The organism is Curtobacterium sp. MMLR14_010, from assembly GCF_001865015.1.
Lineage (GTDB): Bacteria > Actinomycetota > Actinomycetes > Actinomycetales > Microbacteriaceae > Curtobacterium.
In genome coordinates, this window is sequence record NZ_MJGV01000068.1 from 1 (window position 1) to 54685 (window position 54685).

Genomic DNA, 54685 nt, shown 5'->3' on the forward strand with positions numbered 1-54685 from the left:
GCGTCGTGATGGGGATCGTCCCTTCAACTCCGACCGTCCCCGTCGTGACGGTGACCGGCCGTTCAACTCGGATCGTCCCCGTAGTGACGGCAATCGTCCGTTCAACTCCGACCGCCCGCGCCGTGACGACGACCGCCAGGAACGCGGCCAGTTCAGCACGCGCGGCGGCGGCGACGACCGCAAGCGCTTCGGCGACGGCTCCCGTGCGCCGGGTGCCCGCTTCGGTGAGTCCGCGCGCGACGACTGGGAAGACCGCGACCCGTACGGCACCCGCTCGATCCGCCCACGGCACGAGGACCCGGAGATCCCCGACGAGGTCCAGGCCCGCGATCTGCACCCGCAGGCCCGGACGGAGCTGAAGACCCTCAGCAAGGACAACGCCGAGTGGGTCGCGCGACACCTCGTCACCGCGGCGATGTTCATCGACGACGACCCCGAGCTCGCGAACCAGCACGCCCTCAGTGCTGCCCGTCGTGCTGGTCGGGTCGCGGTCGTCCGGGAGACGGCAGCGATCACGGCCTACCGCCTCGGCGACTTCAGCACGGCGCTCCGCGAGCTGCGCACCTACCGGCGCATCTCCGGCCGCAACGACCAGCTCCCGATGATGGTCGACTGCGAGCGTGGACTCGGTCGTCCGGAGCGGGCCCTCGAGCTCGGCCGGTCGGTGGAGCGCGGGGCACTCGAGCCCGGCGTGCAGGTGGAGCTCGCGATCGCCATGTCGGGCGCGCGCCTCGACCTGGGGAATCCCACAGCCGCCCTCGGCGAGCTGGAGATTCCACAGCTCGACCCGTCGACGGCGTACACCTGGTCGCCCGCGCTCTACAGTGCTTACGCGGCCACGCTCGAAGAGCTCGGTCGCCAGGACGAGGCCGACGAGTGGTGGGCCCGTGTCGACCGCGCAGCCGAGGCCCTCGCCGAAGCCGCTGACGAAGACTCTTGGGAGACAATTGATGTGGTCGAGGAAACGATCGAAGCCGACGACCTCGGAGACGAGCCCGAACAGCCCGGAGACGTCGACGAGCCCGGCGAACCCGACCAGCTCTCGCCCCTCGGGGACCCCGGCGCCGACGACGACCTCGACGACGACCTCGACGACGAACTCGACGACGACCTCGGCGAGATCGACGACGACAACCCCCGGGACGTCGACGGCTCCGCAGCCGGCTGACACCCCGCGTCCGCCGACGGACGGCGTCGACGTGGTCCTCACCGACCTCGACGGCGTCGTCTACCGCGGCCGCAACGCCATCCCGTACGCGGTGGACGCCCTGACCCAGGCGTCCCGCACCGCACGGGTCGGCTACATCACCAACAACGCCTCGCGCCGACCGTCCGACGTCGCCGAGCACCTCGAGGGCTACGGGCTCCAGGTCGGGCCGGACGACGTCGTCACGTCGTCGCAGGCCGGGGTGCGACTCCTCGAGACGCTGGTGCCGGCGGGCTCGACGATCCTGGTCATCGGCGGCATCGGGCTCACGAGCATCGTCGAGCAGGCGGGCTTCACCGTGACCGCGAGTGCTGACGACGCACCGGCAGGCGTCATCCAGGGGTTCTCACCGGACCTCGGGTGGACGCAGCTCGCCGAGGCCTCGTTCGCCCTCGCGGACCCGCAGATCCCCTGGGTCGCGACGAACATGGACTGGTCGATCCCCGTCGAGCGCGGCATCGCGCCCGGCAACGGCACGCTGGTCGCTGCGGTGCACCAGGCCGTCGGTCGGATGCCGGTCGTGGCGGGCAAGCCGGAGCGACCGATCTTCGACGCGGCCCTGGCCCGGTTCGGCGGCGAGCGTCCGCTGTTCATCGGGGACCGACTCGACACCGACATCAAGGGCGCCAACGACGCCGGCATCCCGAGCGTGCTCGTGCTGACCGGCATCGACCAGGCCAAGCAGGTGCTGGCGGCCGACGAGCGCTCGCGTCCGACGTACGTGTTGCAGGACCTCCGCGGACTGTCGGCGCCGTACCCCGTGACGCACCGGCACACCGCCGACGACGGCACCCGCTACGTCAGCGTCGGCGACGCCACCGTGCGGATGCAGCGGAACGTCGTGCGCGTCGAGCAGGCGGGGTCCGACGCGATGGACCTGCTGCGTGCGGGGGCGACGGCGATCTGGGACTCCGGCCTGGCCATCTACGGCCTGGACGTGGACCCGCAGCTGTACGGCGGCGAGTAGCGTGTCCGACGTGCCAGTCGACCAGCAGGAGCAGCCCAGCGACATCGCCGAGCGAGCCCGAGCGGCCGAGGAGCTGCCGCTGACCGACCGCGCCGACGTCTTCGCCGGCCTGCACGACGAGCTGCGCACGCGGCTCGAGAGCGGCGGCACCGCGAGTGCCTGACCCCGACATGGCGGCCCCGGGCCACGTGCAGACCGACGGCGCCGCGGGCACGGTCGAGCCGATGAGCTCCGCCCCACTCCGGCTCGACGCTGCCGTCGCCGCCCGCGGCCTCGCGAAGTCCCGCACCGCTGCGGCCAAGCTCATCCTGGACGGACGGGTCAGCGTGGACGGCGCTCCGGTCGTCAAGGCATCGACACCGGTCACCGCGGACACCGCCATCGTGGTCGACGCCGGGGACGAGTGGGTGTCGCGTGCGGCGCTCAAGCTCGTCGGCGCGCTCGACACCTTCGGCGTGGACCCGTCAGGCCGCGTCGCGCTGGACGTCGGCGCGAGCACGGGCGGGTTCACGCAGGTGCTCCTGGCCCGTGGAGCGCGTCGGGTGGTCGCACTCGACGTCGGGCACGGGCAGATCGACCCGGTCGTGGGGCTCGATGACCGCGTCACCGTGGTCGAGGGCGTCAACGCCAGGAACCTGACGGCCGCCGACTACCTGGCCCTCGACCCCGTCGCGGGGGAGACGAGCCTGGTCGTCGGGGACCTGTCCTTCATCAGCCTGCGGATCGTCCTGCCCGCCCTCGTCCAGGCGGTGCCGGCGGACGAGTACGTCCTGCTCGTGAAGCCGCAGTTCGAGGTCGGTCGCGGCGGTGTGCGCGAGGGCATAGTGCACGATGCCGACCTCCGGAACGACGCCCTGATGAACGTGCTGTGGGCTGCATGGGACCTCGGCTTCGGGACCGCCGGCATCGCGTCGTCACCGATCCTCGGCACCCACGGCAACCACGAGTACGTCGCGCGTCTCCAGCGGGGCGCAGGGTCGAATCCGACAGAATGGATCGACCGGGCCACGGAACTGGCGGAAGGAACTCCATGAGCGACGAACGGCACATCCTGCTCGTGTCGCACACGGGTCGACGGGACTCGATCGACGCCGCGGTGGAGGTCTGCGACCTGCTGCACGCGGCCGGTGTCACCCCGGTGATGCCGTTCGACGAGTACGCCGACATCCGCCGAGCAGAGGCCTCCGTCGGCAAGGTCGACATCCTCGGTGTCGACGTCCAGCTCGAGGACCTCGAGATCGTCATCGTCCTCGGCGGCGACGGCACCATCCTCCGTGCCGCGGAACTCGCGCGCGGCACCCACGCTCCGCTGGTCGGCGTCAACCTCGGCCACGTCGGGTTCCTCGCGGAGAGCGAGCGGGACGGCCTCGGCGAGACCGTGCAACGCGCCCTCTCCGGCGACTACAACGTCGAGGAGCGTGTGGCGCTGCAGGTCGACGTCGTCGTCGGCAACGAGGTCGTCTACTCGTCGTGGGCGCTGAACGAGGCCACCATCGAGAAGGCCTCTCGCGAGCGCATGCTCGAGGTCGTCACCGAGGTCGACGGCCGCCCGCTGTCGTCATTCGGGTGCGACGGCGTCGTCGTCTCCACCCCGACCGGCTCCACCGCCTACTCGTTCTCCGGCGGCGGCCCCATCGTGTGGCCGAACGTCGACGCCATCCTCATGGTGCCGCTGAGCGCCCACGCGCTGTTCTCCCGACCGATCGTCGTCGGGCCGGACTGCGTCCTCGCGATCGAGGTCCTCCGCCGCACGAGCGGTGTCGGCGTGCTGTGGTGCGACGGCCGACGGACGCACGACCTCCCCCCGGGAGCCCGCGTCGAGGTCCGTCGCTCCCCGGAGCCCGTCCGTGTCGCACGGCTCAAGGACGCGCCCTTCACCGACCGCCTCGTGGCGAAGTTCCAGCTCCCGGTCGCCGGCTGGCGCGGGCCGCAGCACGACGACGAGGAGACCGGGGGCGAACGGTGATCGAGGAGATCTCCATCGCCGACCTCGGCGTGATCGGCGAGGCCACCCTCGAGCTCGGCCCCGGCTTCACCGTCGTCACGGGTGAGACCGGCGCCGGCAAGACCATGATCGTCACCGCCCTCGGGCTGCTGCTCGGCGCGCGTGCCGATGCCGGTTCCGTGCGCCGTGGTGCGTCGAGCGCCGTGGTCGAGGGCCGCTGGCACGTGCCGGACCACGCCACCGTCGTCGACCGCGTCGAGGACGCCGGCGGTGCGGTGGAGGACGGCGAGCTGATCCTCACGCGCACCGTCTCGGCCGAGGGCCGGAGCCGCGCCACGGTCGGTGGCCGCAGCGCTCCCGTCGCCGTGCTCGGGGAACTCGCCGACCAGCTCGTCACCGTCCACGGGCAGTCCGACCAGATCCGCCTGACGTCGTCCACCGCCCAGCGTGCGGCGCTCGACGGCTTCGGCGGTGCCACGGTCGAGAAGGCGCTGCGGAAGTACGTCACGGCGTACGACGCCTGGCAGGAGCACGCCGCCGAACTCGAGACCCTGACGCGCGACCGCGACGACCGGCTCGCCGAAGCCGCTCGGCTGCGTGCGGCCTCCGACGAGATCGAGGCCGCGGTACCCCAGCCCGGCGAGGACGCCGAGCTCGCGGAACGCGCGGAGCGCCTCGGCAACCTCGAGGAGCTCCGCCTGTCCGCGGGCCTGGCACACGAGGCCATCTCGTCCGAGTCCCTGGACGGCGTCGCGGACGTGATCGGCCTCGTCGAAGCCGCCCGCCGCGCCGTCGAGCGGGTCGTGAGCGCCGACAGCACCCTGCAGCCCGTCCTGGAGCAGCTCACCGAGCTCGGGATCCAGGCCAGCGAGGCCTCGGCCAGCCTGTCGAGCTACCTCGGCTCGCTCGAACCCGAGGCCGGCCACGACCTCGAACTCATCAACGAACGCCGCGCGGTCCTCTCCGCCCTGGCACGCAAGTACGGCGAGACCGTCGACGACGTCATCGCGTTCGGCGAGCGGGCCTCGAACCGACTGCTCGAACTCGACGGCGACGACGACCGAATCGTCGCCCTGCAGCAGGCCGTCGAGCAGGACGAGCAGACACTGGCCGCTGCGGCGTCCTCGCTGACCTCCGCTCGCTCGAAGGCCGCGACCGACCTGGCCAAGCGCGTCACCGCCGAGCTGAAGACGCTGGCGATGGGCGGCGCGACCCTGGTGGTCGAGGTCACCGACGCCGGCGAGTACCGACGCCACGGCCGTGACCAGGTCGCGATCCTGCTCCAGCCGCACTCGGGCACCGACCCGCGCCCGATCGGCAAGGGTGCGTCCGGCGGCGAGCTCTCCCGCGTGATGCTCGCGATCGAGGTCGTCATGGCCGGCAGCACGACCGTGCCGACGTTCGTGTTCGACGAGGTGGACGCCGGCGTCGGTGGGGCCGCGGCGATCGAGATCGGCCGACGCCTGGCAGCGCTCGCCGAACGCACCCAGGTCATCGTCGTCACGCACCTGGCCCAGGTCGCGGCGTTCGCGAACAACCACCTCAACGTCGTGAAGGACGCCAGCGGTGCGGTGACGTCGTCGAGCGTGCGCCGCCTCGAGGGCGACGACCGGCTGCAGGAGATGGCCCGGCTGCTGTCGGGCCTCGGCGACAGCGCCAGCGGCATGGAGCACGCCCGGGAACTGCTCGAGGTCGCGGGCCACACCGTGTGACGCGCCGGCGGCGCGCTCGCCGCTCCGAGCAACGCGACCACACGTCCACCGCAACGCGCCCGGCGAACGCGAGTCGCGCCTCCCGGCACTTCTGACGTACGATGGAATCCCGTGGCGGACACTCTCAGCAGCGGTACCAAGGCAAGCACCCCGACCCCGAAGGTGACGAAGCAGATCTTCGTGACCGGCGGGGTCGTCTCGTCTCTCGGCAAGGGCCTGACGGCGGCCAGCCTCGGCAACCTCCTCACGGCTCGCGGCCTCCGGGTCGTCATGCAGAAGCTCGACCCGTACCTCAACGTGGACCCGGGCACCATGAACCCGTTCCAGCACGGCGAGGTCTTCGTGACCGACGACGGCGCCGAGACGGACCTCGACATCGGGCACTACGAGCGCTTCCTCGACATCAACCTGTCGCAGTCGGCGAACGTCACGACCGGTCAGGTCTACTCGACGGTCATCGCCAAGGAACGCCGCGGCGAGTACCTCGGCGACACCGTGCAGGTCATCCCGCACATCACCGACGAGATCAAGCGTCGGATGCGCGAGCAGGCTGGGAACGACCCGCAGCCCGACGTCATCATCACCGAGGTCGGCGGCACTGTCGGCGACATCGAGTCCCAGCCGTTCCTCGAGTCGGCGCGCCAGGTGCGTCACGAGCTCGGCCGCAACAACGTGTTCTTCGTGCACGTGTCGCTGGTGCCGTTCATGAACGCGTCCGGTGAGCAGAAGACGAAGCCGACGCAGCACTCCGTCGCCGCGCTCCGCTCGATCGGCATCCAGCCCGACGCCCTCGTGCTGCGCTCGGACCGCCCGGTGTCGGACTCGAACAAGCGCAAGATCGCGCTCATGTGCGACGTGGACGAGGACGCCGTGGTGAACGCCGTGGACGTGCCGTCGATCTACGACCTGCCGACGTTGCTCAACACCCAGGGACTCGACCAGGTCATCGTCGACGCCCTGCACCTCGAGGCCGGAGCGGTGGACTGGACCTCGTGGAACCCGGTGCTGCGCGCGGTGCACGAGCCGAAGAAGGACGTCACCATCGCCCTGGTCGGCAAGTACATCGACCTGCCGGACGCCTACCTGTCGGTCACCGAGGCGCTCCGAGCCGGTGGCTTCGCGCACACCGCGAAGGTCACGCTGAAGTGGGTCGTGTCCGACGACTGCACCACGCCCGAGGGCGCGGCGAAGCAGCTCGGCGACGTCGACGGCATCTGCGTCCCCGGTGGCTTCGGCGTGCGCGGGATCGAGGGCAAGCTCGGTGCGCTGAAGTTCGCGCGTGAGAACAAGATCCCGACGCTCGGCCTGTGCCTCGGCCTGCAGTGCATGGTCATCGAGTACGCCCGGCACGAGGCCGGCCTGGTCGACGCCTCGAGCTCCGAGTTCGACCCGGAGACCTCGACCCCCGTCATCGCGACGATGGCCGAGCAGGTGGACATCATCGCCGGTGGCGACCTCGGCGGCACGATGCGCCTGGGCCTCTACCCCGCCCACTTCACCGAGGGCTCGCTCGCCTCGTCGCTCTACGGAGCACCCGAGGCGTCCGAGCGGCACCGTCACCGCTACGAGGTCAACAACACGTACCGCCAGCAGATCGCGGACGCCGGCCTGGTGTTCTCGGGCACCTCGCCCGACGGCACCCTCGTCGAGTACGTCGAGCTGGACCGCGCGGAGCACCCGTTCTACATCGGCACGCAGGCGCACCCCGAGCTGCGCTCGCGGCCGAACAACGCGCACCCGCTCTTCGCCGGCCTCGTCGAGGCCGCGATCGCGCGGAACGAGGCGTCGCGCCTCTTCGACCCGGAGTCGGAGCAGGTCGCGTAGCCAGCGTCACCAGCAGACAGACTGGGCCCACGCCGCCGGTTCCGGTGCGACGCGCCAGCGGCGCGACGGCCGTGCCGGTGGGGGGAGGCTCCCCACCGGTCCGGTGGGGAGCCTCCCGTCCGTCAGCTGGCCGGCGGTGACGGTGAGCGCTGGTTTGATGGGGGTGTGACTGACGCACCCATCGCTGACGAACCGGCATCCTTCGACGTGACCGACTCCGCGCTCGTGTACGAGGGCGCCGTGTGGGACATCCGCCGCGACACCGTCGCGTACGGCGACGGCAGCATGGTGCGCGAGTACATCGACCACACCGGTGCCGTCGGCGTCTGGGCCGAGGACGACGAGGGCCGTGTGCTCCTCATCCAGCAGTACCGGCACCCGGTGCACGTGCGCGACTGGGAGCTGCCGGCCGGGCTGCTCGACCACCCGGGGGAGGACCACCTCGTCGCAGCGCAGCGGGAGCTCGCGGAAGAGGCCGACGTCGAGGCCGACACGTGGGAGCCGCTCGTGCACTACAACACCTCGTCGGGTGGCAGCAACGAGTTCATCCAGATCTACCGGGCTCGTGGCGTCCGGGCCACCGCGTCCGCGTTCGAGCGCGAGGCAGAGGAGGCCGACATCCTCGTGCGCTGGGTGCCGCGTGCCGAGGTCGTCGCGGGGATCCTCGGTGGCCGGCTGCACAACTCGGCGCTCATCGTCGCGGCGCTCGCCGTGGACGCGATCGAACGCGGCTGATGGGCTGGGCGGCCGCTAGCCTCGTCGGGTGATCCCGCTCGACCGTGCCATCGAGACCTACCTGCGGCACGTCGCCATCGAGCGGGGGCTGTCCGACCACACACTGTCGGCCTACCGGCGGGACCTGGCGACGTTCGCCGACTGGATCGCGACGCAGCCCGAAGTCGCCTCGGACGGCGCTGACCGAGCCGGCGGTTCGTCGGTGGTCCGTGACGTGGGGCGACTCGCACGTGCGGACCTCGCCGGGTTCGTGACGCACCTGGCGACGCGCGAGCCCGCGCCGTTGGCGCCGCGGTCCGTCGCCCGGATGCTCAGCTCCGTGCGGTCGTTCAGCGCGTTCGCCGCGGGGGAGGGCTGGCTGCCGCTCGACCCCGGCGCCTCCGTCCGTCCGCCGAAGGCCCCGATGCGGCTGCCGAAGGCGATCTCGGTGCACGACATGGAGCGGCTGCTCGGCGCGGTCGACGGCGACGACCCCGTGCAGCTCCGGGACCGGGCGCTGCTCGAGCTCCTCTACGCCACGGGTGCGCGCATCTCCGAGGCCGTCGGGTTGTCCGTGGACGACGTCACGACGCTGTCCGGGCTCGACGACGCGGCCGACGAGGACACCGACGTCTCCGTGGTGCGGGTCACCGGCAAGGGGAACAAGCAGCGCATCGTGCCGCTCGGCAGCTACGCCCGGGCTGCGGTCGAGGCCTACCTGGTGCGGGCACGGCCGCTGTTCGCCGCGAAGGGGACCTCGACGCCGGCGCTGTTCCTCGGGGCCAGGGGTGCGCGGCTGTCCCGCCAGAGCGCCTGGCTCGTGATCCAGGCGGCTGCCGCTGGTGCCGACCTCGCCGAGCACGTGTCGCCGCACACCTTCCGGCACTCGTTCGCGACGCACCTGCTCGAGGGCGGGGCCGACGTGCGCGTGGTGCAGGAGCTCCTCGGGCACGCGAGCGTCGCGACGACGCAGATCTACACGATGGTGACGGCGGACATGCTGCGGGACGTGTACCAGACGGCGCACCCGCGGGCGCGGCGGTAGATCGGGGCGCTCGCCTGCCCGTGCGCTCGTGGGCGGCGTCGATGGAGCAGAAATGGTCGAGTCCTTCGGGGCGACTCGACAGTTACTGCTCCCTCGATGCCTGGGGCGGGCAGGCGGGCGGGCGGGCGGGCGCGTGCGGCGTCCGGCGTCAGAACATGTGGGACACGGCGACGACGCCCGTCGCCAGTGCCACGACCATCGCGGACGCCGACAGGCTCCGCGCGACCGGACGCCAGGGCCCCGTCGCGTTCGGGTGCACGAGCCCGGCGAGCCCGGCCGCGAAGCCGAGCACACTGCAGACACCCCAGGGGTTCAGCGCCAGGGAGACGACCGCCAGCACGACGGCCAGGAACGTCAGCGCACAGAAGCGCTGCGCGGCTCCGACGCCGTAGGCCCACGTGCGGCTCTCGGCCGGGTGGGCGAGCACCGAGAAGGCCGGGCCGGTGGGGGTCACGACGATGGGTCGGACCGCCTCGACCGGACGGCTCGGGAGCGGCCTGGTGGCCTCACCCCAGGCATGGCCGTCCCACCAGCGGAGACGGGCGGTCTCCCGGGGGTCCGGGAACCAGCCTGCGGCCGGCAGCGTCACGACGAGCTCCTGAGAACGGTGGAAGGTGCTCTCAGACGCTAGGACGACGCTGCCGCCTGCCCCAGTCCCAACCCGGGTGTCGGCAGGAAGGGGGACAGGCGGCCAGCGGGGCTCAGGCGGGGACGGGTACGGCGTCCACCTCGCGCATGACCGCGGCGACGGCGGCGAGCTGCCGGGCGTTGAAGTCGACGCCGAGCTGGTTCGGCACGGTGACGAGCACCGTGTCGGCAGCGTGGACCGCGGCGTCGGCGGCCAGCTCCGCGACGAGGTCCTCGGGCGAGCCGATGTACGAGCGGCCGAACCGGGCGAGACCGCCGTCGAGGTACCCGACCTGGTCGGAGCCCTCGGCCTGCGCACGGAGGCCGAAGTAGTGCTGCGACTCGTCGTCGATGATCGGGATGATGCTGCGCGACACCGAGACCCGGGGCGTGCGCTCCCAGCCCGACTCCGCCCAGACCCGACGGAAGCGCTCGATCTGCTCGGCCTGCAGTTCGTCGAACGGCACGCCGGTGTCCTCGGTGAGGAGGGTCGACGACATCAGGTTCATGCCCTGCTCGGCCGTCCACTCGGCGGTGGCACGGGTGCCGGCTCCCCACCAGATGCGGTCCCCGAGTCCGTCGGAGAGCGGCAGGATCGGGAGCGACCCCTCGGCGCCGGTCATCTGCGGGTTCGCGTTCGCCATCGGCTCGCCGGCGATCGCACGGCGGAAGACGCTGGTGTGCGCACGGGCAAGGTCGGCGCCGTTCGGGTCAGATACCTCGGGCACGTAGCCGAAGGACTGGTACCCGGCCTGCGCGGTCTCGGGTGACCCACGGCTCACGCCGAGCTGCAGTCGCCCGCCGGAGATGAGGTCGGTGGCCGCCGCCTCCTCCGCCATGTACAGCGGGTTCTCGTAGCGCATGTCGATCACGCCGGTGCCGATCTCGATGCGGCTGGTCTTCGCGGCGATCGCCGACAGGAGCGGGAAGGGGGCCGCCTGCTGCTGCGCGAAGTGGTGGACGCGGAAGTACGCGCCGTCCACCCCGGCCTCTTCAGCGGCCACCGCGAGGTCGATGCCCTGCAGCAGGGCCTCACGACCGCTGCGGACCCTCGACCCCGGCACGTCGCGCCAGTGTCCGAACGACAGGAACCCGATCTTCGTCATGTCGATGCAAACGCATCCGAGGACGTCGGCATTCCGCACGACTACGGTCGGCTCCATGGACTTCGACCCGCGCCAGGCGCTGACCGACGAGCGGGCGCGGTCCGAGAAGCTGCTGGCCGACGTCGAGCGGAGCATGCGCGACGTCAGCGACGCCCGAGACGGCGCGAACACGGACGACGAGCACGACCCCGAGGGTGCGACGCTCGCCTGGGAACGCGGCTCGCTCGGCGCGGTGCGGGACGACGCCCGCCGCCGGATCGGGCTGGTCGACGCGGCGCTGGCCCGGCTCGACGCGGGCACGTACGGGACGTGCGCGGTCGGTGGCGAGCCGATCCCGGAGGCGCGACTGGCGGCAGTCCCGTGGGCCGCGACCTGCGTCGCGCACGCGTGACGAGCCTCCCGTCCGGCGGCTGGTGACGTGACCCGGTCTGGAGGCTCGGCCCCCGTCCCCGACGGAGGCGACGGTCACCTGCTGCGCCGGTGATTCTCAGCCGCGGGCCCTACCGTTCCCGCATGGAGACGGACCGGGACCACCCCACTGCGAGCGCAGTCGAGGCTGCACGGCCGCAGCGGTTCCGGTGGTTCCACGACATGCGCTCCTGGATCCACGCTCGGCCGCACGTGCACCTGTTCTGGAAGGTGCTCATCGGCATCGTCGGCGGGCTCGTCGTCATCATCGGGCTCGTCCTGGTGCCGCTGCCGGGGCCCGGGTGGCTCGTCGTGTTCATCGGCCTGACGATCCTGGCCAGCGAGTTCCACTTCTTCCACCGGATCATCACGTGGCTCCGGGCGCAGCTCCACCGGTTCTGGGACTGGGCGAAGGCCCGCGGTCCCCGGTGGCTGCGCCGGATGGCCGACCGCAACAAGGCGGACGTCGACGCCGCACACGAGGACGCTCACCGGACCATGGGGCGACAGACCCGGACCGGGCACTAGCGCTCGGTCAGTGATCGTCCTGGTGCGGGGTTCACCACTCCGTGCGAGGTCGTGTCGGCGCACGGGGTGGTCAACCTCGCACCAGCTGGGGGAGGGCGCACGGTGCGGGCCCGCCGGCAGCGCCCGCGGGGTCAGTCGGCTGCGTTGGCGGTGCGGATCGAGCCGGTAGCGGTGCGCTCGAGGACCTCGGACGCGTGCTCCTCGACCACGGCGGCGTCCTTCGACACGAGCTGCAGCACGAGGGCGACCCCCGCGGCGATGACGATGAACGCGCCGTACCCGGCGATGACCGGCACGAGGCCGACCGTCGGCTCGAGCAGACCCCCGATGACGGCCGGCACGCCGAACGCCAGGTAGCTCACGACGTAGATCGTCGAGAGCAGTCCCGCACGGTGCGTCGGGGCAGCGGTCGCGAGCAGCATCCGGAGCGGCGCCTGGAACCCCGCGCCGAACCCGACGCCGGCGATCGCACTGCCGACCACCAGCCCGGGCAGGGAGTGCGCGAACACGAAGCCGACTGTCACGACCGGGCCGAGGATCAGCGCGACCAGGCCGATGAGCACGCCGATGCGGGCGTCGAGCCGCTGGATCGCGATGCCGGTCGCGGCACCGACGCCGGTGACGACGGCGATGAGGGCCCCGGCGGCGAAGTGGTTGTCGATGCCGAAGACCGCGCCGAGCGCCGAGGGCACCAGGGAGAGGAACAGGCCTCCGAGCGCCCAGCTCGCGACGAGGGAGCCGGCGACACCGCGGAACAGCCGGCGGGACGAGCGCGGCACGGCGATCGTCGGGCGGAGGGAGCGCAATGCTCCCGGACGCCGGGTGACCTGCTCGGGGACGATGACCAGTGCGACGAGCATGAGCACGAGGAGCACGCCGAACAGCAGGTAGACGAACTGCTCGGGCGCTGGGCCCCACTCGACCAGGGCACCGCTCGACAGGGCGCCGATGGCGAGGGCGATCGGCGGGACGGCTCCGTTCAGCACGCCGGCGAGGGTGGGGTGGCGCTCGAGCGAGTTGTCGATGAGCGCTGCGCCGAGGGCGCCGATGAGCAGCCCGACGGAGACGCCCTGCAGCACGCGGTCGAGGATGAGCGCCCCGAGGCCGTCCGCGACGGCGAACAGCCCGAGCGAGACGGCCAGGCCGATGCCGCCGGCCACGAGCACCGGCTTCCGCCCGACGTGGTCGGACAGCCGCCCGGCCACGAGCAGGCTCGCCAGCAGCCCGGCGACGTAGATCGCGAACACCGCGGTGAGCATGAGCGGGGTCAGGTGCCACTCGGCGGCGTACACCGGGTAGATCGGCGACGGCACGGCCGAGGACGCGAGCGACACGAGCAGCAGCGCCGCGATGATCCAGAACCCGGCGACCGAGCGAGTGGACTGCATGAGCGACCCTTCCGTAGTGCGAAACCCGTTGTGCGAGACCCGCTGTACGAGTCGGGTCGTACCGCATTGGTACAGCACGCCCCCAGTACGACGCAAGTCGTACTGCGAGGGGAACCCTGGTAGCGTCCCGTCCATGCCCGAGCGCGTGGATGCCCCCGAACGGCTGCCTCAGCCGTCGCCGGCCGAGATGGACCTGCCCGTCGTGCTGGACGCCCTGTCGGACCCGATCCGCCTGGCGATCCTGCACCGGTACCTCGTCGACGCCGCCGGTGGTGAGCGCTCCTGCGGATGGGTCGGCGTCGACCGGCCGAAGTCCACGCTGACGCACCACTTCCGCGTGCTGCGCGAGGCCGGGCTCCTCGAGCAGCACCTGGAGGGCCTGACCCGGATCAGCCGCGTGCGCGTCGAGGACGTGCAGCAGCGGTTCCCGGGCCTGCTCGACCTGGTCATGGCGTGGCAGGTCCCCGCAGCGCTGATGCGGGCGGACCTGGTCGCATGAGCACGTCCACGCTGCCCGAGATCGTCACCGACCCGGCCGTCACCACGGCCCTCGCCGCGGACCTGACCGCCGCGGGCTTCACCGTCGACGGGGTCGACGCGTTGTGGGGCGCCGACGCCGCCGAGGCGCTGCACCGCGGCAACCGGGTGCCCGCGCTGCGTGCGCTCGCCGCGCGGGACAGGTCCGCGCTCGGCACCCTGGCCACGCTGTTCGTGCTCGGCCTGCCGGTCGAGCGGACCGCGGCCGACGCGGCGTTCCCGACCGTGGGCGTCGACGGGCTCGTCGGCGCCGGCATCCTCCGATCGGAGGACGAGGTCCTCCGACCGGCCGTGGACCTGCGCCCGTACGCCTTCGTCGACGACGCGGGTGCCGGCAGCTGGTGGATCGTCTCGGACCTCGGGGAGCTCGCGCTCGGCGCCGCGCTCGACGAGGAGCACGTGCTCGGCATCGGCGGGGCCACGACCACGCTGAGCGGACTGCAGGTCCCCGTGCCCGTGCGCCGGGTGCTCGACCTCGGCACCGGGTGCGGCATCCAGGCGATGCACGCGCGACGTTTCGCCGACGAGGTCGTCGCCACCGACATCTCCCGCCGCGCCCTCGACATCGCCCGCTTCAACGCCGAGCTCAACGGCCTGGACGGCATCGAGTTCCGGCTCGGGTCGCTGTTCGAGCCGGTGGCGGGGGAGCGCTTCGACCGCATCGTCTCGAACCCGCCCTTCGTCATCACGCCCCGCTCCGAGGGCGTGCCGTCCTACGAGTACCGCGACGGCGGAATGGTCGGCGACGCGCTCGTCGAGACCGTGCTCCGCGGCCTCGCCGACCACCTGGAGCCCGGCGGCACCGCACAGCTGCTCGGCAACTGGGAGTACCACTGGGGCGTCGACGGCCTGGACCGCGTGCGGGCCTGGTTCGCGGACACCGACCTGGACGTCTGGGTCGTCGAGCGCGAACGCCAGGACCCGAACCGCTACGCCGAGACCTGGATCCGCGACGGTGGCACCAAGCCCGGTACGCCGACGTTCGACCACCTGGTCGGCGCCTGGCTCGACGACTTCCAGCAGCGCCGGGTCACCGGAGTCGGCTTCGGCTACGTCGTGGTGCGGAAACCCCGGACGGGAGGCCCGGCTGGGCTCCGGCGGTTCGAGCGCGTCCCCGAGACGCTCGGCTCCAACCCCGCGGGGCTCGGCGCCACGGTGGCTCGGGTCCTCGACGCTGCCGAGTGGCTGGCCGCGAACGACGACGTCGCGCTCGCCTCGGCGCACCTGCGGGTCGCGGGGGACGTGACCGAGGAACGGTTCTACTGGCCGGGCAACGACGACCCGACCGTGATGACGCTCGTGCAGGGCGGTGGTTTCGGTCGTCGCGTGGACGCCGACACCGCGCTGGCCGCGTTCGTCGGGGCCTGCGACGGGGAGCTCTCCGTGGCGGCGATCGTCGGGGCGCTCGCGCAGATCACCGGCGTGGACGAGCAGGCGCTCGCCGCGGACCTGCTGCCGGCCGCGCGGGACCTGGTGCTCGACGGGCTGCTGACCCCGGCCTGACACCCGGACGCACGAGACCCCGGACGCGCGTGGCGTCGTCCGGGGTCTCGTCGTGGTGTGGCTCAGGAGCGGTGGTCGCGCCAGGAGTGCTGCGGGTCGTAGCCCAGCAGCTCGCGGGCCTTCTCCGACGACAGCAGGGAGCTGACGCCGTCGATGTCCGAGCGGCGCTCGATGTCGGGCACGAAGCGCTCGACGAGCTCGAGCGTCGGGGTGTCCATCACCGTGTCGGGGCTGGCGATCACGAAGGCCTCGAACCCGGTGAGCTCGCTCTCGACGGCCTTGCGCACGGCCTGGGCGCCGTCGCGGGAGTCGATGTAGGACCACAGGTTGAAGGTCTTGGCCTCGGGGGTGGCGTCCCACGGGTACGACGGGTAGTCGGTCTCGTCCATGACGTTCGAGAACCGCAGCCCGATCATCTTCAGCGTCGGGTCCCAGCGCGTGAAGTGCCGGGCCATCTCCTCCTCGACGGCCTTGCCGAGGGAGTACGAGGACTGCGGGCGCACCGGGAAGTCCTCGTCGACGGGCAGGTAGGGCGGGTGGTGCTCGCCCATCGGGATGCCGAGCAGGGTCTCGCTCGACGCCCAGACCACGTTCCTGATCTTCGCCGCGCGGGCGGCGTGGAAGACGTTGATCGACGAGGTGACGTTGTTCGTGATGAGCGCCACGTCCGGGACCTGCCCGGGAGCGGGGACGGCAGCCAGGTGCACGACCGCGTCGACGTGGTCGTAGCGGTCGTCGACCCCGAGGAACGCGTTCAGCACCTGCCCGTAGTCGGTCAGGTCGATGCGGACGAACTGCACCCGTTCGGGCTTGTCGGGCGACGGGACCCGGTCGAGGAGGACCACGTCGTACCCGTGTTCGTCGAGGTCGCGCACCACCGCTCGTCCGAGCTTGCCGCTGCCGCCGGTCACCACTACGCGAGTCATCGCGCCTCCGCTCATCGTCGAGAATCCGTGCGCCCATCCTGCCGTGCGGGGGTGGACGCAACCAGGTACTGACGGTGCCCTGATGCGCCGGGGGTGCGCCGGGCCTCCTGGCCGGTCGTCAGGAGGCGGACGCGGCGGCGACCTCCGCGATCGCCAGCCGGGCGACCAGCTCGACGTGTGCGGCCATTTCGCGACTCGGGTCGAAGAGCCACTGGATCTGCATGCCGTCGGAGACGGCGAGCAGGACGCTCGTGAGCTGCTCGGGGTCGACGTCGGTCCGGAGCCGGCCGTCCTCCTGCATCCGGCGGAAGTCGGCGGTCATGATCCGGCGGACCTTGTCGTAGCGCTCGCGGAAGTAGTCGTGCGCGGGGTGCTCCGGGTCGGTGGCCGCAGCGGCGGACAGGTTGACGAACATCTGCACCAGGCCGGGGACCTCGGCGTTGTGGCGGACGATCGCGGCGAGGAGCTGGGCGGGGTCGTCGGCGTCGAGGTGGGTCGCGTCGTCGATCGCGTCGCGCCGCCGGAGGACCTCGACCCAGAGCTCGTCCTTGGAGTCGAAGTAGTGCAGGAGCCCGGCCTGCGTGAGCCCCACGGCCTCGGAGATGTCCCTGATGCTGGTGCGGTGGAAGCCCTGCCGCGCGACGAGTTCGAGCGCGACGGTGAGGATCGCCTCGCGCTTGGCGATGCCCTTCGCGTAGGAACCCCGTCGTGTCATGGCAGGACTGTACCGCCGCGTGCAGGGAGCAGTTCGCAGGTCCTGAGCACTTGCCCATCCGCTTTCCGCGCCATTACCAGATCCATTCACTAGCATGGACACCAGCGTCAGGCGGCTGGTTACCGTCGACGCGCGCACCACCGAAGGACCACCGCGCGTGCGAAGCGGCCTCCTGATCCGGCCGACGAGCCCCGGTGGTCCCGGTGCGCCAGATGCGCCCTCGCGTTCTCGCGGGGGCGCATCGTTCGTCCAGCCCGTCGTTCGTCCAGCCCGGGAAAAAGTGGTGACAGAAGGTCACAATGCACTGGGAGCAGCGTCCCCCGATTGTGCCGAACCGCCCGACAGGTGGAACGATGGGTGCACCATCTCGGCCGGATCAGGGGCGAGATGGTCGTCCGGCGGGGGACCCGAGCCTCACCGACTCGTGCGGGCCCCCGCCGGATGCCATCGTCATCCGTGCAGGTGCGGCGCGATCTGCTCGGCGATCACGGTCAGGATGCGCTCGTGCGACGCTGCGTCGCCGTTCGCCGGCAGGGTGATCACGAGCTCGTCTGTCGCGGTGACGGCCGGGTCGGCGCGCAGGGTGTCCACGATCGCCGCGGGCTCCCCGGAGACGACCGTGCTGAAGCGGAACGGCGGGGTGCCGGACAGGGGGCGTCCCTCGTCGTCCATGCCCGAGGCGTAGCTGGTGAGGAACTCCTCGTGGACCTCGCGGTCGTGGTCGTCGAGCAGCGGGACGACGATCCGGCCGACGGCGACCTTCGGGGTGCGCCCGACGTGCGTGCCCGCTGCCTGGAGTTCGGCGAAGCGGGCGCGGTAGGCCTCGATCTGCGCCGCCTGTGCCACGGCGAAGGACTCGCCGGTGTCCTCGGTGTTGAGGGTCGAGCAGTGCAGCAGGAGCCCCTTCTCCGCCGTGCGCACCGCGGTGCCCATGCTGCCGCCACCCCACCAGACCCGGTCGCGGAGCTCGGGGCTCAGCGGCTGCAGCGTGAGGTCGGTGCCCTCGGGGATGCTCTCGTAGCCCTTGCCCGAGGTGCCGAGGGGCTTGCCGTCGAGGACCTCGAGCAGTCGCGCAGCGCGGGCCTCGGCCTCGTCGCGGAAGCTCCGCTCGACGCCGCCGAACACCGGGTCGAGGATCGGGCCGTAGCCGGCGATCCCCGTGCTGATGCCGAGCTGCACGCGGCCGCCGCTGAGCAGGTCGACCGTGCTGGCGTCCTCGGCGAGGCGGACCGGGTCCTCGTAGCGCATGCCGAGGACCGCGGTGCCGAAGCCGATCGTGCTGGTCCGCTGCGCCGCGGCGGCGAAGAACGTCATCGGGCTCGTGAGGAACGGCTCGAAGTGGCGACCGCGGACCCACCCGGTGCCGTACCCGAGCCGCTCGGCGGTCTCGAAGAGGCGGAGGCCGTCCTCCAGGGCGGCGGCCGCGCCGGCGGCGCCCCCGTGGTTGGGGACGAAGGACAGGAAGCCGAGTTCACGCACGGGTCGAGTGTATGCGGCTGTATGGATCTGTGGAAGGTGCGGTGTCTGTCCACGGATGTGGAGCCTCCCGACCGTCGGCGGTGGTGGGGCTGGGAGGATGGGGGCATGACCGACGTCACCACCTCTGCTCCGCTCGTCGCCGCGATGCCGGCGGCCCCCGGCGGTGTCGTCGACCCCGACGCCGTCTACCAGGCCTTCGCTGACTGGGCGGAGTCGAGCGGACGGCCGCTGTACCCGGCGCAGGACGAAGCCGTCATCGAGCTGGTGTCCGGGGCGAACGTCGTCCTCAGCACGCCGACCGGCACCGGCAAGTCGCTCGTGGCGGCCGGTGCGCACTTCGCGGCGCTCGCCGAGGGCAAGCGGAGCTACTACACCGCACCGATCAAGGCGCTGGTGTCGGAGAAGTTCTTCCAGCTCGTGGACCTGTTCGGCGCCCACAACGTCGGCATGGTCACGGGGGACTCCAGCGTCAACGCGGACGCCCCGATCGTGTGCTGCACGGCGGAGATCCTCGCGAACCTCGCGCTCCGCCAGGGCCCAGACGCGGACGTCGACGTCGTGGTCATGGACGAGTTCCACTTCTACGGCGACGCCGACCGCGGCTGGGCATGGCAGGTGCCGCTGCTCGTGCTCGAGCGTGCGCAGTTCCTGCTCATGTCGGCAACGCTCGGGGACGTCACCACGATCGCGGACGACCTCTCGCGGCGCACGGGGCGGCCGACCGCCAGGGTGACCGGCGTCTCGCGGCCGGTGCCGCTGGAGTACGAGTACGTGATGACCCCGGTGCAGGAGACCGTCGAGCGGCTGCTGGAGGAGGGCAAGGCGCCGGTCTACATCGTGCACTTCGCCCAGGCCGCCGCGCTGGAGCGTGCGCAGGCCCTCATGTCCGCCAAGGTCGCATCGCGCGAACGCCGCGACCAGATCGCGGAGGCCATTGCCACCTTCCGCTTCAGCGCCGGGTTCGGGCAGACGCTCTCACGCCTGATCCGCGCCGGCATCGGGGTGCACCACGCGGGGATGCTGCCGAAGTACCGGCGGCTCGTCGAGCAGCTGGCGCAGCGCGGGTTGCTCCCCGTGATCTGCGGCACGGACACCCTCGGCGTGGGCATCAACGTGCCGATCCGCTCGGTGCTGCTCACCGGGCTGACCAAGTTCGACGGCACCCGGATGCGCCAGCTGTCCGCGCGGGAGTTCCACCAGATCGCGGGGCGTGCCGGTCGCGCTGGCTACGACACCGAGGGCGACGTCGTCGCCGAGGCGCCGGAGCACGAGATCGAGAACGCCCGGTCGGTGGCGAAGGCCGGGGACGACCCCAAGAAGAAGAACAAGATCAAGCGCAAGAAGGCCCCGGAGGGCTTCGTGTCGTGGGGTCAGGCGTCCTTCGAGCGGCTCATCAACGCCGAGCCCGAGCCGATGGTGTCGCGGATGCGGATCACGCACGCGATGGTGCTCGCCGTCGTGGGCCGAGCGGACGACGCGTTCGAGGACGTCCGCTCGCTCGTGTTCGACAACCACGAGCCGCGGTCCCGCCAGCTCGACATGGCTCGTCGTGCGCTGACGATCGCCCGCACGCTGATCAACGCCCGGGTGATCGAGAAGGTGGACGGCGCGTACCGCGTGACCGTCGACCTGCAGTCGAACTTCGCCCTGAACCAGCCGCTGTCGCCGTTCGCGCTGGCCGCGTTCGAGCTCCTGGACCCCGAGTCGCCGACGTACGCGCTCGACATGGTCTCCATCGTCGAGGCCACCCTCGACGACCCCCGCGCGATCCTGTCGCAGCAGCAGTTCAAGGAGCGCGGGGAGGCCGTCGCGCGGATGAAGCAGGAGGGCATCGAGTACGAGGAGCGCATGGAGCTGCTCGAGGAGGTCACCCACCCGAAGCCGCTCGACGAGCTCCTGACCGCCGCGTACGAGGCCTACGCCGCAGAACAGCCGTGGGTGCTCGACTTCACGCTGTCGCCCAAGTCCGTCGTCCGCGACATGTACGAGCGCGCGATGACCTTCGGCGACTTCGTGCGGTTCTACCAGCTCACCCGGTCCGAGGGGCTCGTGCTCCGCTACCTCTCCGACGCCTACCGCACCATGCGCCAGACCATCGCGGACGAGCAGCGCACGCAGGAGCTCGACGACCTGATCGAGTGGCTCGGGGAACTGGTGCGCCAGGTCGACTCGTCGCTGGTCGACGAGTGGGAGGCCCTGATGAACGGGGACGTGGCGCTCGCCGAGGCCGAGCACGCGGAGATCACGCCGCCCCAGCCCGCGCGGCTCACCGGCAACGTCCGGGCGTTCCGGGTACTCGTGCGGAACGCGCTCTTCCAGCGGGTGCTGCTCGCTGCGAACGACGACATCGACGCGCTCGGCGAGCTCGACGCCCCCGCCGGGTTCGACCGCGCTGCCTGGGACCTGGTGCTCGAGGAGTACTACGACGAGCACGACACCATCGGGATCGATGCCGACGCCCGCTCGATGCAGTACCTCGACCTGTCCGAGCAGGGGCGCACCTGGCGTGCACGGCAGATCTTCGCGGACCCGGCGGGTGACAAGGACTTCGGGTTCTCGGCGACGATCGACCTCGACGCGTCGGACGAAGCGGGCGAGGCCGTCGTGCGGGTCACCGAGATCGGACGGTTCGACGGGTGGACCGAGGTCGACGTCGACTGAGCGGCCGGGCGACGGGCGGCCGGGCGTCGGGATGGCCGGCGTCGGCCGTTCGGGGGTGTGCCGGAAGCCCCGCGCGCGGGTAGCGTCTGCGGCGCCACCTACCGGAAGGAATGCGACATGCGCATCGGCTCCAGCATCGCCCTGATCGTCATCGGCGCGATCGTCGCCTTCGCGCTGGACATCCAGCTCGCCGGCATCGATCTCCGACTCATCGGCTACATCCTGATGGCCGCGGGCGTCGTCCTGCTCATCATCAGCCTGGCGGTGGCCTTCGGCGGCCGTCGCACGACCACGACCACGCGCTCGGGTGTCGACCCGGCCTCGGGGGAGCAGATCACCCGTCAGGACCGCCGCGACGGCACCTACTGATCAGCTACCGGCTGATCGACACTGCGTGACCGACGGGTCCGGGCTCTCGAGCTCGGGCCCGTCGCAGCGTCGCCAGGGCGCCGGTACACCGGACTTCGTTCTCGCCGCTGACGAACGGATCCGTCACGGCGATTCTGGAACTCGGTCGTACGGAGCCGCGAAGCCGCGACGGCACCTCCTGACCGACACGCAGCCGAGGGCCTCCGGCCATGACGGGCAGTGCAACGGGAGCTGTAACGACCGTCAAGCCAGAGGCCCTCGCTGTGGGTCCGGGCGACCTGACTAGCGCGCGTCGACCGTGAAGGTCTTCGTGCCGCCGGCCATGTGGAGCGTGAACGTCCGCACCGAGCCGGTACCGACGACGATCTGCCGCGTGACGCTCCGGCCCTCGATGAAGCCACCGGTGACGTAGCCGCCGCTCTCGTCCGAGATCATGAACTGCGCACCGATCGGACCCGAGATGGTGATGGCAGCGCGGCCCCCCGCGACCGTACCCACCGAGACGTCTCCGACGACCGAGTCGCCCGGCTGGTCCGGGCCGCCGGGCTGGTCGGGGTTGCCGGGCTCGACCGGGACCTCGGGCTCTTCGCCCGGGTTGCCCGGCTCCGGCGTCACCGGCTGCTCCGGGTCGGGCGCCTCGGCGGAGTTGACGACCACCGTGGTGGAGCCGACGACCTCGTAGTTCTCCTTGAGGGAGACGGTGTACTTCGTCGAGACACCGGCGGGGGCCTCGACCGAGACGTTCTTGGCGGTGTCACCGAGCACACCGCTGCCGGCCCAGTGACCGGCTGCGTCCGTGACGCTGTAGGTCTGGCCGGCCTTGCCGCTCACGGCGAGCGTCGCGTAGCCGTGGGCGTACCCGGCCACGACGACCTTCGGGGCGCTGCCCTGGTCACCGGGGTCACCCGGGTCGCCGGGCGTGCCCGGGTCCTCGGTGCGGGTGTCGACGGACCAGGGGGTGTCGACGCGCTCGCCGTCGAGGACCGAGGTCACCGTGAAGTTCGTCACGCGGTTGTCGTCGACACGGATGGAGACGGTGTTGGTACCGCTCGCCGGGATCCGCACGCTGGTGAGGCGACGGGCATCGTCCTCGAAGCGGACGAGGGTGCCCGGCGTCCCCGTGACGCCGACGAGGACGGACCCGCTGGAGTACGAGATGACGGAGGTCTGCACGGGGGAGACAGCGCGGGTCGAGCTGTTCGACGCGGAACCAGCAGTGGTCGAGTGGGCGGGAGCGGCGTTCGCGGCGCCGGACCCGAAGGCCACGGAGGCCAGGACGAGACCCGTGGCGCAGGTGGCCAGGGCGAGGGACTTCTTCGAGGGATGCAACTGACGTTCTTTCGTTCAGGGGCACTCCGAGGTGACGGAGTCCGCTGAGTATACGAGATGAGAAATGTCAGCACGGGACCGAGGAGCGAGCGCTCCGTGTCGGTCAGAACAGGGTCGCGGGCGGGGTCGCCTCGGGCAGCGCTGCCGGTTCCTCGACCTCGACGCCCGGCCAGCCCGGACCAGTCGGCACGTCGGTGCGGTTCTGGTACGCCGTCGCGGCACCACGGGCGCGGACGTCGGCGGCCTCGTTCATCTCGTGGCCCATGTGTCCGCGGACCCACTCGAAGGTGACCTTGCGGCCCTGCAGCTCGGCGTCGAGCTCCTTGATGATCTCGACGTTCAGGACGGGCTTGCCGTCGGCCTTGCGCCAGTTCTTCCGCTTCCATCCCGCGAGCCACTCGGTGCAGGCCTTGATGGCGTACTGGCTGTCGCAGAGGATGTGCAGCGGCTCGCCGGTGTCCTTCGTGGCGCGGAGCAGCTGCAGCACGGCGGTGAGCTCGCCCTGGTTGTTCGTGCCACGTGGCCACCCACCAGCGGCCCAGCGGTCGTCGTCGACGTACCAGGCCCAGCCGGCCGGACCGGGGTTGCCGAGGGCGGAGCCGTCAGCTGCTGCGACGATCGTCACGGGGGACCTCCTGAGGTGGGGCGAGTGCCCGACAACGGTAGCGGACCCGGGGAGGTGCGCCGAGCCTCCCGGCCTGGACCGCAGGCCGAGCCGGACGGCCGCGCGTCAGCGGGCGGACGCCTCGTCGAGGGCCGACATCATCGCCTGCCCGTCGGGGACGTCCCAGAAGGCGGTCGAACGCGGCCCGAAGAAGCCGTCGAGCCCGGTGTTGGCGTAGATCGCCTGCGCGTTGTTGGTACCGAAGAAGGCCCTGGCACCGGAGTTCCCTGTCTCCCACTGCACGGAGCAGTGGTCACGGCCGCGGGACCAGTGCACGCTCCGGTCCGTTCGACGGACGTCGGTCTCGCGGGTGCTGCGGCCGTTTGTGACGAACACGCGGCGGTCGGTGACGGCGTACACCTCGGTGCGCTTGCGGTGTCGTTTGACGAGGAAGCGGCCCACCAGCATGTGCAGGCCGATGAGGACGAAGACGCTGCTGAGGACCAGGACGAACGAGGGTCCCTCCGCCACCGTTTCGGGCACCATCGTGAACATCACGATCCCGCACCACAGCAGGCTGAACGGGATGAGGAAGCCGTCCCGTCCGGTGAGGAGGACGCGGGGGTCGCTCTGCCCCACCCACAGCAGGCGCTCGCCGCTTCGGAGCTGTTCGGAGGCCAGGGCACGAGGATCCATCACGCATCGACCGTACCGATCCCGCCGTCCCCCGTCCGACCCCCAGAACTGGGAACGCAGGGGCGTCCCCCGCCTAGCGTCGGCGGGGACGAGAGGAACACCATGAGCAACGACATCGCAGGCCCCGAGCACTCCGACGACCGCGACCGCTCCGAGGCGCTGACGAACGCTGCGCACTCCGACGACGTCGACGGCGTCAGCGAGCGCGAGCAGCGGGCTGCCGACACGTCCTACAGCCCCTCGAGCGAGCGGGAGATGGACGCGTCGCAGACCCTGCAGCGCGACGACGACGACCTGCGCGAGGACGGCATCGACCCCTCGCGGATCGTCGCGGCCCCCGGGACCGGTGGCGCCGACGACGCGGGCGACATCGAGCCCGAGCCCGGCGACCTGCACCTGCCGTGGCAGTCGGAGAGCAACTGACCCCTGCCGCTACGACACCGAGTCCGGGTGGGAGCCCGTCCGCTGCCCGGACTCGAGCGTCGCGATCGCGGCCAGGTCGTCGTCGCTGAGGACGAAGCCGTCGACGTCGAGGTTCGCCCGGATGCGCGAGGGCGTCACCGACTTCGGCAGGACGACGACCCCCTGCTGCACGTTCCACCGCACGAGGACCTGCGCCACGCTCACTTCGTGGGCCTCTGCGATGCGGGTCAGGACCGGGTCGTCGACGAGCCGTCCCCGCCCGAGCGGCGACCATGCTCCCGTCACGATGTCGTGCTGCGCGTGGAACGCCATGAGCTCGTGCTGGGGCAGCCACGGGTGCCGCTCCACCTGGTTCAGCGCCGGCACCTCGCCCGTCTCGGCGATGAGACGCTCGAGGTGCGGCACCTGGAAGTTCGAGACACCGACGCTCCTGGCACGCCCGCTCGCCCGGAGCTCGACGAGGGTGCGCCAGGTCTCGACGTAGCGGTCGTTCGCGGCGGCCGGCCAGTGGATGAGGTAGAGGTCGACCGCGTGGAGCCCGAGCCGGTCGAGGCTGGCGTCGAACGCCCGCAGGGTCGCGTCGCGCCCCTGGTGGTCGTTCCACACCTTGGTGGTCACGAAGACGTCGTCGCGGTCCAGCCTGGAGGCTCGGATCGCCTTCCCGACACCACGTTCGTTCCCGTACATCTCGGCCGTGTCGACGTGGCGGTAGCCCGCGTCGAGGGCGATGCCGACCGCGGTCTCGGCGTCCGCGTCGTCGACCTTGTACACGCCGAAGCCGACGGCGGGGACGGACTTGCCGTCGCGGAGGGGGATGGAGGTGACCATGCGTCCATCCTGCCGGGCGGGGCGGAGGCGGGACGAGCCTCCAGTCCGGATCTGTGGACGATGCGTGCTCGTCGACCGGTGTGGAGGAGCGCGTTCCTTCCCATCACGCTCGCGGTGGGAAGCGGTTCCGCGCGTTGCGGGTCGGAACGTTCGACCTCCTACGCGCGTTTCAATTCGCTCCGCGGGATTCCGCTTGCGGCGCGCGAGAAGGGGGAGCGCGGGAGGGGGAGCGCGGCAGGGGAGCGCGGGGACCGGACCGCACCACCCCTCAGGACGGCAGGGTGACCGGCTCGGTGTCGGGGAGGGGGCTGGCGTCGCGGCCGCGCAGGTCGGGGAGCCAGCGCTTCGCGACCAGCGGCAGGAGCACCCCGACGAACGCCGCTGCTGCCCCGACCGCCAGGCCACCCGTGGCCCCGTGCGTGTCGATGAGGAAGCCGGCGACCGCTGATCCGCCCGCGGCACCGATCAGCTGCCCGGTGCCCATCCAGCCGTAGGCCTCGGCGGTGTCGGAGAACTTCACCGTGGCGGACACCGAGCCGAACATCACGGCGAGGGCCGGCGCGATGCCACCACCGGCGATGAGGAGCGCGAACGCCAGCCACCAGAACCCGGTGCCGAACGTGGCGAGGCCCAGGCCGATGAAGACGACGAGCATGCGCGTCCAGAGCGTGTTCGGCGAGATCGGGCGGTGGCCGAACGCCAGGCCCCCGACGAGCGAGCCGATCGCGAAGATCGCGAGGACGATGCCGGCGTTCGGGCTGCCCTCGCCGAAGGCGCTGATGACGCCGGCCTCCACCGCGGCGCACGCGCCGATGAGGAGCAGGCCGGTCAGGGTGGCCACGACGACCGACGGACGCTTCATCACGACGCCGAACGCGCGCTTGGACCGGGGGATGCGCACGCGGCCGAGCTCGGGGGAGGCGATGAACCAGGTCCCGCCGACGACGAGGAAGACCATCGCGACGACGATCGCCTCGACGGTGCCGATCTGCGTCGCGACGAACGTGGTGATGACCGGGCCGGCGACCCAGATGAGCTCCTGGGCGCTGGCGTCGAGCGAGAACAGGGGTGTGAGCTGCTTCGACGTCACCATCTTCGGGTAGATGGTGCGCACCGCGGGCTGCACGGGCGGCACCGCCAGCCCGCCGAGGAACCCGATCACGACGTACGCCCACAGGGGCATCAGCACGAACGCGATGACCGCCATGCTCGCGAGCGCGACGATGCTGGTCAGGACCAGGACGGGGCGCATGCCCCAGCTGCCCATCCACCGGCTGGTGAGCGGGCCGGCGATGGCCTGGCCGACGCTCGTGGTGGCGAGCACGAGACCCGCGGAGCCGTACGAGCCGAAGATGTGCTCGACGTGCAGCAGGTAGGCGAGCGAGAGCATCCCGAACGGGAAGCGCGCGGTGAGCTGGGCAGCGATCACACGGCCGACGCCGGGGGTCTTCAACAGGTTGCCGTACGCGCTCACGCAACGAGTGTACGGACCGGACGGGGCGCTCCGGGGCGTGTGTCACCCGACCGGGGGAGGGGGCTTCGGACGGGGCCCGGGACCCGGTTCTCAGACACGCCGACGAGGGGGTACGAACGGGCCGTTTCCACACCTCGGGACAACCCCCTCCACAGGCTGTTGGCAGTGTCGGTGGTGCGGGGCAGACTGGCGGAAATCCGGGGCTGTGGGGAATCCACAGACTGTGGATGGCGTTGTGGAAACTACAGGGGTGTAACACTTCCTCTAGTGGTCCACCCGGGCATCGGGCACAACATGTAGTAGCGTCGTGCTCAGCACAGCACCAGAACTTCGGGCTCCGAACGGGGTCGAGAACAAGGGGAGAACATGGCCGTCATCGTCTACACCAAGCCGTCTTGCGTCCAGTGCACCGCCACGTACCGGGCCCTCGACAACAAGGGCATCCAGTACGAGGTGCACGACGTCTCGACGGACGACGCCGCCCTCGAGCACGTCAAGAGCCTCGGCTACATGCAGGCCCCCGTCGTCGTGACCGACGACGACCACTGGTCGGGCTTCCGCCCCGACAAGATCGCGACCCTCAGCGCCGAACTGGCGTAGGGCCACCACCGTCCGGCGGACGGTGGGTCGAACTCGATCAGGAGGCTCGACTCACCACCCGTCAGACACCCCCGGTCCGTCTGTCCGCACCTGACAAAGGAGCGACACCATGAGCCGACTCGTCTACTTCTCGAGCGTGTCCGGGTACACCGCGCGCTTCATCGAGAAGCTCGGCCGCGACGCGGACCGGATCCCGCTCTACCCGAGCGAACCGTTCCTGCACGTGGACGAACCGTATGTCCTCGTCCTCCCCACCTACGGTGGCGGCAACGGCGAGGGAGCGGTCCCCAAGCAGGTCATCAAGTTCCTGAACGACGGACACAACCGGTCACTGATCCGGGGCGTCATCGTCGGCGGGAACACGAACTTCGGTGAGGCCTACGGCCTCGCGGGTGACGTGGTGTCACGCAAGTGCCACGTGCCCGTGCTCTACCGCTTCGAACTCTTCGGCACGCCTGACGACGTGTCGGCGGTCAACTCAGGATTGGATGCATTTTGGACGCAGCAGTTGCAGACGTCGATCTGACGTCGCCGACGACGGGGATGGACTACCACTCCCTCAACGCGATGCTCAACCTCTACGACGCGGACGGCAACATCCAGTTCGACAAGGACCGCGAAGCTGCCAAGCAGTTCTTCCTGCAGCACGTCAACCAGAACACCGTCTTCTTCCACAACCTGAAGGAGCGGCTGGACTACCTGGTCGAGAACGAGTACTACGAGCAGGCGACGATCGACCTGTACTCGATGGACTTCATCCAGCGGCTCAACGACCTGGCGTACTCGAAGAAGTTCCGGTTCCAGACGTTCCTCGGTGCGTTCAAGTACTACACGAGCTACACGCTCAAGACGTTCGACGGCAAGCGCTACCTCGAGCGCTTCGAGGACCGCGTCGTGATGACCGCGCTCGGCCTGGCGCAGGGCAACGAGCAGCTCGCGATCGACCTCGTCGAGGAGATCGTCGCCGGCCGCTTCCAGCCCGCCACCCCGACGTTCCTCAACACCGCGAAGGCCCAGCGCGGCGAACTCGTCTCCTGCTTCCTCCTCCGCATCGAGGACAACATGGAGTCGATCTCCCGCGGGATCAACTCCTCGCTGCAGCTCTCGAAGCGCGGCGGCGGCGTGGCCCTGCTGCTCTCCAACATCCGTGAGGCCGGCGCCCCGATCAAGCAGATCGAGAACCAGTCCTCGGGCATCATCCCCGTGATGAAGCTGCTGGAAGACTCCTTCTCCTACGCGAACCAGCTCGGTGCGCGTCAGGGTGCCGGTGCGGTCTACCTCAGCGCCCACCACCCGGACATCATGAAGTTCCTCGACACCAAGCGCGAGAACGCCGACGAGAAGATCCGCATCAAGACGCTGTCCCTCGGCGTCGTCGTGCCGGACATCACGTTCGAGCTCGCGAAGAACAACGAGGACATGTACCTGTTCTCGCCGTACGACGTCGAGAAGGTCTACGGCGTCCCCTTCGGCGACGTCCCGATCTCCGAGAACTACCGCGCGATGGTCGACGACTCGCGCATCAAGAAGACGAAGATCAAGGCGCGCGAGTTCTTCCAGACCATCGCGGAGATCCAGTTCGAGTCGGGCTACCCGTACATCGTGTTCGAGGACACGGTGAACAAGGCCAACCCGATCAAGGGCCGGATCAACATGTCGAACCTGTGCTCGGAGATCCTGCAGGTCAACACCCCGACCACCTTCAACGAGGACCTCTCGTACAAGGAGATCGGCAAGGACATCTCCTGCAACCTCGGCTCGCTGAACATCGCGCTGACGATGGACTCGCCGGACTTCGGCAAGACCATCGAGACCGCCATCCGCGGCCTGACCTCGGTCTCGCAGATGTCCCACATCACCTCGGTCCGTTCCGTTGAGGACGGCAACGACAAGTCGCACGCCATCGGTCTCGGCCAGATGAACCTGCACGGCTACCTGGCTCGTGAGCGCGTGTTCTACGGCTCCGACGAGGGCATCGACTTCACGAACATCTACTTCTACACGGTGCTGTTCCACGCCCTGCGCGCCTCGAACAAGATCGCCATCGAGACCGGGGAGACCTTCGACGGCTTCCGCGACTCGAAGTACGCGTCGGGTGAGTTCTTCGACAAGTACACCGACCAGGTCTGGACGCCGGCCACCCCTCGCGTCGCGTCGCTGTTCGACAACGCGAACATCACCATCCCGACGCAGGACGACTGGAAGGCGCTGAAGGCGTCCATCCAGGAGCACGGCATCTACAACCAGAACCTGCAGGCCGTCCCGCCGACCGGTTCGATCTCGTACATCAACCACTCGACGTCGTCGATCCACCCGATCGCGTCGAAGATCGAGATCCGCAAGGAAGGCAAGCTCGGCCGCGTCTACTACCCGGCGCCGTTCATGACGAACGACAACCTGGACTACTACCAGGACGCGTACGAGATCGGTGCCGAGAAGATCATCGACACGTACGCCGCGGCGACGCAGCACGTGGACCAGGGCCTGTCCCTGACGCTGTTCTTCAAGGACACCGCCACCACGCGTGACATCAACAAGGCGCAGATCTACGCATGGCGCAAGGGCATCAAGACGATCTACTACATCCGTCTGCGCCAGCTCGCACTCGAGGGCACCGAGGTCGAGGGCTGCGTCAGCTGCATGCTGTGACCTCCGGTCGCTGACGCGACCGCCCCCGGCCTGGAGGCGCGGTGCCAGCCCGCACCGCGCCTCCCGGCCTTCGATTCGTCACCATCTCAATTCCGGAAGAAGCAATGACTCTCACCGACCCGGTCCACGCCACCGGCAAAGCCGTCCCGCTGATCCGTTCGGTCAGCGCGATCAACTGGAACCGCATCCAGGACGAGAAGGACGTCGAGGTCTGGAACCGCCTCGTCAACAACTTCTGGCTGCCCGAGAAGGTGCCGCTGTCCAACGACGTGCAGTCGTGGAACACCCTCACGCCGGAGGAGCAGCAGCTCACCATGCGCGTGTTCACCGGTCTGACGCTCCTCGACACCATCCAGGGTACCGTCGGCGCGATCAGCCTGATCCCCGACGCGATCACCCCGCATGAGGAGTCCGTCTACACGAACATCGCGTTCATGGAGTCGGTGCACGCCAAGAGCTACTCGTCGATCTTCTCGACGCTGGCGTCGACGCCCGAAATCGATGACGCCTTCCGCTGGTCCACGGAGAACGTGAACCTGCAGAAGAAGGCCCAGATCGTCCTCGACTACTACACCGGCGATGACCCCCTGAAGCGCAAGGTCGCGTCGACGCTGCTCGAGTCGTTCCTGTTCTACTCGGGCTTCTACCTGCCGATGTACTGGTCCTCGCGTGCGAAGCTCACCAACACCGCTGACCTGATCCGCCTGATCATCCGCGACGAAGCCGTCCACGGGTACTACATCGGGTACAAGTTCCAGAAGGGGCTCGAAGGAGCCTCGGAAGAGCGCAAGCAAGAGATCAAGGACTACACGTTCAGCCTGCTGTTCGAGCTGTACGAGAACGAGATCCAGTACACGCAGGACCTCTACGACCAGGTCGGGCTGACCGAGGACGTCAAGAAGTTCCTGCACTACAACGCCAACAAGGCGCTGATGAACCTGGGCTACGAGCCGATGTTCCCCAAGGAGACGACGGACGTGAACCCGGCGATCCTGTCGGCGCTGTCGCCGAACGCGGACGAGAACCACGACTTCTTCTCGGGGTCGGGCTCGTCGTACGTCATCGGCAAGGCGGAGAGCACTGAGGACGAGGACTGGGACTTCTGATCCTGGTTTGACTCGTGGGAACGCCCCGCTGGCTTCGGCCGGCGGGGCGTTGGGTGTCGTATGGCACCCTGCAGATAACAAGGCGGCGCACCTGACGGTGTGCCGCCTTCGTTCATGGTCAGCCGCGGAGGAGTCCCTGGGCGCGCTCAATGCGGTAGCGAAGCCCTTCTTGGAACTTCTCGTCCTGGCTGACCTGTTCGATGTGGCTGGCAATCGCCGCTCGGATGACGTCCGAAACGGCTTGATTCTCGACACTAGCGACAGTTTCGAGTTGGTCGGCTTGTTCGGCCGACAGACGGATGGTCATTGCTTTCTGCCCGGACATGCTGACAATCATGCCACCGAGGCCTGTGAACATCAACCAACCAAGGTGCCGCGGTGCGTTGATGTCGTGGTATCATGGTGTCAAGCAACCGACGACTGAGGAGTACAGCATGGACGCACACGCAGAAGCGCGAGCGAAGCAGATCACGATTCACATCGACACGCAGCCCTACCGAGTGGCGGCTGGCCCGACCCTGGTCGCGGCGCTCCGCGCGCTGACGGAGCCACCGGTCCTGGCAGAGAAGGACCTTTGGCTGGACATCGACGACGAGCAGGACCAGAAGCTGGATCCCGCCAGCACAATCACGGCGGTCGAGGGGATGCGGTTCTTCACGGAGATCGACGCGATCGTGATCCGTATCGACCGGGTCGAGTACGAGGTGTTCGAACGCAAGATGACCGGCGCGCAGCTGCGGGTCGTCCCGAGCCCGGACGTAGCGGCGGACCGGCACCTGTGGCTGGACGTGCCGGATAAGCGTGACGTGAAGGTGCAGGACGAGGACATCATCCGCCTGCACGACGGCATCCGCTTCTTCACCGCCCCCGGGCGCATCAACCCCGGCCAGCCCGACATGGCGAACACTGGCGCCGATGGATCTGGCTTCTCGGAGCTCGACGAGAGGGACGGAGCGTGATGCTCCCGCTCCCGGACCGCGAGTTCCTCGAACGGTCCGGGATCACCTATCGGGTCTTCGACGACAGCACCGGGATGCTGAGTGTGGAACTGATCGACTTCCCCTTGCCGGAGGGGCTGAGTACCACGCACGCGAACGTCTTGTTCCGGCTGTCGATGAGCTATCCCGACACGCCTCCGGACATGTGGTGGGTCATTCCCCACCTCACTCCGGCGACCGGCGGGATGATTGCGGCGACGGAGCTCATCGAAACATACGATGGGCGTAGCTGGCAGCGCTGGTCCCGGCACCTCGATCCCGCATCCTGGCGCTCCGGGATCGACAGCTTGGAGAGCTATGTGCGGCTGTTGCGCACCGAGCTGACGACGGCCGCGTCGGGGAACGTGGCCGCATGAGCGCCGTTCTGCGCATCACAGCCGCCCTGCACGCGGAGCTGTTGACAATGGCCACTGACCCGGTGGAGACCGGGGCGGTTCTCCTTGCCAACCAGTACACGACCCCCGCCGGTGGCGGGCGAGGGGAGCGGACGGTTCTGCTTGGGGTCGAGCTGGTGGCGGTGCCAGCGGATGCTTACGAGGTCCGCACGGACCGGTCCTTGCAGATCACCTCCGAAGGGTACGTGCACGCTCTCAAGAGCGCCCGCCAGCGCGGTCTGGTGGCGGTATGGGTACACAGCCACCCCGGCGATGGCGCCATCCCCCGACCCAGCACCCACGACCGCCGCGTGAACACCGCGCTCGAGGAGCTGTTCGCGGATCGCACCGACACCGGCCAGTATGGGTACCTCATTGTCAGTCACGACGGCAACACCTTGACCTTCACCGGCGAACTCACCGGACGGGTCACCGCCCGCATTACCCAGTTGTCGGGAGTCGGTGAGCGGTGGTTCTTCCGTGCCTCCTACGACGTTGACGCGGGGTCAGGTTTGGGGTTGTTCGATCGGAACATCCGCGCCTTCGGCACGGGCATCCAAGCCGCTATCAGCAACCTGACGGTCGCGATCGTCGGCGCTGGCGGTACCGGCTCCGCTACCGCGGAACAGTTGGTTCGCTTGGGGGTGCGCTCGTTTATCCTCATCGACCCCGACACCTTGTCCGCATCGAACACGACCCGCGTCTACGGGTCCACTCCTGAGGACGTCGACCGGGCCAAGGTCGACGTCCTCGGTGACCATCTTGAACACATCGCCACCGGAGTCCATACGACCCGCGTTCAGGGCACCATCCTGAGTGAAGCGAACGCCCGCCTTCTCGTTGGCGCGGATGTGGTGTTTGGGTGCACGGACGACAACGCCGGACGTATCCGCCTGTCCCGGCTTCCCTACTACCACCTGGTCCCTGTCATCGATTGCGGAGTTCAGATATCCTCCGACGCCGATGGCACCATCACCGGTATCTTTGCTCGAGTGACGACCTTGCACCCGGGGACGGGATGCCTGGTGTGCCGTGACCGCATTGATTTCGCACTCGCCGAAGCCGAAACCCGCGCCGCCTCCGCCCAGCAGAAGCTCGAGCGGGAAGGGTACGCACCTGCGCTTCCTGGTGTAGAGCCGGCGGTTGTGACCTTTACCACCCTGGTCGCTGCGACTGCGACCAGCGAACTGCTGGAGCGGCTGGTCGGCTATGGCGACACACCGACCCCGGGCGAACTGATCCTGTTCATCCACGACCGCGCCATCCGCGGCAACGTCGAGCCGCCTCATGCCGGCCACTACTGCGACCCAGCCACTACCCGGGTGGGTACTGACACCGACATGTTCCTGGGGCTGAATTGGGCATCCTAAATCGGCTCCTCTACTGGCGACGTCAAAAGGCCGACCTCACGGCGATCTCCGTCGGGGACATCCCCGAGCGCCTGCCGAAACGCCACGGCGTCATCACCGGCACCGCTGAGTATCCAAAATGGATCGTTTTTGACTGCCCCTGCGAGCGCGGGCACCGGGTCATGCTGAACCTCGACCCTGCCCACCGGCCCCAATGGCGCATTGACCAGGCCTACCCGTTGACGCTAAGCCCCAGTGTCGATGAGCGCAGTCTTGTAGGACACTGTCATTACGTAGTTCGCAAGGGCCGCGTGACCTGGATCGAACGAACGGACAACCGATGATCAATCAGCTCACCCCTGACCCTTCAGCGGAGGAACCCATCGAGCTGGCGGAAGCGGCTGACGCCACCGCCTCAGGCGGGCAGCAGAGTTACGTGCCGACACCGCCGCCAAGCCCCATACCGACGCCGGGACCGAAGATTCCGACCCGGACACCGCTGTACGAAGCGATGCACGCGGAACGCTACGCTCGTCAGAACCTCATCCGCGACATCGAGAAAACAACCGGCACCACGCTTATCTGCTACATCGCCGCAAACTCACAGATCGAGCGCACGGATATCGTCGGCATCGTGGACCTGCTACACAACATCCACCCCGGCACTCCCATTGACCTGATGCTGCATACCCCGGGCGGAAACATCGACGCCGCTGAGAAGATCGCCCTCCTCGTCCGCCGACGGGCAGGCGACGCCTCGGTGCGAGTTATCGTCCCCGACTACGCCAAAAGCGCTGGCACCCTCATCGCCCTTGCCGCAAACACGATCCTGATGTCGGACTCTTCGGAGCTTGGCGCCATAGACCCGCAGGTAGAAATCCCTGACTCCAACGGTCACCTACAAACTCTGTCTGCGCAAAGCTACCTTGATGCGTTCCATCGACACGCAAGGCGTCTCAAGAGGAAGCCCTCTGATCCGGTCGCGCGGCTGATGCTGGGAAAGATGGAACCCGCAACCGTCCGTAAGCTCGAACGCATGATCACCCGCTCCCGGTCGATCGCCGAAGCACTCCTCAGTCAGTCCATGGTGAGAGACCACGATCGGGCAGTCGACATTGCGGCACACCTGTCAGACACAGAGCGGTGGCACTCGCATGGGCAGATGATCTCCCATCACAATGCGCGCGGCCTCGGTCTTAACGTCACCTATCTCGCCCCGCATGATGATCTCTGGGTTATGTACTGGCGGCTGTTCTCAATGCAGCTGTGGGCAGCATCGGGGAAAGTAAAGCTCTTCGAGAGCTCCTGGGCTTCACTGCCAATGTAGGACAATTCCGGCCGAGGCCGAGGCCGAGGCCGAGGCCGAGGCCGAGGCCGCGGTGGCCAGAACCGTGCCGAGCAACTTGACGAGTCAAGCGGCCACTGGATCCCGGACTAGACCGGAGATCGCAAGCTCGCGGTAGGTGTGCACCAGCATGGGTGCGCGACAAAGGAGCGGGTATACCACTGCTTGGTTAAGAAGCGCGACGGCACATGGGAGACCGTCGAGGTGAAGAGTGGCACGTCGAAGGCCGGGGCCCAAGAAGTCTTCGACCGAGCGGTGTCGTACGACCATCCCGCGTACGCCACACTGAACGGTGAACGGTGAACGCATCAAGATCACCTCGGTCAACTACCAACGAGTGAAGTAACGAATGATCATCGAAGAGACCAACAGCAGCGTCAGCAGCATCCTGCAGGACACGTTCCGGCCGATACCTGATCAAGTACGCCGCATGCTGGGGTTGCTCGACAACGACGAGCAGTTCGCGTGGCAGATCTGGTGGTGTCCCGACGACGCCGACTGGATGTTCAACCCCGAACAGGCTGAGGAGCAGTACGGCAACTCGTACCTCCAGGCCGGCGGCACCGCGGAGAAGATGAGCGTCGAACTCCGCCGACGTGAGGACGACGGCGAGTACCGCTTCTACATCGTCGGCCGTGACCACGACCTCGCGGAACCGCTCACGGAGACCATCGACGTGCAGGCTGCGCACGAGCCGCGGCACCCGTCAGAGCTCTTCACGGCCGACCAGGCAGCGCCGGTCTTCATGCACTACGTCGAACACCAGACGGTCCCCGACGGCTACACGCTCCGTCTCATCGCCGACATGTGAGCGGTGGCGGCCCCGCCGCCGGGTGTCCGCGACCCTGTTCCGGACTGGAGGCTCGGTGCCAGCTGGCGCCGAGCCTCCAGGCTGACCAGATGGAGACCTGGCTCAGGCGGACTGCGCCGGGTGGCTGGCGAGGACCTTGCCGAGCAGGCCGATGAGGGCCGTGCGCTCGTCGGGGGAGAGCGCGGTCAGGAGCTCCGCCTGAACCGCCTGCGCGTGGTCCAGGAGCTCTGACGACCTGGCTCGGCCTGCTGTCGTGATGGTGACGACGTTCCGCCGCCGGTCCTCCGGGTCCGGCTGCCGGCTCGCGAACCCGTCGGTCTCGAGGCGGACGACGATGCCGTTGACGTTGTTCCGGTCGAGACCGAGGATCCGCCCGATGTCGGCCTGGCTGAGCGGGCCGTTCTCCTCGAGGAGGGACAGGACCGCGAAGTCGGACCGCGCTTCGAGCGGCATCCTGGCGCCCGTCAGACGCGCCCCGATCGTCGCGACACGGCCGGCCTGCCAGCTCACCAGGGTCCGGAGTGCCTCGGGGGGCGTCGGTGCATCAGGCATGGCAGCACGATACCAGTTGGCTCGACCAACGATCAGTGCTACCGCTGGTAAAACCAACATTGGTCTAACCAAGGAGTTCTGCCATGAACGAAGCACCCTCCACCCACGACCTCTCCGGCCGCCGCGTCCTCGTGCCCGGCGGCACCGGGGGCGTCGGCGAAGGCATCGTTCGCGCCTACCTCGAAGCGGGCGCCGACGTCGTCGTGCCCACCCGGTCCGAGGCGCGCGGAGCCGAGCTGCGCGCTGCTCTCGGCGTTGTCGGGACGTCCCCGTTGCTACATCTGCCCACGCACGACTACACGTCCTTTGCCGGTGCTGAGGCACTCGGTCGCGAGATGACCGAGCGGATGGGTGGCATCGACGACGTCATCGTGCCCGTGGGCGGCTGGTGGCAGGGCGGGCCGCTGACCAACATCAGTGAGGGCGACTGGGCCGCTGCCTTCACCGGGCTCGCCACGGTGCACATGGCGGTGGCGCGGTCGATCGTTCCTCGGCTCAGCGGCCTCGGCGCGTACACGGTGATCGTCGGTCAGTCAGCGGAGTTCCCGGTGCCCAACAGCGGGCTGGTGAGCATGGAGCAGGCTGCGGTGCTCATGATGCAGCGCGTTCTGGCCGCGGAGTCGCCGGAGAAGCGCATCCACGCGCTCGTGCTCGGGCCTGTCCGGACACGGTTCGTCGAGGGCGATCCGGAGTGGGTCTCCGCGGCCGAGGTCGGCGCGGTCTCGATCGCGCTGTCTCTTGCGACCGAGGTCAGCAGCCGGACCGTGCCCCTCGGGTCGGCCGCCGAGGCTCGTGCGACGGTCGAAGCCCTCGTGCCCGCGCGCTGACCGCTCGGTCCGCGATGGACGTGCCCGCTACCGGCTGAGCTCGTCCTCGACGAACGTCGGACGGCTGAGTGTGACCGCCGGGATCGCTGCCGCGAGCGTGACGGCGAGGAGGAAGAGCAGCGGCAGCGTCCAGCCGCCACTGGCGTCGTGGAGCAGCCCGACCAGCAGCGGGCCGAGGGCGCCGAGCGCGTACGCGGTGCCCTGGGCGAAGCCGCTCAAGGCGACGGTTCCGCCGTGTGTCCGGGTGCGGACGTTGATGAGCACCAGGCAGACCGGGAACAGGATCGAGCCGCAGCCGATCAGGAGCACCCAGAGCAGGGTGAGCGGCGCTGGCGCGAGCAGCAGGCCGAGGTACCCGAGTGCGAAGCTCAGGACGCCGGCGGCGATCAACCAGCCGACGTTCCGGAGTCGGGGCACGAGCAGGGGAGCGATGAGAGCGCCGGGGACACTGATCACGCCGGTGACGGCGAGGAGCACGCCCGCTTCGGTCGGCGTCGATCCGGCGACGTCCTGCAGGATCTCGGGCAGCCAGGCGAAGGCCGCGTAGGTGCAGATCGCGCTCGAGGAGAAGAGCGCGGTGATTGACAGCGCAGCGCGTGATCGCCACAGGCGGGTGACGACCTCGGTGGGTGCGGCGCTGACGAGACCGGCGTCCGTACGGCGCAGTCGGCGCTGCTGCGCGAGGACGACGAGCCACGGGACGAGTGCTGCCGCCGAGGTCACTGCCCAGACGGCGAGCGAGGTCCTCCATCCGGCGTACTGCGCGATGGGCGCAGCCAGGGCAGCCGGCACGGCGGTGCTGACACCCACGATGCACGCGTAGACCGCGGTCAGCAGGGCCACTCGGTCGGGGAAGTAGCGGCGGACGACGGACGGCAGCAGCACGTTGCCGACTCCGGTCCCGGCGAAGGCCACGATGCTGCCGACGAGCAACATCGCGACGCCGGGTGCGAAGGCCCGGACGAGATGGCCGACGGTGATGAGGACCAGCGCGAGGACGATCCCGCCGTCGAGTCCGAGACGCCGTGCGACGCGCGGGGCCGTGAACCCCGAGGCGGCGAACAGCAGCGGCGGCAGGGTGCCGAGCAGGCCGACGTCGAGGTTCGAGACGGGGAAGTCGGCCCGGATGTCGCCGATGATCGGGGAGACTGCGGCGACCGCTTGGCGAAGGGTGAACGCCACGAGCACGATGCCCAGCAGCGCGGCCGTGCGACCTGCCCACAGTGGAAGGCGACGGCTCTCGAGCATCTGCCGAGTCTAGGGGTGAGGGTGCTTCGTCTCAGGGTTGCGGCTGCTGTTCGCGACCGCGTTCCGGCCTGGAGGCGCGGTGCCAGTCACGCGTCAGGTCAGCGCTGATGAGTGCGCTGTCTCCTCCGTGTCTCCCTGACGAACTTGGCGCCGAGGCCGGCCCCGATCACGACGACTGGGGTGCCGATACAGAAGGCGGCCGATGATGCCGTGGGCAAGCTGTAGGCGATCGCGAGCAGTGCTCCGAGTGCAGCGACGACGATCAGGATGTATAGCAGCCATGCACGCATGGGGATGCTCCTTCCGTGTACCGGATCAGAAGGGTCTGGACGAGCGGCTGCTCGGTGACAACCACCTTGTACCGAGTACGCAGAACGCGCAACGTGGAATACCGGTTGTTCAAGGCGCGGTCCGCCAGAGGGGTTCCGTCAGAACCCTTCAACTCGGCATCGTCCGCTCGTACGGTTCCAGGTGTGGATCACCGAGCAGAGGTACGCGACTACCTGACGTCGCGCCGAGGGCGCCTCACCCCGGCGCAGGCCGGGATCGAGCCGAGCGGAGGCCGTCGCCGTGTCGCGGGGCTGCGCCGCGACGAGGTCGCCCGACTGGCGGGCGTGAGCATCGACTACTACACCCGCCTCGAGCGGGGGAACCTCTCCGGTGTCTCCGATTCCGTCCTCGACGCGATCGCCCGGGCGCTGCAGCTGGATCGCGCCGAACACGATCACCTCCGCGACCTCGCGCGCACGGCGAACGAGGCGGGAGTCCGCTCGCGACCTCGCACATCGGTCGTGGAGTCGGTCCGGCCTGAGGTGCAGTGCCTGCTCGATGCGATCACGGGCGCCCCTGCGTTCGTCACGAACACGCGGATGGACATGGTCGCCGCGAACACGCTCGGCTTCGCGCTCTACTCCGAGATGTACCGGGGTGTCGACCGCCCGGCGAACCACTCGCGCTTCATCTTCCTGGACTCCCGCGCGCACGCCTTCTACCCCGACTGGGAGCGGGCAGCGAACGTGAACGTCGAGATCCTCCGGCGCGACGCGGGCCGCAACCCGCACGACACGAAGCTCGCGGCGCTCATCGGCGAGCTGTCGATGCGCAGCGACGACTTCCGCACCCGGTGGGCCGCGCACAACGTGCGACGCCACTACACCGGTCTGAAGCAGTTCCAGCACCCCGTGGTCGGCCTGCTCGAGCTCACCTTCCAGGTCAGCGAGCTGCAGGACGACCCCGGCCACTCGATGACCGTGTACCCGGCCGTCCCCGGCAGCGCCTCCGACGAGAAGATCCGGATGCTCGCCACCTGGGCCGCCACCGAGGACATCGCACGCCTCCCCGCCAGCACGGCGAACTGACTCCGCGCCACGCCCCCGCCGCCCGCGCGACGCCGCCCCGAGCCTCCGTAGGACCCATGTCATCCACTGCACCCGTGCGCCTCCCCGACCAGAGCGCTCCTGACGAACCCCGCGCCATGCCCTGGCTCGCCCTCGCGCTCCTCGCCACGATGGGGTTCGTCCTCGTGGCCGCCGAGACGATGCCCGCGGGCCTCCTGCCGGTCATCGCCGAGAGGATGAGGATCAGCGAGGGGACCGTCGGACAGTTCATCAGCGTCTGGGCGCTCGGCACGGTGATCGTGACGATCCCCGCGATCAGCATGACCCGCGGGTTCCGCCGCAAGCCGCTGATCCTCGTGACGATCGCGTGCCTCATCGCCGCGAACACCGTCACGGCCCTCTCCAGCGACGTCATCGTGTCGCTCGTGTCCCGGTTCTTCGCCGGTGCGTTCACCGGGGTCATCTGGGGGATGCTCGCCGCCTACGGTCGTCGGATCAGCCCGCGCGACCGCTCCGGGCTGGCGCTGTCGATCGTCTCGGTCGGCGCGCCGGTCGGCTTCGCCCTCGGCACGCCACTGGGCGCCTGGCTCGGGACGACGTTCGACTGGCGCTGGTCTTTCGGCGGGCTGAGCCTGATCGCGCTGGTCACCTTCGTGCTGATCGCCCTGTTCGTGCCGGACGCGCCCGGTCAGCCGAGGACCGCGGCGGGGAGCCTGCCGTTGACGCGCGTCTTCGCGATGCCCGGCGTCGCGATCGTCTGTGTGGTGATCTTCGTCTGGATGCTCGCGCACAACACGATCTACACCTACATCGCACCGTTCCTGCGCGACGGTGGCTCGGGCCTCGCCCCGGACATCGTGCTCCTGGTCTACGGCGTCTCCTCCGTCATCGGCATCGCGATCACCGCGGCCTGCATCGACCGCTGGCCGAGAGCGCTGCTGCACCTGAGCATCGCGGTGTTCGTCGTCGCGGGGCTGATCCTGCTGGTGGGTCGCGGAGTGCCAGCTCTCGTCCTGGTGGCGAGCGTGCTGTGGGGCATCACCTTCGGTGGAGCCTCCGCCCAGCTCCAGTCAGCGCTCAGTCGCTCCGGTCGCGAGAACTCGGACGTCGCGAACTCGTTCCTCCCCGTGGCGTTCAACCTCGCGATCTTCGCCGCCGGCGTGCTCGGCGCGGTGCTGCTCGAGCGCTTCGACGCCCTGGTGCTCGCGGTGCTGATGGCGGGACTAGGCGTGATCGCCCTGCTGATCACCCTCCGTGGCCGCCGGTCGGCGTTCGCGGCCGACCGGAACTGACCAGATCCGTGACTGGAGGCGCGGTGCCAGCTGGCACCGAGCCTCCAAGCGGTGCTCGTCATCGCCCCGGGTGTCCGACGGAGCCGCCAGCGGTCCTGACCGGACCACATGACGGACTGGAGGCCGTGCTCACCTGGTGAGCACGGCCTCCAGTCCGTTGGTGGCACGGCTGTCACCGTCACGCCCGTCGGCGGTCCCACCGCGACCGCCGGACTTGGAGCTCGACGGTGTCGTCGTCAGCGGCAGGAGGAACCGGTGTCGGCGATGTCGTTGACGGCGTGCTGCATCCCGCACACGAGGTGCTCGTACACCGCGGCGACCGGCGTGAGGAGGGTGCGGGCGATCTGGGACGGCAGGCCGGACGTGATCGACAGGCCGAGCAGGACGATGATCGCAGGTGCGACGAGCCAGGACCGGTACGCAGCCCTCGAGGCAGCCGGAGTGACTCCACCTGCCGACGGTTCGGGATCTCGTTCCATGGGTCCACACGACCATCCGCGTGGGGGTCACGGCATCAGTGCAGCTACGCACACCGGAAGGTGGGCTCAGGCGGGGACGACCTCCGCCTCGACGGTCCGGATGTGCGCGAGGACGTCGGAGGCTGCGGACACGGGACGGCGGGCGGCGATGTAGCCGTCCGGGCGGATGAGCACGACAGCGTCGTGCGCTGGCGCGTACCGGGATGCAGCATGGCCCTGCGAGTCCTCGATCGCTCCGGCGCCGATCCGGTGGACGTGCACGTCTGCGGGTGCGGCTTCGAGCGCACGCATGTCCTCGGGGTCGTCGGAGAGGACGAACACCGTCCAGTGGGGGCCGCGGAGGAGGTCGAAGGTCGATCCGGCGAAGCCGAGGCCCCGGAGACCCGTCGCGTACGGTGCGCGCACGGCGGGCTGGTCGTCGAGGGACAGACGGTTCGGGGCGTAGCGCAGGGACAGCCCGGTGGTGTCGTCACCGCCCATGCCGTCGAGTCCGCGGTCGACTCCTTCCGCGCCACCGGTCGCGCCGGCGCGGAACGTGTGCATCTTGTCCGTGCTCATCTCGAGGACGGAAGCGGCGATCGGTCGGCGCTCCAGTTCGTACGTGTCGAGGAGAGCGGGGTCCGCACCCTGGACGACTGCGGCGAGCTTCCACCCGAGGTTCCAGCTGTCCTGGATCCCGGTGTTCATGCCCTGCCCTCCCGCTGGCGAGTGCGCGTGGGCAGCATCGCCGGCCAGGAACACCCGCCCGACGCGGTACTGGTCCGCGAGACGGACGTTGGCGCGGTAGAGCGAGAGCCAGGTCGCTTCCTTGAGGGTCACCCGGTTCTTCCCGAGGTGGTCGTCGAGCAGCTGCTGGTACAGCTCGAGCGACGGTTGTTCCGCGTCGTCGCCGGCCTCGGTCGTCGACTGCCACTGCCAGAGGTCCGTCGTGGGGAGCGGGGTGAGGCCGATCATGCCGTGACTGGTCGGCAGGATGTATTGCCGCCCGTGGTCGAGTCCTTCGAGACGGACGTCGCCGAGGTACCAGCGATCGTGCATCGTGAACCCGTCGAAGGCCACGCCGAGCGCATGCCGGACCGTGCTCCTGCCTCCGTCCGCGCCGACGACCCATCGCGCGCGGATCGTCTCCGGGCCGTCCGGTCCGTCGACCAGCACGTCCACGAAGTCGGCCTGCTGGTCGATGCCGGTGGCGGCGGTGCCGAACTCGACATGGACACCGTCGAGCGCCAGGCGGTCCCGGAGCGGGCCCTCGACGTCGAACTCGCTGATCCAGAGGGTCTCCGGGTAGGCGGTCGTGGTCGGGTCGGACACCGGAACGGTGATGGGCTCTCGGTCGATCACCGTGCCGTCGTCGGTGATCATCCGGACCGGCAGCTTCGTGACACCACGCGTCAGGACCTCGTCGGCGACGCCGAGGTCGTCGAGCACCTCGAGACTCCGGGGTTGCAGGCCCTTCCCGCGCGAGGCGACGCTCGGCACGTCGAACCGCTCGATGACGCGGACGCGGGTTCCGCGCCGGGCGAGGTCGCAGGCGAGCGTGAGCCCCGTGGGGCCAGCGCCGACGATCACGACGTCCGTGATGGTGGTCGGGCTGGGGCTCGGGGTGGTGGGGGTGGTGTGCGGCATGACGCTGCCTTCCGGTTCGGAGCACGGGATTGTGCCGGAGTTTTCACACTACACCGTGTAGTTCCGAAACTCGATGGCTACAGTCGGGGTATGGCCGTTCCCACCCGTGCTCTCCGCCCGAGCTCCGAGCGGAAGCGGGCGGCGATGCTCGACGCTGCCCGGGACCGCTTCCTCGTGGACGGCTACGACCGCACGTCCGTCGATGCCGTCGCCGCACAGGCGGGCGTCTCCAAGCGGACGGTCTACGACCACTTCACGGACAAGGACGGCCTGTTCGCCAGCGTCGTGGAGCAGGCGTCCGCGGCGTTGATGTCGTCCGTCGAGGAAGCTGCCGACCAGGAGCTCCGCGTGGACCGCGACCTCACCACCGCGCTCCTGGCGTTCACACGACGGATCGCCACCGAGACGCTGCAGTCGTCCGACTACGCCGTCGTGAAGATGCTCCTCGAGTCGGGGCGGTCGGTCCCCGTGGCCGGGACGGACCTGGCACACGACCCCGAGCAGCTCATCGCGGACCGGTTCCGCGAGCTGGCCGACGCCGGCGTGATCCGCGCGGCGAACCCGCGTCGGGCCTCCGAGCACTTCACCGCCCTGACGTTCCTCCTCGCGCTGAACGCACCGGGACTCGACGCCGCTGCTGTCGACGCGGTCTTCGTCGACGGCGTGGACGCCTTCGTCCGCGCGTACGGCGCCGAGCGCGCGGCTCCGTGAACTGAGTGCTGTAGTCCGCTCAGAGCTCGTTGCGGACGATCGCCGCTCCCGCAGACAACGCGCCGAGCTTGTCGAGCGCGGCACCTCGCGCGAGGGGAGCCATCCCGCAGTTGGAGCTCGGGATGAGCTTGTCGGCGTCGACGAAGGCGAGGGCGCGGCGAAGCACCTCCGCGACCTCCTCCGGGGTCTCCACGGTCTCGGTGGCGACGTCGATCGCGCCGAGCATGACCTTCTTGCCGCGGATGAGTTCGACGAGGTCGAGCGGGACGTGGGAGTGGATGCACTCCAGCGAGACGATGTCGATGGACGACTGCTGCAGGAGTGGGAAGGACTGCTCGTACTGGCGCCACTCAGCGCCCAGCGTCTCCTTCCACTTGTTGTTGGCTTCGATCCCGTAGCCGTAACAGATGTGCACGGCGGTCTCGACGCGGAGCCCCTCGGCTGCGCGTTCGAGTGCGGCCACGCCCCAGTCCTGCACCTCGTTGTGGAAGACGGTGAAGGCGGGCTCGTCGAACTGGATGACGTCGACGCCGGCAGCTTCGAGTTCGCGCGCCTCCTGGTTGAGGATCGTGGCGAACTCCCACGCCAGCTTCTCGCGGCTCTTGTAGTGCTGATCCGACAGCGTGTCGATCATCGTCATCGGGCCGGGGAGCGCCCACTTGATCGGGCGGTCGGTCTGGGCGCGGAGGAACGCGGCGTCCTCGACGAACACGGGCACCCGGCGGCTGACGGCACCCACGACGGTCGGGACGGCAGCGTCGTACCGGTCACGGATCCGGACGGTCTCCTTGCGGTCGAGGTCGACGCCGTCGAGGTGCTCGATGAAGGTCGTGACGAAGTGCTGCCGGGTTTGCTCGCCGTCGCTGACGATGTCGATCCCGCGGCGCTCCTGCTCGTGGACGGCGGAACGGAGCGCGTCCTGCTTGCCCTCGGTCAGCGCTGCCCCCTGCAGCTGCCAGGGGGACCAGAGTCGCTCGGGCTCGGCGAGCCAGGACGGTTTCGGCAGGCTGCCGACGATGGAGGTGGGCAGGAGGGTGCTCATGCGGTTGGGGTTCCTGTCGAGTGGGGTGTCGGTCAGAGCGAAGGGACTGCGGCGCCGGCGGCCCACCGCTCGAGGAGTGCTCGGTGCGGGGTCACGAGGTGCTCCTCGGTGTACCGGCCCTGGGTGATCGCGAGGCGGCTCCGTTCCTCGCGGTCGTACGAGACGGACGGCGTCGAGTAGTCCTCGTGCGCGAGGCTCGGGCGGTAGGTGCTCGGCGCGGCCGTGTTCGCGTTGTAGATCTCCGGGCGGTAGATCTTCTGGAACGTCTCCATGGTGCTGATCGTGCCGATGAGCTGCAGGTCCGAGTAGTCGTTCGCCACGTCGCCGCGGGAGTAGAACGCGAGGGGCGCCTTCCCGCCGGCCGGCATGAAGTACCGCACCTGCATGCCCATCCGACCGAAGTAGTCGTCGGTGAGGGAGGAGTGTTCGTGCTCGTACTCCGCCCCGAGCACGGGGTGGACGAACCCCGACTGCCGGTACGTCTGGCTCGTGGAGATGCTGATGCACACGACGGGCTCGGCGCTGAAGTCCGAGCGGAACGCGGAGGACTCGAGGAAGCGCTGGAAGAGCTGCCCGTGGAGCTCGCCGAAGTCGGACGGGAGGCCTGCGGTCTTGTCGAGCGACGGCAGCAGGACGGCGAAGTCGTAGTCGCGGAGGTACGAGGAGAAGTTGTTCCCGAGGATCCCCTGGTGGCGCTCGCCGGTGTGCTGGTCGACGATCGCGACGTCGAGCATCTCGAGCAGGGGGAACTCGCCGGAGGATCCCTGGTCGACGAAGTGCGCGGTGACCGAGACGATGTCGAGCTCGACGCGGTACCGGGCGCCAGCCGTTGCCGCGAGCTCGTTGCAGCGCCGGTCGATCATGCCGATGGCCGTGCGGAGGTTCTGCTGGCGGTGCTCCCCGCGCGCCAGGTTGGCGAAGTTCGTGGTCAGCCGGGAGCTGTCCGCGGGGGAGTAGTCCTCGTCGAACCGCGTCCGCGTGATGCTGAAGCTCAGGTCATTCGCCATCCCCTGAGCATGACGGGCAGCGCGGGTCATCGGGTAATCCCCAGACGCTATGCGCTGGTATAGCCTGCGCCTATGGCCCGTGTCTCGAACGACATCACCCTGCAGCAGCTCCGGTACTTCATCGAGGTCGCGACGGAGGGCTCGATCAGCGCGGCAGCCGACCTGCTCTACGTCGCGCAACCGACGCTGTCCGCGGCGATGAAGGACCTCGAGACGCGGATCGGGCGCGCGCTGTTCGTCCGCTCGGCCCGGGGCGTCGTGCTCACCGTCGACGGCGTGGAGTTCCTCGGGTACGCCCGCCAGGTCGTCGAGCAGGTCTCCCTCCTCGAGCAGCGGTACGTCGGTGGGCAGCCGTCGCGTCGGTTGCTCGGGGTGTCCGCGCAGCACTACTCGTTCGCCGTCGAGGCCTTCGTCCGCATGGTCGAAGCGGCGGCTGCGGACGAGTACGAGTTCTCGCTCCGGGAGACGCGCACCTGGGACATCATCGAGGACGTCCGCACGCTGCGGAGCGAGGTGGGCATCCTCTACCGCAACGACTTCAACCGGCAGGTCCTCGGGAAGCTGCTGCGGGACGCCGGGGTCGTGTTCACCCCGCTGTTCATCGCGCAGCCGCACATCTTCGTGGCCCGGCGGAACCCGCTCGCGGCCCAGGAGCGCGCGACGCTCGCCGACCTCGCGGACCTCCCTCGGCTCACGTTCGACCAGGGCGCGAACAACTCCTTCTACCTGGCCGAGGAGATCCTGTCGACGATGTCCAGCAAGCGGGAGATCCGCGTCTCGGACCGGGCGACGATCTTCAACCTCATGATCGGCCTGGGCGGGTACACGATCTCGACCGGGCTGATCAGCGACGACCTCGATCCCGAGATCGTCGCCATCCCGCTCGACGTCGACGAACGCATCGAGATCGGCTGGATCGCCCACGCCTCCGTCCCGCTCACCGTGCAGGCGCAGACGTACCTGGACGAGCTGCGGGCCGTGGTCACCAGTTACGGCGTGGAGCCGCTGGGCTGAGCGGACCAGACACCGGACTGGAGGCTCGGGGCGGGCCCGCCACGAGCCTCCAGTCCGTCTGCGCTCGGCATGCGTCGAGCGGCGGCTGCGCCGCCGCTGCCAGGTCCGAGCAGTTACCCTGACCCGGCCAGGACCTCGGTCGTGAGCGACATCCCGAACCGCATGCGGAGGCTCAACGTGGACGATCGAACACGACGACGACGGTCCCGGACGGCGACGCGGGTGGTCGCCGGGCTGCTCGTCGCCCTCGTCGGCACCGTCGCGACCGGGTGCGCCTCGACGACGACCGCCGAGCGCGACCCCCTCGCCACGTGGAACGCCGCCGTGGCCGACCGGTCCAGTGCCCCGGCGAAGTGGGTCGCCGTGGGCGACTCCATCACCGAGGGGCAGGGCGCCACTGCCCGTCCCATGCGCTGGACGGACCTGACGCGCGACCGGCTCCGGACGCGCCACCCGACGTCGGGGACGCCCGGAGGCGTCGGCTACCTCCCCGCGCAGTTCGCGGTCTACGCGCCGGACTCGACCTGGGGCGACTGGGCGACGGCGAGCACCGGGACGAGCGAGTACGACGTGACCGTTCCCGACCTCGGCTACCGGTCGGTCGCCATGCAGGCGGGCGCGTCGCGGACCTACCCGTTCACGGGGACCGGGATCGACATCTGGTGGACGCGCTACCCCGGTTCCGGCGACTTCACCTACAGCATCGACGGCGCTGAGCCGCGGACGGTGACGACGACCGGGGAGTCCAGCACGGGGAACGTCACCAAGGTGGACGACCTCGAGCGGGGGCAGCACACCGTCACCGTCACTGCCATGGGGTCGTTCATGCTGCAGGGGTTCACGCTCTACGACGGCGACCGCGACAAGGGCATCCAGCTGTACGACTCCGCGCGCTCCGGGGCGACGATCACGACCTTCACGGCGGACCAGGCCGGGTTCCTGACGGCCATGCGCCGCGTCGGGCCGGACCTGATCACCGTCACGCTGGGCGGCAACGACGCGCAGCACATCACGCCCGCGGAGCTCGGGAGACAGTACCGGGCGTTCCTCGAGGCGCTCGCCGGACTCCCCACCAAGCCGTCGCTGCTCGTGATCGGCGAGTTCACGCCGGCCCCCGCGATGACGAACAACATGTCGGACCCCTGGTCGAGCTACCTCGCCGCGACGAAGAAGGCCGCTGCGAGGGCCGGGGCCGTGTACGTGAGCATGGACGACACCTTCCCGAAGGCCACGTACTCGGGCACCGGGATCTACTCGACGGACGGCCTGCACCCGAACGACACGGGGCAGCGGCGGATCGCGAAGCTCGTGCTGTCCACGCTCGCCGCGTACGAGGGGTGACTGCCTGACCGTCGTGGCAAGCGGTGGTCACCGGCTAGGGCGTCGGTCCGGTCGCATGAGCCCGTCGGGTGCGCTGGCGGCGGTCGACGGTGATGATGCCGGCGCTGAGGAGGCCGGCGAGCACCGCCCCGACCGTGTTCATGAACCAGTCGTTCGTGTCGCAGGCCCTGCCGAGGCTCGGCAGCAGCGCCTGGACGAGTTCGATCGCGGCGGACAACCCCGACGCGGCAGCCACGACCGGCACCGGTCGGTTCGTGAGCAGCGCGGCGAAGAGCGTCAACGGGAACAGGAGCGCGACGTTGGCGAGCGTGTCGATGCCCTGGAACGGCACGGAAAACTGCACCGTGCAGAAGACCCCGTTGCCGCCGTCGCCGGCCGGGGTCATGGTCAATGCGAGGACCCCCACCGCGCTGATGCCAGCGAGCGTCACGAGCGCCCGCCGAGCCCGCAGGCGGTGCACCAACCACCCCAAGGCCGTGAGCGCGACCAGGGCGACCCAGAAGAGCACCCGGACCGCGGACGCGTGGTTGACGAGGAAGGTCGTGATCACGAGGAGATCCTCCCATCGCTCGGACGGTCGAGGCGGCAGACGCTGTCGCAGCTCGTGCTCCTCGCTATGGTGTCTGCGTGCGCGACCTCGTGTGGGATGGCTACCGGAACGCCCGTGACCTCGGCGGACTCCCCACGTCCCTCTCCGCGACCGGCGCCACGCGCTTCGGCAGGGTGGCACGCGGGCCACGCCGCGAGCTCCTGACCGAGACCGGCTGGCGGGACGCCCGCGGCTGGGGTCTCGCCGCGGTCGTTGATCTCCGCTGCGCGCACGAGGTCGGCGTCCGAGACGGCGACCCGGTGGTGGCGCCGGAGACGCTCGACGCGGTGCCGGTGGTGAACGCCCCCACCGAGGACCAGGACGACCCCGAGTTCCGTGAGATCTGCTTCCCGATCCTGGACTCGCCGGAGTACTGGCGCCACAACTGGCGCATCCTGCCGCACCTCGTGCTCGCGACGTTGACCGCGATCGCTGACGCTCCGCACGGACTCCTGGTGCACTGCAGCGCCGGCCGAGACCGAACCGGCATGATCAGTGCGCTCCTGCTCAGCAACGCGGGCGTCGCGCCCGCGGTGGTCGCCGCCGACTACGCGGAGTCGGTCCGGGCCATGGCCGGGGTGACCGCGCATGCGCAGCACGACCGGCAGGCTGCCTGGGGGACGGAGGAGGTCGACAGCTGGATCGCGACGACTGCTCCGATCGTCGAGGACGTGGCTGCCGACGTCGACGCCGCCTTCGCGACCATCGGCGCTGACGCCGACCTGCGGTCCCGGTTGCGCGACCGCTTGACGGCGCGCTGACGCATCGTCGGAGCTGATCGCCCGGGCAGCGCCGGGATCGACTCGATCGACTCGATCGACTCGATCAACTCGATCAACTCGATCAAGCATGAGTTCCGGTCATGAACCGGTCTCGTCGGGCAGGATCGACAGGATGGTCTCGATGGTCGAGGCCCGAGGAGGAGCACCCGCATGTCGTCGAACCCCTACCAGTCGAACGCGCAGCAGTCGTCGGCGACGACGACGCCCCGCGTCGTGATGGTCGCGTTCTGGCTCTACCTGGTCACCGCGCTCGCGCACGTCATCGGCATCATCATCAGCGCGACGCAGCTGCCGGCAGCGCAGCAGGCAGCGAAGGACCAGCTCCAGCAGTCGGGGACCTCGACGAACGGTGTCGACGTCGACGGGATCCTCGGTGCGACGCTCGTCGTCAGCATCGTCATCGGCGTGCTCTTCATCATCGCGTTCATCATCTTCGACCTGTTCATGCGCCGCGGCGCGAACTGGGCCCGGATCGTCCTGCTCATCGTGACGATCCTCGGCATCACCGGTGTGGCCGGCGGCTTCGGCCTGGGAGCAGTCGGCGTGATCGCCTCGATCGTCGCGGCCGTCCTGACGTTCCTGCCTGCGTCGAACGCGTGGTTCCGCGCGGTCAAGGACCGCAAGCGGGGCGCGATCCAGAACTGACACGATCCGGACGGGAGGGGGAGTCATGACCGCAGCGCCGACCCACGAGCTCATGCCACGAGTCGCCGCCCTGAACGGCCCGGGGGCCCCGGCGGTCTACGCGATCGAGGGGGCGACGATCACAGGCCGGTGGAACTTCGACGACCCGGCGATCGGTGAGGCGCTCGGTGACGGCGGGGCGTCAGCGAACTTCCGGTACGTCGTGACGCTCGACCCGTCGGCGGGCACGTTCCGCTGCTCGGAGCGTGACGTCGGTTACGACAACGGGGCGTTCCGCGCCTACCGCGGTTACAGCCGCAACTCCAACCTGAATCTCGTGTCGCTCATCGTCACGCTGGTGCAGCGGGCCGAACGCAAGCGGCGGACCGGGAGTGCGACGCCACCGCACCGGTTCCGGCAGGAGGAGCTCAAGGTCCCGCTCCGGACCGTGCTCGAGCAGAGCGGCTGGCGGCGGCGTGGCTTGATCCGCTGACGCGCCCGCGCTCCACGCGCTCGCTCCGCGCTGATCTCATCGGCTGCTGCCGAATCGCTGGAGGCGCGGCGTCGCGATGCCGAGATCCCCTGCGGTGCGGAGGGTGTCGTCGATGACCGCGCGGGGTTCCGCGGCGTCCGGGTCGTCGTGGGCTGCGAGGCTCGCGCGGGCGATCGGCACGAGGCGGGTGGCCAGTGCGAGCATCGTCCCCGTCGTCCGGGGGAACCGGGCGGGAACCGTCGCGGTTCGGTGGAGGCTGAGGTCGACGCCCCGTGCCTCGAGGACCGGGAGGAGTTCGCGGCTCGTCAGGAACGCCTCGCGGAGTGCCCGGCGGTCCCCGATCATGGTCGTGAGCCCACCGTGCTGCACGCCGGCGGAGAACATGCCGGCGTCCAGGACGAAGTGCAGCCAGAGCCATCCGCGCATGTCCCGCTGGTCGCGGACGACGAACCCCGCCTGTCGGAAGGCGAGCCGAGCCTCCAGTCCGCGCCGGTCGGGACCGGATGCCGGCGCTGCCAGGGTGACCGATCGGAGGACGCCCCCGTGCAGGACGCCGTCGTCGCTGAAGCCGCCGCCCGCGCCGGGGAAGCCGAACACCACCTGGTCAGCGGGGATCGGGGCGATCGCGTCGACCGGTTCCTCCCAGACGTTGCCGAGGACCACCACCGTCGCGTCACCGATGCGGGGCGCCAGGAAGGCGGCTGCCTCGCGGAGTCGGTGGTGGACGACGCTGAGGACGACGAGGTCGTGGCCATCGTCCGGGTGGACCGATTCACGGAGCGTCGTCCGGTAGGAGGATGTGCTCCGGCGACCGAGGAGCCCGCGGCGCCCGTCGACGACGTCCAGGTCGACGTGGTCGCCGTACTCGGCAGCGCGGCCCGGGCGGACGTAGTGGTCGACGTCGTGGCCTGCCTGCTGGAAGGCCTGGCCGTAGATGGTCGCGATGACACCGCGACCGAACATGAGGATCCGCATCGCACACCTGTCCGCTAAGTTGGAGGCTGTCTCCCCTTGTGAACATACGGAGACTGTCTCCACTTGTCAACGACTGCTATCGCATCCGAGGAGGACCAGTGCGCGCTGATGCCCGCCGGAACCGGGACGCGATCATCGCGGCGGCCCGGACCGTGTTCGAACACGACGAGCAGCTGCGGTTCGACGACTTCGCCGTGCGGGCCGGCGTCGGGGTCGGCACGCTCTACCGACACTTCCCGACCCGGGAGGCCTTGGCCGCTGCGGTCTACCAGGGTGAGGTCGAAGCGCTCTGCGGGGAAGCGCAGGACTCGACGCGGCCGGCGGGGGAGCGGCTCGAGGCGTTCCTGCACGCGTTCGTGGAGTACGTCGTCGAGCATGCGGCGTTGGCGCGGGCCCTCGCGTCGGTCGTCGACCCGGCGACCCAGGCCGAGGGTGGGAGCGAGCTCGAGCGCACGCTCGCCGACGTGATGGCGCGTGCGGTCGACGAGGGGGCCATCCGCGAGGACGCGACTGCGGGAGCTGTGCTCGTCGCGCTGCACGGCATCGGGTCCGCGACGGACCGTCCGGACTGGGCGGTGGAGGCGCGGGGGCTGGTCGAGCTGGTCGTGGGGGGGCTCCGGGCGCGCTGACCCCGGGGAGGCGGTGGGCTCAGAGCCGGACGGCCGAGGTCCGAGCTACGCGGTCGGTCCGGTGGGGCGGTTCAAGCGGTCGGCGGCGCGTCCGAGCAGCCAGTTGACGGCCCAGCCGAGCACGCCGACGACGGGGAGCAGGAGGATGGCCAGGGTCCAGAGCACCTTGACGAGTTCGCTCCGGCGGCGGTCACGCCAGACCTGGACCAGTGCGAGGGCGTTCAGCACGAGGATGATCAGGATCACCAGCACATGGGCGCCGATCAGGTTCTCAAACACGTCGTTCTCCTGTCTTCGCGCCGAGGCGCATCGCGTCCACGATAAGGCGGCGTCTGCCGGGCGGCGTCCGCTCTGCGGATGACATGACCTAGACCCTTCACTGGCGCGTGATGGCGGCGACGGCTTCGCTGATGGTCGAGCCCGGATGCTCCTCGCGGTAGCGCCGCACCGCTGCGGAATCGACGGGGGACGTCGCCTCCGTGGCCCGGGTGTTGCCGATGACGGGCCTGGAGAAGGCGGCGACGCACACCGTCGCGAGCAGCAGGATCCCGGCGATCGTCGGCCCGGCCCATGCGTATGCGATCATCGCTGCCGTGAGGCCGGCGAGCGTCAGGACTGCGGGCGACCAGCGGCGCACGAGGCGTGTCGATCTCCGGTCGGGGGAGTGCATCGTCGTCTCCTTCCACCCGGCGCCCCTCGCCGGGGTGCACCCCAGCTTGCCGCGCAGGTGCGACATGTGCAACATCACACCGGCGGCAGTGCGACGACGAGCGGTACGCCCGGGTCAGTCCTCGATCGGGTTCTGCGTCAGCGTGAACGTCAGCCCGCTCAGGTCGATCGTCTGCGCCTTGCCGGTCGTCACGTCCGACGCCAGACCGATCGTGTAGGTCACGTCGAGCACCGAGGTCCCAGCCGTGGGCTCCACGGTCCAGGTGGTCCGGCCGGCGGGGGCCAGGGACGAGCTCGTCGACGCGACGGAGAGCGACTGCGTCGAGGCAGCGATGAGGTCGGCGTCGCCCGTGATGCTCTGCGGTGTCCAGGACAGGTCGGCGGAGAGGTCGTCCCCGGTCGCGATGACGTCCAGTGTCTGGTGGAACTGGTACGTGTTGCCCGGCACCATGCGCACCCGCGCGATGTCCACGACGTCGGAGCGGCCGTTCGTGACGTCCGTCCAGACGCCGTCGGCGTTCGCGGACAGGGCGAGTGTGCCCGAGCTGACGGTCGAGGGCTGGGTGGCAGCGTCGGAGTTCCAGAGGGCGAAGGTGCTGGCGCCGCCGAGGAGCAGGGCGATGCCGGCTGCTCCGGCGATGGTGCCGTTGACGATCTTGAGCACGGGGTTCCGTTCGGGTCGGGTTCGCGGAATGCCCTGAACGTACCGGTCCCCCGAAGTGCGGACACGAGCCTCGTCCACTTCGCCCGCCCCCAGAACGAGGGTGTGTCGGCGGTCTCGGGGCAGGGCCCTGCGGCAGCGGGGAGGCCCCCGGTTGGACCCCGGCCGTCAGCGCGCTTGGCGTTGGGGCGTCATGACAGCCGAAGACCGCACGACCGCGCCCTCCGACCAGCCGGACCCCGACCGCTGGAAGACCCTGGTCATCCCGCCCGAGGACCTCGCCGTCACGCTCCGGGTCCTCGAGCAGCTGACCGAGATCGACGAGGCCCACCCCGACTTCGTCCGCGTGCGGCACGCGACGGGGGCCGCCGACTGGATCGACGATGAGACCCGCGGGGTGGGCGGTGGCGGCACCCGAAGCAGTCGATGGACTGGTACAACGGCGTCAAGCGGGCCTACGCCGAGCTCCCCGCTGGATGACGGGCGGTCGGTCCTGCCACCTCGTCGGCGGCCGGCCGTTCCTGGTCTCGTCGAACGCGT

General features: G+C 69.7%; 60 protein-coding genes. 36 read left to right on the top strand and 24 right to left on the bottom strand.

Translation table 11 applies throughout. The features are described from left to right. The 9 genes from BIU98_RS19890 to BIU98_RS13940 form a co-directional block, all read left to right on the top strand. On the top strand, positions 1 to 1168 hold a 1168-nt coding region (locus BIU98_RS19890; protein WP_368073048.1), incomplete at its 5' end, for a tetratricopeptide repeat protein. A 31-nt stretch (positions 1169 to 1199) separates the two neighbouring features. Continuing rightward, positions 1200 to 2174, top strand: a complete 975-nt coding sequence (locus BIU98_RS13910; RefSeq protein WP_071277169.1) for an HAD-IIA family hydrolase — start codon at positions 1200 to 1202, stop codon at positions 2172 to 2174. Positions 2175 to 2184: 10 nt separating this feature from the next. After that, complete coding sequence (locus BIU98_RS19540; RefSeq protein WP_175481374.1) at positions 2185 to 2337, top strand: hypothetical protein; 153 nt, start codon at positions 2185 to 2187, stop codon at positions 2335 to 2337. Positions 2338 to 2398: 61 nt separating this feature from the next. Next, positions 2399 to 3208 carry a TlyA family RNA methyltransferase gene (locus tag BIU98_RS13915; protein WP_071278311.1) on the top strand — a complete coding sequence of 270 codons (810 nt, stop codon included), beginning with the start codon at positions 2399 to 2401 and terminating at the stop codon, positions 3206 to 3208. Continuing rightward, the gene (locus BIU98_RS13920) at positions 3205 to 4140 is read left to right on the top strand and encodes an NAD kinase (protein ID WP_071277171.1); all 936 of its coding nucleotides are present in this window, start codon (positions 3205 to 3207) and stop codon (positions 4138 to 4140) included. The genes BIU98_RS13915 and BIU98_RS13920 overlap by 4 nt, the downstream gene beginning before the upstream one ends. Beyond that, complete coding sequence (gene recN / locus BIU98_RS13925; protein ID WP_071277173.1) at positions 4137 to 5831, top strand: DNA repair protein RecN; 1695 nt, start codon at positions 4137 to 4139, stop codon at positions 5829 to 5831. Before BIU98_RS13920 ends, recN begins: the two co-directional genes overlap by 4 nt. A gap of 111 nt (positions 5832 to 5942) precedes the next feature. Beyond that, positions 5943 to 7655: a CTP synthase gene (locus BIU98_RS13930; protein WP_083393265.1), complete on the top strand. Its 1713-nt coding sequence runs from the start codon at positions 5943 to 5945 to the stop codon at positions 7653 to 7655. A 165-nt stretch (positions 7656 to 7820) separates the two neighbouring features. Next, a complete protein-coding gene (locus BIU98_RS13935; RefSeq protein ID WP_071277177.1) occupies positions 7821 to 8390 on the top strand; it encodes an NUDIX hydrolase in 570 nt (189 codons plus the stop codon). Positions 8391 to 8421: 31 nt separating this feature from the next. Next, positions 8422 to 9414 (top strand): site-specific tyrosine recombinase XerD, encoded by a 993-nt coding sequence (locus tag BIU98_RS13940; RefSeq protein ID WP_071278313.1) that lies wholly within the window; start codon positions 8422 to 8424, stop codon positions 9412 to 9414. Between the two features lie 148 nt (positions 9415 to 9562). Here BIU98_RS13940 and BIU98_RS19545 read toward each other — a convergent pair whose 3' ends face one another. Together BIU98_RS19545 and BIU98_RS13950 are read right to left on the bottom strand one after the other, a co-directional pair. Continuing rightward, positions 9563 to 10003 carry a DUF2510 domain-containing protein gene (locus BIU98_RS19545; protein WP_071277179.1) on the bottom strand — a complete coding sequence of 147 codons (441 nt, stop codon included), beginning with the start codon at positions 10001 to 10003 and terminating at the stop codon, positions 9563 to 9565. 112 nt (positions 10004 to 10115) lie between these two features. Beyond that, on the bottom strand, positions 10116 to 11147 hold the full coding sequence (locus BIU98_RS13950; RefSeq protein ID WP_071277181.1) for an LLM class flavin-dependent oxidoreductase: 1032 nt from the start codon (positions 11145 to 11147) through the stop codon (positions 10116 to 10118). 55 nt (positions 11148 to 11202) lie between these two features. Between BIU98_RS13950 and BIU98_RS13955 the strand changes: the two genes are divergently transcribed. Next, positions 11203 to 11538, top strand: coding sequence for a TraR/DksA C4-type zinc finger protein (locus BIU98_RS13955; protein ID WP_071277183.1), 336 nt, complete (start codon positions 11203 to 11205; stop codon positions 11536 to 11538). A 122-nt stretch (positions 11539 to 11660) separates the two neighbouring features. Further along, positions 11661 to 12083: a TIGR02611 family protein gene (locus BIU98_RS13960; RefSeq protein ID WP_071277185.1), complete on the top strand. Its 423-nt coding sequence runs from the start codon at positions 11661 to 11663 to the stop codon at positions 12081 to 12083. Between the two features lie 131 nt (positions 12084 to 12214). Here the strand turns inward: BIU98_RS13960 and BIU98_RS13965 are convergent, their stop codons facing one another. Next, complete coding sequence (locus BIU98_RS13965; protein ID WP_071277187.1) at positions 12215 to 13471, bottom strand: MFS transporter; 1257 nt, start codon at positions 13469 to 13471, stop codon at positions 12215 to 12217. A 133-nt stretch (positions 13472 to 13604) separates the two neighbouring features. On the opposite strand from BIU98_RS13965, the gene BIU98_RS13970 reads away from it, so the two are divergent. Continuing rightward, positions 13605 to 13970 carry a helix-turn-helix transcriptional regulator gene (locus BIU98_RS13970; RefSeq protein ID WP_071277189.1) on the top strand — a complete coding sequence of 122 codons (366 nt, stop codon included), beginning with the start codon at positions 13605 to 13607 and terminating at the stop codon, positions 13968 to 13970. Further along, a complete protein-coding gene (locus tag BIU98_RS13975; RefSeq protein WP_071277192.1) occupies positions 13967 to 15511 on the top strand; it encodes a methyltransferase in 1545 nt (514 codons plus the stop codon). The genes BIU98_RS13970 and BIU98_RS13975 overlap by 4 nt, the downstream gene beginning before the upstream one ends. A gap of 62 nt (positions 15512 to 15573) precedes the next feature. On the opposite strand, the gene BIU98_RS13980 is transcribed toward BIU98_RS13975, so the two are convergent. The 3 genes from BIU98_RS13980 to BIU98_RS13990 all read right to left on the bottom strand — a co-directional run bounded on the left by BIU98_RS13980 (position 15574) and on the right by BIU98_RS13990 (position 18631). Beyond that, positions 15574 to 16437, bottom strand: a complete 864-nt coding sequence (locus tag BIU98_RS13980) for an NAD(P)-dependent oxidoreductase (RefSeq protein ID WP_071277711.1) — start codon at positions 16435 to 16437, stop codon at positions 15574 to 15576. 118 nt (positions 16438 to 16555) lie between these two features. Continuing rightward, complete coding sequence (locus tag BIU98_RS13985; protein WP_071277714.1) at positions 16556 to 17152, bottom strand: TetR/AcrR family transcriptional regulator; 597 nt, start codon at positions 17150 to 17152, stop codon at positions 16556 to 16558. A 450-nt stretch (positions 17153 to 17602) separates the two neighbouring features. Next, complete coding sequence (locus BIU98_RS13990; RefSeq protein ID WP_175481375.1) at positions 17603 to 18631, bottom strand: LLM class flavin-dependent oxidoreductase; 1029 nt, start codon at positions 18629 to 18631, stop codon at positions 17603 to 17605. Between the two features lie 105 nt (positions 18632 to 18736). Here BIU98_RS13990 and BIU98_RS13995 point away from each other — a divergent pair, with 105 nt between their 5' ends. Further along, a complete protein-coding gene (locus BIU98_RS13995) occupies positions 18737 to 21292 on the top strand; it encodes an RNA helicase (protein ID WP_071277717.1) in 2556 nt (851 codons plus the stop codon). Positions 21293 to 21409: 117 nt separating this feature from the next. Continuing rightward, the gene (locus BIU98_RS14000) at positions 21410 to 21661 is read left to right on the top strand and encodes a DUF6458 family protein (protein WP_071277720.1); all 252 of its coding nucleotides are present in this window, start codon (positions 21410 to 21412) and stop codon (positions 21659 to 21661) included. 282 nt (positions 21662 to 21943) lie between these two features. Here BIU98_RS14000 and BIU98_RS14005 read toward each other — a convergent pair whose 3' ends face one another. The 3 genes from BIU98_RS14005 to BIU98_RS14015 form a co-directional block, all read right to left on the bottom strand. Then, positions 21944 to 22990, bottom strand: a complete 1047-nt coding sequence (locus tag BIU98_RS14005) for a hypothetical protein (RefSeq protein WP_139200742.1) — start codon at positions 22988 to 22990, stop codon at positions 21944 to 21946. Positions 22991 to 23093: 103 nt separating this feature from the next. Beyond that, complete coding sequence (locus tag BIU98_RS14010) at positions 23094 to 23615, bottom strand: ribonuclease H (protein WP_071277727.1); 522 nt, start codon at positions 23613 to 23615, stop codon at positions 23094 to 23096. 105 nt (positions 23616 to 23720) lie between these two features. Next, entirely contained in the window at positions 23721 to 24293 is a 573-nt protein-coding gene (locus BIU98_RS14015; protein ID WP_139200743.1) for a hypothetical protein, read from the bottom strand. Positions 24294 to 24392: 99 nt separating this feature from the next. Here BIU98_RS14015 and BIU98_RS14020 point away from each other — a divergent pair, with 99 nt between their 5' ends. Next, a complete protein-coding gene (locus tag BIU98_RS14020; protein WP_071277733.1) occupies positions 24393 to 24713 on the top strand; it encodes a hypothetical protein in 321 nt (106 codons plus the stop codon). A 9-nt stretch (positions 24714 to 24722) separates the two neighbouring features. Here BIU98_RS14020 and BIU98_RS14025 read toward each other — a convergent pair whose 3' ends face one another. Together BIU98_RS14025 and BIU98_RS14030 are read right to left on the bottom strand one after the other, a co-directional pair. Continuing rightward, complete coding sequence (locus BIU98_RS14025) at positions 24723 to 25541, bottom strand: aldo/keto reductase (RefSeq protein WP_071277736.1); 819 nt, start codon at positions 25539 to 25541, stop codon at positions 24723 to 24725. Between the two features lie 268 nt (positions 25542 to 25809). After that, positions 25810 to 27015 carry an MFS transporter gene (locus tag BIU98_RS14030; protein ID WP_071277739.1) on the bottom strand — a complete coding sequence of 402 codons (1206 nt, stop codon included), beginning with the start codon at positions 27013 to 27015 and terminating at the stop codon, positions 25810 to 25812. A 366-nt stretch (positions 27016 to 27381) separates the two neighbouring features. Between BIU98_RS14030 and nrdH the strand changes: the two genes are divergently transcribed. The 4 genes from nrdH to nrdF all read left to right on the top strand — a co-directional run bounded on the left by nrdH (position 27382) and on the right by nrdF (position 31370). Next, complete coding sequence (nrdH, locus tag BIU98_RS14035) at positions 27382 to 27615, top strand: glutaredoxin-like protein NrdH (RefSeq protein ID WP_071277742.1); 234 nt, start codon at positions 27382 to 27384, stop codon at positions 27613 to 27615. A gap of 109 nt (positions 27616 to 27724) precedes the next feature. Continuing rightward, positions 27725 to 28141: a class Ib ribonucleoside-diphosphate reductase assembly flavoprotein NrdI gene (gene nrdI, locus BIU98_RS14040; RefSeq protein ID WP_071277745.1), complete on the top strand. Its 417-nt coding sequence runs from the start codon at positions 27725 to 27727 to the stop codon at positions 28139 to 28141. Positions 28142 to 28158: 17 nt separating this feature from the next. Then, positions 28159 to 30264 carry a class 1b ribonucleoside-diphosphate reductase subunit alpha gene (gene nrdE / locus BIU98_RS14045; RefSeq protein ID WP_139200744.1) on the top strand — a complete coding sequence of 702 codons (2106 nt, stop codon included), beginning with the start codon at positions 28159 to 28161 and terminating at the stop codon, positions 30262 to 30264. A gap of 104 nt (positions 30265 to 30368) precedes the next feature. Beyond that, on the top strand, positions 30369 to 31370 hold the full coding sequence (nrdF, locus tag BIU98_RS14050) for a class 1b ribonucleoside-diphosphate reductase subunit beta (RefSeq protein ID WP_056119980.1): 1002 nt from the start codon (positions 30369 to 30371) through the stop codon (positions 31368 to 31370). 118 nt (positions 31371 to 31488) lie between these two features. Here nrdF and BIU98_RS14055 read toward each other — a convergent pair whose 3' ends face one another. After that, positions 31489 to 31695, bottom strand: a complete 207-nt coding sequence (locus BIU98_RS14055; protein WP_139200745.1) for a hypothetical protein — start codon at positions 31693 to 31695, stop codon at positions 31489 to 31491. 109 nt (positions 31696 to 31804) lie between these two features. Between BIU98_RS14055 and BIU98_RS14060 the strand changes: the two genes are divergently transcribed. The 6 genes from BIU98_RS14060 (at position 31805) to BIU98_RS14080 (ending at position 36247) form a co-directional block, all read left to right on the top strand. Then, positions 31805 to 32329, top strand: coding sequence for a multiubiquitin domain-containing protein (locus BIU98_RS14060; RefSeq protein ID WP_139200746.1), 525 nt, complete (start codon positions 31805 to 31807; stop codon positions 32327 to 32329). Next, entirely contained in the window at positions 32329 to 32724 is a 396-nt protein-coding gene (locus tag BIU98_RS14065) for an E2/UBC family protein (protein WP_254787939.1), read from the top strand. The genes BIU98_RS14060 and BIU98_RS14065 overlap by 1 nt, the downstream gene beginning before the upstream one ends. After that, entirely contained in the window at positions 32721 to 34112 is a 1392-nt protein-coding gene (locus BIU98_RS14070) for a ThiF family adenylyltransferase (protein ID WP_071277762.1), read from the top strand. Before BIU98_RS14065 ends, BIU98_RS14070 begins: the two co-directional genes overlap by 4 nt. After that, positions 34100 to 34435, top strand: a complete 336-nt coding sequence (locus BIU98_RS20085) for a DUF6527 family protein (RefSeq protein ID WP_368073049.1) — start codon at positions 34100 to 34102, stop codon at positions 34433 to 34435. The genes BIU98_RS14070 and BIU98_RS20085 overlap by 13 nt, the downstream gene beginning before the upstream one ends. Further along, positions 34432 to 35418: a hypothetical protein gene (locus BIU98_RS14075; RefSeq protein WP_083393266.1), complete on the top strand. Its 987-nt coding sequence runs from the start codon at positions 34432 to 34434 to the stop codon at positions 35416 to 35418. The genes BIU98_RS20085 and BIU98_RS14075 overlap by 4 nt, the downstream gene beginning before the upstream one ends. Before the next feature lie 367 nt (positions 35419 to 35785). Next, entirely contained in the window at positions 35786 to 36247 is a 462-nt protein-coding gene (locus tag BIU98_RS14080; protein ID WP_139200747.1) for a hypothetical protein, read from the top strand. Between the two features lie 102 nt (positions 36248 to 36349). On the opposite strand, the gene BIU98_RS14085 is transcribed toward BIU98_RS14080, so the two are convergent. Continuing rightward, positions 36350 to 36799: a MarR family winged helix-turn-helix transcriptional regulator gene (locus BIU98_RS14085; protein ID WP_071277772.1), complete on the bottom strand. Its 450-nt coding sequence runs from the start codon at positions 36797 to 36799 to the stop codon at positions 36350 to 36352. An 83-nt stretch (positions 36800 to 36882) separates the two neighbouring features. Here BIU98_RS14085 and BIU98_RS14090 point away from each other — a divergent pair, with 83 nt between their 5' ends. Beyond that, complete coding sequence (locus BIU98_RS14090) at positions 36883 to 37626, top strand: SDR family oxidoreductase (protein WP_071277775.1); 744 nt, start codon at positions 36883 to 36885, stop codon at positions 37624 to 37626. A gap of 27 nt (positions 37627 to 37653) precedes the next feature. Here BIU98_RS14090 and BIU98_RS14095 read toward each other — a convergent pair whose 3' ends face one another. Then, positions 37654 to 38874, bottom strand: coding sequence for an MFS transporter (locus BIU98_RS14095; RefSeq protein ID WP_071277779.1), 1221 nt, complete (start codon positions 38872 to 38874; stop codon positions 37654 to 37656). 98 nt (positions 38875 to 38972) lie between these two features. Then, a complete protein-coding gene (locus tag BIU98_RS14100; RefSeq protein WP_071277782.1) occupies positions 38973 to 39164 on the bottom strand; it encodes a hypothetical protein in 192 nt (63 codons plus the stop codon). 183 nt (positions 39165 to 39347) lie between these two features. On the opposite strand from BIU98_RS14100, the gene BIU98_RS14105 reads away from it, so the two are divergent. Together BIU98_RS14105 and BIU98_RS14110 are read left to right on the top strand one after the other, a co-directional pair. Beyond that, a complete protein-coding gene (locus tag BIU98_RS14105) occupies positions 39348 to 40232 on the top strand; it encodes a helix-turn-helix transcriptional regulator (RefSeq protein ID WP_071277785.1) in 885 nt (294 codons plus the stop codon). A gap of 56 nt (positions 40233 to 40288) precedes the next feature. Beyond that, positions 40289 to 41503, top strand: coding sequence for an MFS transporter (locus BIU98_RS14110; RefSeq protein WP_071277788.1), 1215 nt, complete (start codon positions 40289 to 40291; stop codon positions 41501 to 41503). Between the two features lie 236 nt (positions 41504 to 41739). Here BIU98_RS14110 and BIU98_RS14115 read toward each other — a convergent pair whose 3' ends face one another. Both BIU98_RS14115 and BIU98_RS14120 read right to left on the bottom strand, forming a co-directional pair. Further along, a complete protein-coding gene (locus BIU98_RS14115) occupies positions 41740 to 41982 on the bottom strand; it encodes a hypothetical protein (RefSeq protein ID WP_071277791.1) in 243 nt (80 codons plus the stop codon). Positions 41983 to 42048: 66 nt separating this feature from the next. After that, on the bottom strand, positions 42049 to 43608 hold the full coding sequence (locus BIU98_RS14120) for an FAD-dependent oxidoreductase (protein ID WP_071277795.1): 1560 nt from the start codon (positions 43606 to 43608) through the stop codon (positions 42049 to 42051). Positions 43609 to 43698: 90 nt separating this feature from the next. On the opposite strand from BIU98_RS14120, the gene BIU98_RS14125 reads away from it, so the two are divergent. Next, positions 43699 to 44319, top strand: coding sequence for a TetR/AcrR family transcriptional regulator (locus BIU98_RS14125; protein WP_071277798.1), 621 nt, complete (start codon positions 43699 to 43701; stop codon positions 44317 to 44319). Positions 44320 to 44338: 19 nt separating this feature from the next. Here the strand turns inward: BIU98_RS14125 and BIU98_RS14130 are convergent, their stop codons facing one another. Both BIU98_RS14130 and BIU98_RS14135 read right to left on the bottom strand, forming a co-directional pair. Then, complete coding sequence (locus tag BIU98_RS14130) at positions 44339 to 45361, bottom strand: methionine synthase (protein ID WP_071278317.1); 1023 nt, start codon at positions 45359 to 45361, stop codon at positions 44339 to 44341. A gap of 32 nt (positions 45362 to 45393) precedes the next feature. Then, on the bottom strand, positions 45394 to 46368 hold the full coding sequence (locus BIU98_RS14135; protein ID WP_071277801.1) for a putative oxygenase MesX: 975 nt from the start codon (positions 46366 to 46368) through the stop codon (positions 45394 to 45396). A 72-nt stretch (positions 46369 to 46440) separates the two neighbouring features. Between BIU98_RS14135 and BIU98_RS14140 the strand changes: the two genes are divergently transcribed. Then, entirely contained in the window at positions 46441 to 47382 is a 942-nt protein-coding gene (locus BIU98_RS14140; protein ID WP_071277803.1) for a LysR family transcriptional regulator, read from the top strand. Positions 47383 to 47523: 141 nt separating this feature from the next. Continuing rightward, a complete protein-coding gene (locus BIU98_RS14145; protein ID WP_139200748.1) occupies positions 47524 to 48723 on the top strand; it encodes a GDSL-type esterase/lipase family protein in 1200 nt (399 codons plus the stop codon). A 34-nt stretch (positions 48724 to 48757) separates the two neighbouring features. On the opposite strand, the gene BIU98_RS14150 is transcribed toward BIU98_RS14145, so the two are convergent. Beyond that, complete coding sequence (locus BIU98_RS14150; protein ID WP_071277809.1) at positions 48758 to 49273, bottom strand: VanZ family protein; 516 nt, start codon at positions 49271 to 49273, stop codon at positions 48758 to 48760. A gap of 77 nt (positions 49274 to 49350) precedes the next feature. Between BIU98_RS14150 and BIU98_RS14155 the strand changes: the two genes are divergently transcribed. From BIU98_RS14155 to BIU98_RS14165, 3 genes are all read left to right on the top strand, one after another. Next, a complete protein-coding gene (locus BIU98_RS14155; RefSeq protein WP_071277812.1) occupies positions 49351 to 50073 on the top strand; it encodes a tyrosine-protein phosphatase in 723 nt (240 codons plus the stop codon). A gap of 171 nt (positions 50074 to 50244) precedes the next feature. Beyond that, positions 50245 to 50739 carry a hypothetical protein gene (locus BIU98_RS19550; protein ID WP_071277815.1) on the top strand — a complete coding sequence of 165 codons (495 nt, stop codon included), beginning with the start codon at positions 50245 to 50247 and terminating at the stop codon, positions 50737 to 50739. A gap of 25 nt (positions 50740 to 50764) precedes the next feature. Next, positions 50765 to 51211: a hypothetical protein gene (locus BIU98_RS14165; protein ID WP_071277818.1), complete on the top strand. Its 447-nt coding sequence runs from the start codon at positions 50765 to 50767 to the stop codon at positions 51209 to 51211. 36 nt (positions 51212 to 51247) lie between these two features. Here the strand turns inward: BIU98_RS14165 and BIU98_RS14170 are convergent, their stop codons facing one another. Beyond that, the gene (locus BIU98_RS14170; protein WP_071277876.1) at positions 51248 to 52186 is read right to left on the bottom strand and encodes a ketopantoate reductase family protein; all 939 of its coding nucleotides are present in this window, start codon (positions 52184 to 52186) and stop codon (positions 51248 to 51250) included. A 98-nt stretch (positions 52187 to 52284) separates the two neighbouring features. Here BIU98_RS14170 and BIU98_RS14175 point away from each other — a divergent pair, with 98 nt between their 5' ends. Continuing rightward, a complete protein-coding gene (locus tag BIU98_RS14175; RefSeq protein ID WP_254787919.1) occupies positions 52285 to 52815 on the top strand; it encodes a TetR/AcrR family transcriptional regulator in 531 nt (176 codons plus the stop codon). Between the two features lie 45 nt (positions 52816 to 52860). Here BIU98_RS14175 and BIU98_RS19035 read toward each other — a convergent pair whose 3' ends face one another. The 3 genes from BIU98_RS19035 to BIU98_RS14190 all read right to left on the bottom strand — a co-directional run bounded on the left by BIU98_RS19035 (position 52861) and on the right by BIU98_RS14190 (position 54148). After that, positions 52861 to 53094: a PLDc N-terminal domain-containing protein gene (locus tag BIU98_RS19035; RefSeq protein ID WP_217635704.1), complete on the bottom strand. Its 234-nt coding sequence runs from the start codon at positions 53092 to 53094 to the stop codon at positions 52861 to 52863. 97 nt (positions 53095 to 53191) lie between these two features. Continuing rightward, entirely contained in the window at positions 53192 to 53485 is a 294-nt protein-coding gene (locus tag BIU98_RS14185) for a hypothetical protein (protein WP_139200749.1), read from the bottom strand. Between the two features lie 114 nt (positions 53486 to 53599). After that, positions 53600 to 54148 (bottom strand): alternate-type signal peptide domain-containing protein, encoded by a 549-nt coding sequence (locus BIU98_RS14190; protein WP_071277885.1) that lies wholly within the window; start codon positions 54146 to 54148, stop codon positions 53600 to 53602. Between the last annotated feature and the right edge of the window lie 537 nt (positions 54149 to 54685).

Excerpts from the sequence above, each read along its gene's own strand:
- BIU98_RS13915 (WP_071278311.1), top strand. The coding sequence starts at position 2,399 with ATGAGCTCCGCCCCACTCCGGCTCGACGCTGCCGTCGCCGCCCGCGGC.
- BIU98_RS13920 (WP_071277171.1), top strand. The coding sequence starts at position 3,205 with ATGAGCGACGAACGGCACATCCTGCTCGTGTCGCACACGGGTCGACGG.
- BIU98_RS13950 (WP_071277181.1), bottom strand. The coding sequence starts at position 11,147 with ATGACGAAGATCGGGTTCCTGTCGTTCGGACACTGGCGCGACGTGCCG.
- BIU98_RS13955 (WP_071277183.1), top strand. The coding sequence starts at position 11,203 with ATGGACTTCGACCCGCGCCAGGCGCTGACCGACGAGCGGGCGCGGTCC.
- BIU98_RS13960 (WP_071277185.1), top strand. The coding sequence starts at position 11,661 with ATGGAGACGGACCGGGACCACCCCACTGCGAGCGCAGTCGAGGCTGCA.
- BIU98_RS13965 (WP_071277187.1), bottom strand. The coding sequence starts at position 13,471 with ATGCAGTCCACTCGCTCGGTCGCCGGGTTCTGGATCATCGCGGCGCTG.
- BIU98_RS13970 (WP_071277189.1), top strand. The coding sequence starts at position 13,605 with ATGCCCGAGCGCGTGGATGCCCCCGAACGGCTGCCTCAGCCGTCGCCG.
- BIU98_RS13975 (WP_071277192.1), top strand. The coding sequence starts at position 13,967 with ATGAGCACGTCCACGCTGCCCGAGATCGTCACCGACCCGGCCGTCACC.
- BIU98_RS13980 (WP_071277711.1), bottom strand. The coding sequence starts at position 16,437 with ATGACTCGCGTAGTGGTGACCGGCGGCAGCGGCAAGCTCGGACGAGCG.
- BIU98_RS13985 (WP_071277714.1), bottom strand. The coding sequence starts at position 17,152 with ATGACACGACGGGGTTCCTACGCGAAGGGCATCGCCAAGCGCGAGGCG.
- BIU98_RS13995 (WP_071277717.1), top strand. The coding sequence starts at position 18,737 with ATGACCGACGTCACCACCTCTGCTCCGCTCGTCGCCGCGATGCCGGCG.
- BIU98_RS14000 (WP_071277720.1), top strand. The coding sequence starts at position 21,410 with ATGCGCATCGGCTCCAGCATCGCCCTGATCGTCATCGGCGCGATCGTC.
- BIU98_RS14020 (WP_071277733.1), top strand. The coding sequence starts at position 24,393 with ATGAGCAACGACATCGCAGGCCCCGAGCACTCCGACGACCGCGACCGC.
- BIU98_RS14025 (WP_071277736.1), bottom strand. The coding sequence starts at position 25,541 with ATGGTCACCTCCATCCCCCTCCGCGACGGCAAGTCCGTCCCCGCCGTC.
- nrdH (WP_071277742.1), top strand. The coding sequence starts at position 27,382 with ATGGCCGTCATCGTCTACACCAAGCCGTCTTGCGTCCAGTGCACCGCC.
- nrdI (WP_071277745.1), top strand. The coding sequence starts at position 27,725 with ATGAGCCGACTCGTCTACTTCTCGAGCGTGTCCGGGTACACCGCGCGC.
- nrdE (WP_139200744.1), top strand. The coding sequence starts at position 28,159 with ATGGACTACCACTCCCTCAACGCGATGCTCAACCTCTACGACGCGGAC.
- nrdF (WP_056119980.1), top strand. The coding sequence starts at position 30,369 with ATGACTCTCACCGACCCGGTCCACGCCACCGGCAAAGCCGTCCCGCTG.
- BIU98_RS14055 (WP_139200745.1), bottom strand. The coding sequence starts at position 31,695 with ATGTCCGGGCAGAAAGCAATGACCATCCGTCTGTCGGCCGAACAAGCC.
- BIU98_RS14060 (WP_139200746.1), top strand. The coding sequence starts at position 31,805 with ATGGACGCACACGCAGAAGCGCGAGCGAAGCAGATCACGATTCACATC.
- BIU98_RS14065 (WP_254787939.1), top strand. The coding sequence starts at position 32,329 with ATGCTCCCGCTCCCGGACCGCGAGTTCCTCGAACGGTCCGGGATCACC.
- BIU98_RS14070 (WP_071277762.1), top strand. The coding sequence starts at position 32,721 with ATGAGCGCCGTTCTGCGCATCACAGCCGCCCTGCACGCGGAGCTGTTG.
- BIU98_RS14075 (WP_083393266.1), top strand. The coding sequence starts at position 34,432 with ATGATCAATCAGCTCACCCCTGACCCTTCAGCGGAGGAACCCATCGAG.
- BIU98_RS14080 (WP_139200747.1), top strand. The coding sequence starts at position 35,786 with ATGATCATCGAAGAGACCAACAGCAGCGTCAGCAGCATCCTGCAGGAC.
- BIU98_RS14085 (WP_071277772.1), bottom strand. The coding sequence starts at position 36,799 with ATGCCTGATGCACCGACGCCCCCCGAGGCACTCCGGACCCTGGTGAGC.
- BIU98_RS14090 (WP_071277775.1), top strand. The coding sequence starts at position 36,883 with ATGAACGAAGCACCCTCCACCCACGACCTCTCCGGCCGCCGCGTCCTC.
- BIU98_RS14095 (WP_071277779.1), bottom strand. The coding sequence starts at position 38,874 with ATGCTCGAGAGCCGTCGCCTTCCACTGTGGGCAGGTCGCACGGCCGCG.
- BIU98_RS14100 (WP_071277782.1), bottom strand. The coding sequence starts at position 39,164 with ATGCGTGCATGGCTGCTATACATCCTGATCGTCGTCGCTGCACTCGGA.
- BIU98_RS14110 (WP_071277788.1), top strand. The coding sequence starts at position 40,289 with ATGTCATCCACTGCACCCGTGCGCCTCCCCGACCAGAGCGCTCCTGAC.
- BIU98_RS14115 (WP_071277791.1), bottom strand. The coding sequence starts at position 41,982 with ATGGAACGAGATCCCGAACCGTCGGCAGGTGGAGTCACTCCGGCTGCC.
- BIU98_RS14120 (WP_071277795.1), bottom strand. The coding sequence starts at position 43,608 with ATGCCGCACACCACCCCCACCACCCCGAGCCCCAGCCCGACCACCATC.
- BIU98_RS14125 (WP_071277798.1), top strand. The coding sequence starts at position 43,699 with ATGGCCGTTCCCACCCGTGCTCTCCGCCCGAGCTCCGAGCGGAAGCGG.
- BIU98_RS14130 (WP_071278317.1), bottom strand. The coding sequence starts at position 45,361 with ATGAGCACCCTCCTGCCCACCTCCATCGTCGGCAGCCTGCCGAAACCG.
- BIU98_RS14135 (WP_071277801.1), bottom strand. The coding sequence starts at position 46,368 with ATGGCGAATGACCTGAGCTTCAGCATCACGCGGACGCGGTTCGACGAG.
- BIU98_RS14140 (WP_071277803.1), top strand. The coding sequence starts at position 46,441 with ATGGCCCGTGTCTCGAACGACATCACCCTGCAGCAGCTCCGGTACTTC.
- BIU98_RS19550 (WP_071277815.1), top strand. The coding sequence starts at position 50,245 with ATGTCGTCGAACCCCTACCAGTCGAACGCGCAGCAGTCGTCGGCGACG.
- BIU98_RS14165 (WP_071277818.1), top strand. The coding sequence starts at position 50,765 with ATGACCGCAGCGCCGACCCACGAGCTCATGCCACGAGTCGCCGCCCTG.
- BIU98_RS14170 (WP_071277876.1), bottom strand. The coding sequence starts at position 52,186 with ATGCGGATCCTCATGTTCGGTCGCGGTGTCATCGCGACCATCTACGGC.
- BIU98_RS14185 (WP_139200749.1), bottom strand. The coding sequence starts at position 53,485 with ATGCACTCCCCCGACCGGAGATCGACACGCCTCGTGCGCCGCTGGTCG.